Annotated in this window: 53 protein-coding genes and 1 tRNA gene (2 of these 54 running past the window's edge); 26 read left to right on the top strand and 28 right to left on the bottom strand. The window is 61.3% G+C overall.

What is annotated here, in order from left to right; translation table 11 throughout:
• The 9 genes from pglZ to GA615_RS19825 all read right to left on the bottom strand — a co-directional run.
• Positions 1–2,432 carry the 5' portion of a BREX-1 system phosphatase PglZ type A gene (gene pglZ / locus GA615_RS19865; protein ID WP_152053061.1) on the bottom strand. 187 nt of this gene lie to the left of the window's left edge, so only the first 2,432 of its 2,619 coding nucleotides appear in the window; the start codon lies at positions 2,430–2,432; its stop codon lies beyond the left edge, outside the window.
• Complete coding sequence (gene pglX, locus GA615_RS19860) at positions 2,429–6,058, bottom strand: BREX-1 system adenine-specific DNA-methyltransferase PglX (protein WP_152053085.1); 3,630 nt, start codon at positions 6,056–6,058, stop codon at positions 2,429–2,431. The genes pglZ and pglX overlap by 4 nt, the downstream gene beginning before the upstream one ends.
• 78 nt (positions 6,059–6,136) lie before the next feature.
• The gene (gene brxC, locus GA615_RS19855) at positions 6,137–9,739 is read right to left on the bottom strand and encodes a BREX system P-loop protein BrxC (protein WP_152053060.1); all 3,603 of its coding nucleotides are present in this window, start codon (positions 9,737–9,739) and stop codon (positions 6,137–6,139) included.
• A gap of 12 nt (positions 9,740–9,751) precedes the next feature.
• Positions 9,752–10,327 carry a DUF1788 domain-containing protein gene (locus GA615_RS19850; protein WP_152053059.1) on the bottom strand — a complete coding sequence of 192 codons (576 nt, stop codon included), beginning with the start codon at positions 10,325–10,327 and terminating at the stop codon, positions 9,752–9,754.
• Positions 10,324–10,932, bottom strand: a complete 609-nt coding sequence (locus tag GA615_RS19845) for a DUF1819 family protein (RefSeq protein WP_201750252.1) — start codon at positions 10,930–10,932, stop codon at positions 10,324–10,326. The genes GA615_RS19850 and GA615_RS19845 overlap by 4 nt, the downstream gene beginning before the upstream one ends.
• 167 nt (positions 10,933–11,099) lie before the next feature.
• The gene (locus tag GA615_RS19840) at positions 11,100–11,429 is read right to left on the bottom strand and encodes a HigA family addiction module antitoxin (RefSeq protein ID WP_201750251.1); all 330 of its coding nucleotides are present in this window, start codon (positions 11,427–11,429) and stop codon (positions 11,100–11,102) included.
• A 170-nt stretch (positions 11,430–11,599) separates the two neighbouring features.
• On the bottom strand, positions 11,600–11,809 hold the full coding sequence (locus GA615_RS19835) for a hypothetical protein (RefSeq protein ID WP_152053058.1): 210 nt from the start codon (positions 11,807–11,809) through the stop codon (positions 11,600–11,602).
• 7 nt (positions 11,810–11,816) lie between these two features.
• Positions 11,817–12,317, bottom strand: coding sequence for a hypothetical protein (locus GA615_RS19830; RefSeq protein ID WP_152053057.1), 501 nt, complete (start codon positions 12,315–12,317; stop codon positions 11,817–11,819).
• A gap of 32 nt (positions 12,318–12,349) precedes the next feature.
• Positions 12,350–12,700 carry a hypothetical protein gene (locus GA615_RS19825; protein ID WP_152053056.1) on the bottom strand — a complete coding sequence of 117 codons (351 nt, stop codon included), beginning with the start codon at positions 12,698–12,700 and terminating at the stop codon, positions 12,350–12,352.
• Between the two features lie 328 nt (positions 12,701–13,028).
• On the opposite strand from GA615_RS19825, the gene mobF reads away from it, so the two are divergent.
• Positions 13,029–15,884 carry a MobF family relaxase gene (mobF, locus tag GA615_RS19820; protein WP_152053055.1) on the top strand — a complete coding sequence of 952 codons (2,856 nt, stop codon included), beginning with the start codon at positions 13,029–13,031 and terminating at the stop codon, positions 15,882–15,884.
• Positions 15,874–16,341 (top strand): hypothetical protein, encoded by a 468-nt coding sequence (locus tag GA615_RS19815; RefSeq protein ID WP_152053054.1) that lies wholly within the window; start codon positions 15,874–15,876, stop codon positions 16,339–16,341. The genes mobF and GA615_RS19815 overlap by 11 nt, the downstream gene beginning before the upstream one ends.
• A gap of 71 nt (positions 16,342–16,412) precedes the next feature.
• Here the strand turns inward: GA615_RS19815 and GA615_RS19810 are convergent, their stop codons facing one another.
• From GA615_RS19810 to GA615_RS19785, 6 genes are all read right to left on the bottom strand, one after another.
• Positions 16,413–17,045, bottom strand: coding sequence for a hypothetical protein (locus GA615_RS19810; protein WP_152053053.1), 633 nt, complete (start codon positions 17,043–17,045; stop codon positions 16,413–16,415).
• Positions 17,042–17,635: a hypothetical protein gene (locus GA615_RS19805; protein WP_152053052.1), complete on the bottom strand. Its 594-nt coding sequence runs from the start codon at positions 17,633–17,635 to the stop codon at positions 17,042–17,044. The genes GA615_RS19810 and GA615_RS19805 overlap by 4 nt, the downstream gene beginning before the upstream one ends.
• Before the next feature lie 3 nt (positions 17,636–17,638).
• Positions 17,639–18,154 carry a hypothetical protein gene (locus GA615_RS19800; protein WP_152053051.1) on the bottom strand — a complete coding sequence of 172 codons (516 nt, stop codon included), beginning with the start codon at positions 18,152–18,154 and terminating at the stop codon, positions 17,639–17,641.
• 38 nt (positions 18,155–18,192) lie between these two features.
• Positions 18,193–18,813, bottom strand: a complete 621-nt coding sequence (locus GA615_RS27890) for a hypothetical protein (RefSeq protein ID WP_201750250.1) — start codon at positions 18,811–18,813, stop codon at positions 18,193–18,195.
• Between the two features lie 50 nt (positions 18,814–18,863).
• A complete protein-coding gene (locus GA615_RS19790; protein WP_235905570.1) occupies positions 18,864–19,217 on the bottom strand; it encodes a hypothetical protein in 354 nt (117 codons plus the stop codon).
• Between the two features lie 75 nt (positions 19,218–19,292).
• Positions 19,293–19,559 carry a hypothetical protein gene (locus GA615_RS19785; RefSeq protein WP_152053050.1) on the bottom strand — a complete coding sequence of 89 codons (267 nt, stop codon included), beginning with the start codon at positions 19,557–19,559 and terminating at the stop codon, positions 19,293–19,295.
• Between the two features lie 717 nt (positions 19,560–20,276).
• Between GA615_RS19785 and GA615_RS19780 the strand changes: the two genes are divergently transcribed.
• On the top strand, positions 20,277–20,846 hold the full coding sequence (locus tag GA615_RS19780) for a hypothetical protein (RefSeq protein WP_152053049.1): 570 nt from the start codon (positions 20,277–20,279) through the stop codon (positions 20,844–20,846).
• Positions 20,847–20,899: 53 nt separating this feature from the next.
• Here GA615_RS19780 and GA615_RS19775 read toward each other — a convergent pair whose 3' ends face one another.
• Together GA615_RS19775 and GA615_RS19770 are read right to left on the bottom strand one after the other, a co-directional pair.
• Positions 20,900–21,760: a type II secretion system protein gene (locus GA615_RS19775; RefSeq protein WP_161602447.1), complete on the bottom strand. Its 861-nt coding sequence runs from the start codon at positions 21,758–21,760 to the stop codon at positions 20,900–20,902.
• A 442-nt stretch (positions 21,761–22,202) separates the two neighbouring features.
• The gene (locus GA615_RS19770) at positions 22,203–23,042 is read right to left on the bottom strand and encodes a prepilin-type N-terminal cleavage/methylation domain-containing protein (RefSeq protein WP_152053047.1); all 840 of its coding nucleotides are present in this window, start codon (positions 23,040–23,042) and stop codon (positions 22,203–22,205) included.
• Here GA615_RS19770 and GA615_RS28760 point away from each other — a divergent pair.
• Together GA615_RS28760 and GA615_RS19760 are read left to right on the top strand one after the other, a co-directional pair.
• Positions 23,016–23,663 carry an antitoxin MazE family protein gene (locus tag GA615_RS28760; RefSeq protein WP_390622243.1) on the top strand — a complete coding sequence of 216 codons (648 nt, stop codon included), beginning with the start codon at positions 23,016–23,018 and terminating at the stop codon, positions 23,661–23,663. The two genes, GA615_RS19770 and GA615_RS28760, sit on opposite strands and share 27 nt — an antisense overlap.
• 11 nt (positions 23,664–23,674) lie before the next feature.
• The gene (locus tag GA615_RS19760; RefSeq protein WP_201750249.1) at positions 23,675–23,992 is read left to right on the top strand and encodes a type II toxin-antitoxin system PemK/MazF family toxin; all 318 of its coding nucleotides are present in this window, start codon (positions 23,675–23,677) and stop codon (positions 23,990–23,992) included.
• Between the two features lie 147 nt (positions 23,993–24,139).
• Here the strand turns inward: GA615_RS19760 and GA615_RS19755 are convergent, their stop codons facing one another.
• The 3 genes from GA615_RS19755 to GA615_RS19745 form a co-directional block, all read right to left on the bottom strand.
• On the bottom strand, positions 24,140–26,512 hold the full coding sequence (locus GA615_RS19755) for a prepilin-type N-terminal cleavage/methylation domain-containing protein (RefSeq protein WP_152053044.1): 2,373 nt from the start codon (positions 26,510–26,512) through the stop codon (positions 24,140–24,142).
• Positions 26,513–27,758: 1,246 nt separating this feature from the next.
• Positions 27,759–31,748 carry a DEAD/DEAH box helicase family protein gene (locus GA615_RS19750; RefSeq protein ID WP_201750248.1) on the bottom strand — a complete coding sequence of 1,330 codons (3,990 nt, stop codon included), beginning with the start codon at positions 31,746–31,748 and terminating at the stop codon, positions 27,759–27,761.
• Between the two features lie 293 nt (positions 31,749–32,041).
• Positions 32,042–32,311 carry a hypothetical protein gene (locus GA615_RS19745; protein ID WP_152053043.1) on the bottom strand — a complete coding sequence of 90 codons (270 nt, stop codon included), beginning with the start codon at positions 32,309–32,311 and terminating at the stop codon, positions 32,042–32,044.
• A gap of 344 nt (positions 32,312–32,655) precedes the next feature.
• On the opposite strand from GA615_RS19745, the gene GA615_RS19740 reads away from it, so the two are divergent.
• Complete coding sequence (locus GA615_RS19740; RefSeq protein ID WP_152053042.1) at positions 32,656–34,230, top strand: serine/threonine-protein kinase; 1,575 nt, start codon at positions 32,656–32,658, stop codon at positions 34,228–34,230.
• 15 nt (positions 34,231–34,245) lie between these two features.
• Here GA615_RS19740 and GA615_RS19735 read toward each other — a convergent pair whose 3' ends face one another.
• Complete coding sequence (locus GA615_RS19735) at positions 34,246–34,968, bottom strand: hypothetical protein (RefSeq protein ID WP_152053041.1); 723 nt, start codon at positions 34,966–34,968, stop codon at positions 34,246–34,248.
• Between the two features lie 508 nt (positions 34,969–35,476).
• On the opposite strand from GA615_RS19735, the gene GA615_RS19730 reads away from it, so the two are divergent.
• The 11 genes from GA615_RS19730 (at position 35,477) to GA615_RS19690 (ending at position 42,371) form a co-directional block, all read left to right on the top strand.
• Positions 35,477–36,307, top strand: a complete 831-nt coding sequence (locus GA615_RS19730; RefSeq protein WP_161602446.1) for a ParB/RepB/Spo0J family partition protein — start codon at positions 35,477–35,479, stop codon at positions 36,305–36,307.
• 84 nt (positions 36,308–36,391) lie between these two features.
• Positions 36,392–37,594, top strand: coding sequence for a type IV secretory system conjugative DNA transfer family protein (locus GA615_RS28465; RefSeq protein WP_152053039.1), 1,203 nt, complete (start codon positions 36,392–36,394; stop codon positions 37,592–37,594).
• On the top strand, positions 37,569–38,366 hold the full coding sequence (locus tag GA615_RS28460) for a type IV secretory system conjugative DNA transfer family protein (RefSeq protein WP_152053038.1): 798 nt from the start codon (positions 37,569–37,571) through the stop codon (positions 38,364–38,366). Before GA615_RS28465 ends, GA615_RS28460 begins: the two co-directional genes overlap by 26 nt.
• Positions 38,314–38,856, top strand: coding sequence for a hypothetical protein (locus GA615_RS19715; RefSeq protein ID WP_152053037.1), 543 nt, complete (start codon positions 38,314–38,316; stop codon positions 38,854–38,856). The genes GA615_RS28460 and GA615_RS19715 overlap by 53 nt, the downstream gene beginning before the upstream one ends.
• A 72-nt stretch (positions 38,857–38,928) precedes the next feature.
• Positions 38,929–40,308: a hypothetical protein gene (locus GA615_RS19710; protein WP_152053036.1), complete on the top strand. Its 1,380-nt coding sequence runs from the start codon at positions 38,929–38,931 to the stop codon at positions 40,306–40,308.
• Entirely contained in the window at positions 40,308–41,240 is a 933-nt protein-coding gene (locus GA615_RS19705; protein WP_152053035.1) for a hypothetical protein, read from the top strand. Before GA615_RS19710 ends, GA615_RS19705 begins: the two co-directional genes overlap by 1 nt.
• A 30-nt stretch (positions 41,241–41,270) precedes the next feature.
• Complete coding sequence (locus GA615_RS19700; protein WP_152053034.1) at positions 41,271–41,645, top strand: DNA-methyltransferase; 375 nt, start codon at positions 41,271–41,273, stop codon at positions 41,643–41,645.
• 13 nt (positions 41,646–41,658) lie between these two features.
• On the top strand, positions 41,659–41,838 hold the full coding sequence (locus tag GA615_RS19695) for a hypothetical protein (RefSeq protein ID WP_152053033.1): 180 nt from the start codon (positions 41,659–41,661) through the stop codon (positions 41,836–41,838).
• A gap of 10 nt (positions 41,839–41,848) precedes the next feature.
• Complete coding sequence (locus GA615_RS27600) at positions 41,849–42,016, top strand: hypothetical protein (RefSeq protein WP_161602443.1); 168 nt, start codon at positions 41,849–41,851, stop codon at positions 42,014–42,016.
• Entirely contained in the window at positions 42,013–42,141 is a 129-nt protein-coding gene (locus tag GA615_RS28455) for a hypothetical protein (RefSeq protein WP_261343952.1), read from the top strand. The genes GA615_RS27600 and GA615_RS28455 overlap by 4 nt, the downstream gene beginning before the upstream one ends.
• Positions 42,138–42,371: a helix-turn-helix domain-containing protein gene (locus GA615_RS19690; protein WP_152053032.1), complete on the top strand. Its 234-nt coding sequence runs from the start codon at positions 42,138–42,140 to the stop codon at positions 42,369–42,371. Before GA615_RS28455 ends, GA615_RS19690 begins: the two co-directional genes overlap by 4 nt.
• Here GA615_RS19690 and GA615_RS19685 read toward each other — a convergent pair.
• The 3 genes from GA615_RS19685 to GA615_RS19675 form a co-directional block, all read right to left on the bottom strand.
• Positions 42,368–43,384 carry a tyrosine-type recombinase/integrase gene (locus tag GA615_RS19685; RefSeq protein WP_152053031.1) on the bottom strand — a complete coding sequence of 339 codons (1,017 nt, stop codon included), beginning with the start codon at positions 43,382–43,384 and terminating at the stop codon, positions 42,368–42,370. The genes GA615_RS19690 and GA615_RS19685 overlap by 4 nt on opposite strands.
• An 89-nt stretch (positions 43,385–43,473) precedes the next feature.
• Positions 43,474–43,548 (bottom strand) — tRNA-Pro (locus tag GA615_RS19680).
• 75 nt (positions 43,549–43,623) lie between these two features.
• On the bottom strand, positions 43,624–44,772 hold the full coding sequence (locus GA615_RS19675; protein ID WP_152053030.1) for a dienelactone hydrolase family protein: 1,149 nt from the start codon (positions 44,770–44,772) through the stop codon (positions 43,624–43,626).
• Between the two features lie 321 nt (positions 44,773–45,093).
• On the opposite strand from GA615_RS19675, the gene GA615_RS19670 reads away from it, so the two are divergent.
• The 3 genes from GA615_RS19670 to GA615_RS19660 all read left to right on the top strand — a co-directional run bounded on the left by GA615_RS19670 (position 45,094) and on the right by GA615_RS19660 (position 48,330).
• A complete protein-coding gene (locus GA615_RS19670) occupies positions 45,094–45,300 on the top strand; it encodes a hypothetical protein (RefSeq protein WP_152053029.1) in 207 nt (68 codons plus the stop codon).
• Between the two features lie 174 nt (positions 45,301–45,474).
• Positions 45,475–46,851: a sulfatase gene (locus tag GA615_RS19665; protein ID WP_161602442.1), complete on the top strand. Its 1,377-nt coding sequence runs from the start codon at positions 45,475–45,477 to the stop codon at positions 46,849–46,851.
• A gap of 117 nt (positions 46,852–46,968) precedes the next feature.
• Entirely contained in the window at positions 46,969–48,330 is a 1,362-nt protein-coding gene (locus GA615_RS19660) for a CIA30 family protein (RefSeq protein WP_152053027.1), read from the top strand.
• Positions 48,331–48,482: 152 nt separating this feature from the next.
• Here the strand turns inward: GA615_RS19660 and GA615_RS19655 are convergent, their stop codons facing one another.
• From GA615_RS19655 to GA615_RS19645, 3 genes are all read right to left on the bottom strand, one after another.
• Complete coding sequence (locus tag GA615_RS19655; RefSeq protein WP_152053026.1) at positions 48,483–49,037, bottom strand: rhodanese-like domain-containing protein; 555 nt, start codon at positions 49,035–49,037, stop codon at positions 48,483–48,485.
• A gap of 57 nt (positions 49,038–49,094) precedes the next feature.
• Positions 49,095–49,535 (bottom strand): DsrE family protein, encoded by a 441-nt coding sequence (locus GA615_RS19650; protein ID WP_152053025.1) that lies wholly within the window; start codon positions 49,533–49,535, stop codon positions 49,095–49,097.
• A gap of 80 nt (positions 49,536–49,615) precedes the next feature.
• Entirely contained in the window at positions 49,616–49,942 is a 327-nt protein-coding gene (locus GA615_RS19645) for a hypothetical protein (RefSeq protein WP_152053024.1), read from the bottom strand.
• Between the two features lie 69 nt (positions 49,943–50,011).
• On the opposite strand from GA615_RS19645, the gene GA615_RS19640 reads away from it, so the two are divergent.
• The 4 genes from GA615_RS19640 (at position 50,012) to GA615_RS19625 (ending at position 52,162) form a co-directional block, all read left to right on the top strand.
• Positions 50,012–50,281, top strand: a complete 270-nt coding sequence (locus tag GA615_RS19640; protein WP_152053023.1) for a hypothetical protein — start codon at positions 50,012–50,014, stop codon at positions 50,279–50,281.
• 134 nt (positions 50,282–50,415) lie between these two features.
• Positions 50,416–50,775, top strand: a complete 360-nt coding sequence (locus GA615_RS19635; protein ID WP_152053022.1) for an ArsR/SmtB family transcription factor — start codon at positions 50,416–50,418, stop codon at positions 50,773–50,775.
• Positions 50,776–51,171: 396 nt separating this feature from the next.
• Entirely contained in the window at positions 51,172–51,627 is a 456-nt protein-coding gene (locus GA615_RS19630; protein ID WP_152053021.1) for a hypothetical protein, read from the top strand.
• A gap of 238 nt (positions 51,628–51,865) precedes the next feature.
• Positions 51,866–52,162 carry a hypothetical protein gene (locus GA615_RS19625; protein ID WP_152053020.1) on the top strand — a complete coding sequence of 99 codons (297 nt, stop codon included), beginning with the start codon at positions 51,866–51,868 and terminating at the stop codon, positions 52,160–52,162.
• Positions 52,163–52,220: 58 nt separating this feature from the next.
• Here the strand turns inward: GA615_RS19625 and GA615_RS19620 are convergent, their stop codons facing one another.
• Positions 52,221–53,045 carry a carbon-nitrogen hydrolase family protein gene (locus GA615_RS19620; RefSeq protein ID WP_161602441.1) on the bottom strand — a complete coding sequence of 275 codons (825 nt, stop codon included), beginning with the start codon at positions 53,043–53,045 and terminating at the stop codon, positions 52,221–52,223.
• Between the two features lie 294 nt (positions 53,046–53,339).
• On the opposite strand from GA615_RS19620, the gene GA615_RS19615 reads away from it, so the two are divergent.
• Both GA615_RS19615 and GA615_RS19610 read left to right on the top strand, forming a co-directional pair.
• The gene (locus GA615_RS19615; protein WP_152053018.1) at positions 53,340–55,319 is read left to right on the top strand and encodes an alpha/beta hydrolase family protein; all 1,980 of its coding nucleotides are present in this window, start codon (positions 53,340–53,342) and stop codon (positions 55,317–55,319) included.
• Positions 55,320–55,558: 239 nt separating this feature from the next.
• Positions 55,559–56,483, top strand: the 5' portion of a protein-coding gene (locus GA615_RS19610) for a DUF1501 domain-containing protein (RefSeq protein WP_152053017.1). 500 nt of this gene lie beyond the right edge of the window; the window shows 925 of its 1,425 coding nt (coding positions 1–925); its start codon is at positions 55,559–55,561; the stop codon falls past the right edge of the window.

Raw genomic sequence — 56,483 nt, 5'->3', positions numbered from 1 at the left:
TGGATACCCGTAACCGGCTCGTCGCCCTCATACACAGCGACCCGAAGGGTGATCGGCTTCACCCGGTCGCTCACGGCCTCCATCTGGATCAACTGGAAGCGGCAGTAGGCGGTGGTGATGCGGTGGTTGCTGCCAAGCACCTGAACCGTGACCGGTTTGGTCTTCGTTTCCTGGGCTGACTTGCCCCGGATATGCTTGACCGTGACGACAGGGACGACGATCTCCTGCGGCATCGCGCCGCCATGGACAAAGCGAGCGCCTCCGACGAAATGGAACAGGTTCGCCCCTTTGGGAATCCAGAATTCCATGTCGCCATCGGCGCGAGCGGTCACGCTTAACTTGCCATGCCATGCCGCTTCGTGATCAGGGAGATTAGGGCCGATCAGGTATCGCTTCTTGGCGAGAATGGTGCCATCTGGCTTGTCGCTCAGCTTGCTCTTGTCGGTCTCGACCCGGGCGGTTTCCGTAAAGAGGAAGCCGTGGTCGGCCGTAACGAGGATGTGGTGCCCGTTCAGGTTGTTGACGATATACCCCACGAGCGCCGCCAGCTCGTTGATTGCCGTTCGCACCGCCTCGAAGGTTTTCCCTTCGGTCTTGCCATCGTCACCGATGGCATCGACAACATCGTGATAGATATAGACGACCCGCTTATCCCTGACGAATTCCCGCCCTTCTTCCTTCTTCTTCGCCATCAGTTCGTCGTATTTGCAAGCCAGGCCGCCAACGGCCTTCAGAATGCCGTCACGCTCACCGGCCACACTCGACCTGCCGTCTACCAGTACGTCGGTTCCTTTGTACCCCAGCGTTTTGTGTGGCAGCAGGCTCGCCATGCCAAGGGCGGTATAGGACGGTAATACCCCAAGTTGCGACGAGATCGTGGCTTCAAAGCGGTACTTGCCGTTGAGTTCGGTGGTGAGTTCCTGGGCCGCCTCGTACCGGAAGGCGTCGCTGATGATGACGAAAGCCCGGCGGTTGTCCGCCTCCTCCAGATATGGCTTCACGCTTTTCTCGTAGAACCGATACTGGTTGGGGACTTTGCCGATCTGCCAATTCGTCAGCAAGCCATCCTGCGGCTCGATGAACTTACCCCAGGCGAGCGCCATTCCGGTCAAGTACCAGTTGATGTAGTGGGCCTCCAGGTCGGCCCTGAGCGGCTTGACGATGTTCCAGCCCTGCCCTTCGGCGCTGTCTGCGGCCTCGCAGAAGTGCCGGTAGAGTTGGTCGAAGCGGTAAAGCTCGGACTCGTAGGCCCGGTACATGCCGGCGGCATCGGGATAGTCGAACCCGCTCTTGTGCTGATTGCGGAGCGCATAAAAATCAGACGCCGCAACAAGCGCATCGTAAACGGCGTGGAGGGCCTGGCGCGGAGCGTCCGTGGAATCGGCGACCGTCAGCGTGGCCCAATGCCCGGACTGACGGCGTATTGCAATCGCCCGCACATCATCGGCGTTGATCGTGTCGGCGGTCGTTTGAACCCGTTCCCGAAGGCTGCTGGCGATACGCTTTTCAACGGCCAGAAAGGTCATCACGTCGATGAGTTGGTCGATTTCGACGTTCGGCAGGTGATCTTCAATCTTTAGGATCGCCGCCGCTTCTGCGGAAAGCCGGTCGTAGCTCGTCCCCTTGCTGCTGCTGTCACGCCACTGCGCCAGGCAGACAACGGCGTTTGACCAGCCAGTGCGGGGCAGGAGCAGCCCACGGATCGACTGCGGCACGTCGCCCTTCAGGTGATGGGTGTAATCGGTGAGCATGAGCCGGAGGAGGAACATCTTCAGGGTCGGGTTTTCTTCCTCGTACCCGAACGCGGCTTTGACCATGTGCCAGAACGAACCATCGAGGTCAAACTTCTCGACCTGGACCCACTCGGCGGGCGGATTGTCGAGGTCGATCTCGCTCCCGGCATCGATCCAGGCATGGAAGAGTGTCCGCACCAGATTGAAAAGCTCCGGCTGGTCGGCCCTGGCGACCACGGCGATCATCTTGCGGTCGAGATCGGCGGCGGCATCATCGGGGCCGACAAGGTTCCTGACCTTCTGAAGCCGCTCCTTGGCGTCGAAGAACTTGCGCCGTTCGGCAATATGGGCTCGCAGCGAGAGATTCTTCAACCCCAGGTCTTGCAGCAGGATGCTGGCCCGGTCTGCCCGGAAACTGCGGCTATAAAGCCGGATATCGAGCAGCCAATCATCCTCGTAGTCGGGCTCTTCGGTCGGGGCGTAGAGGAGGAACTTCTTGTCAGGTTCTTCCCGCTCCAGGCGGATTTTGACTTCGAGCGCAGGGGTCTGGTCGAGCCTGATCGTGGTGACGCCATCGAGCATGATATAAGGCAGCGTGCTTTGAAACTCCTTGTCGGGATCGTTCCAGAAGACGATACGCTGCCCATTTTCATCGAACAGGCGAGCGAGCGCGGTGCTGATTTGGTTCAGATCGCTCATTCGTCGCACTTCCCGCCCGTGATCGCTTTGGACTCGGCCAGCAGGTCGCCGAACTTGCCGTAGTTCACCTTAACACCGTCGTCGAGGTCGAGGCTGATCCTCTGGTCAGCGGCGTGTTTCAATTTCTCCTCGAAGGTGAGCAGTTCATCCTGTTGCTTCTTCAGGTCATCCTGCTCCTTCTGGAGCTTCTTGCCGTGGCTGGTGCTGGTGGCTTTCAGCTTGTCGCCTTCGAGTTGCTCGATGCGGGCGGCGATCTTCCCCTGGAGCGGAATGACGTACTCATTCCGCATGCGGGCTAGCGTGCCTTCGTGGTAGCGGTGCAGGTAGACGAGGCACTGGAAGGCCCGCTGCTTGCCGCTGGAGAACAGCCAGTAAATTGGCCGCTTTTTGTACATCGAAAGGTGGTGCTTGTAGAACCCGGTGGCGAGATAGCGACGGATTGTGTCTAGTGGCTGCTCACCCTTGGTTGGGCCGAGACTGTCGGCGACGAACTTCAGGTTCTCATCCAGGTGTTCCTTCGGCCACGCCACACCGATGAACTCCACGATGCGGTTGGTGGCGTCGTCCCGGATGCCCCAATCGGATTCGAGCAGGGGGATGATGCCGTCATCGTCGGCCCGGAAGGTCTTGAATTGGCCGAGGTCGAAGCCCTGGTTGCCGCTGTGGGCGTAGATCAAGCCCGGCTTGTCAAGGCTGTAGCGGCCCATCATGCAGCCGATGGCGTAGGAAAGCAGCCGCTTGATGTCCTCGGCACGGTCGGGGTGGTAGAGCGTAATCTGGTCGTCGGGGACTTCGGGCGAGAGCTCGTCTTGCAGGCCGTAGGCCTCGATGAACCTGCGATTGTTGCGCTCCTCGGCTTCACGAAGTCTGTTGAATCTCTCCTGAAATAGCCTCTCATTGTGCGTTACGGCCGTGTCAATCGTTGTTGCCTTAGCTGTGACAAGCTCCGGCTGACGAAAATCCCAAGAGGTTTCTCTGGAATTCCAGTCGTCTTTCGCAATAGAGACGGCAGTTTGAACCACATCACGAATATCGCTGTGTTCGCCATTCAACAGGGACTTCAGCACAGGAAGTTCGCTAATGTTGCCAACTTGATTCTCCGAAGTCGGATTGAACGCGTTAAGCAGCCGGGGGCAAAGAACGCTCGAAAAGTAGCCGAGCAGCAAAGGAATCGCATCAGGATTGCAAAAGCATGACGATCCCTTTACATCGAAAAGAAACCCTGGCTCAGTGTAGCGCACACCGAACAGTCCGAAGCCTGTCGTAGTCCAGGTTATCCCCTCACGAAAATAGAAATCGGGATTTCGGATCGCTGCCCGCTTGAAAGCGAAAAGCTCCCGCCCGTCGCCTTCCCAATTAACCACCCAAATGTTGTTTCCATACCAGCGTCGATAGTCCCCACCCTTGTTGTAAGGGAACCACTTTTTTCCTGAACTCCTGGCAGCGGCCCTGTCAGGTAAGCCGAACCCGGTCTTGCCAATCGAAACTTCGTGCCAGAACCGCACAAAGCGATTATTATCAGCGGTTGCCATGCCCTGCTTTGGTTCGGCAACGTCTTTCACGAGCTTCGAGTCCGTGAATGCACGCAACATCTGTGGGCTAATCCAATAAGACAGCCTGTTTCCCGGAATGGCTTCAAAATCAGTAGCGCTGCGAACGAAGTGTGTTGCACAATCCCAGGACTTCTTGCGTGCAATCGCCGCCTTCGCTTCACCATCGCCGTCTACAAGACGAAGAAACGTGCCGTTTGCGTTCAATCCGTGAGGAATTGCTGAGAAAGCAGCAACCTGTACGATTTCTCCAGATATGCTGTCAAACGCTCGTGGGCCAAGATGCAGCATCGTGACGACATCTCGGCTACGCACGAAAGACTGACGGAACTCCTCGAAGCTGGATAGAAACATCCAGGAGTGCATCGTGACAAAACCAATAAGGCCGGTTTTCTTGGTACGCTTGAATGCGTAGTCGATGAAGCAAGCAAACACATCGGCCCTTGCATCGGCGAAATGTTCCGCAACGAACGACTTGAGAAGCTGGTTGAAATACTTGCTCCCCATGTACGGCGGGTTCGCAACCACGGCATCGTACTGCCGGGCCAGCAGCCTGGCCTGCTGCAACAGCGGCTTAAGAACGTGTGCCGAAGCTTGGGTCAGGTCACCGTACTTCAGCACATCGTCAAGACGTTTCTCAATCTCCGGCAACTTCGCCGCCAGCTCCAGCGGGATCTGGATCAACGAGCCGAATGTCTTGGCGTGCTCAAACAATTCCAACAGAGCGCCGATATTGGCTTGAGTGAAGTTAGCAGGCAGCTGTGGGCGGTTGGCTCTGGCTGCATTGGCCCTTGTGAACAGATTGTCATCCGGGTCGAAGAGATGGCCTTCAGGCGCCTCAGGCTCTGGCTCGCCATGCTCCTGTCCCTTGAGTGGCGACGTTAAGGCATAGAAAATCTCGCTGGCTTTCATGCCTTGACTGTCTTGAAACGCCACGATGTTTGGTTTCGCTTCGCTCTCGAAGATGCGGCGGTCGTCGGCACGCGCCTTCATCATCAGGGCGAAGGCGGCAAGTTGCGCCGCCCGATCGTCAATCTCCAGCCCGAACAGGTTCTTTTGCAGGATCAGCGTCGGGATGTCCCTGGCCCGGTAGCCCCGCTCCTGGTAGATCGCTTTGAACAGGTCGTAGGCTTCAACCAGAATGTGGCCAGAGCCGCAGGCCGGGTCGAGGAGCGTGAGTTCTTCCGGGTTCAGGCTGTTCGGCGTGATCGCTTTGAGTTGCTTCTGCACTTCCGGCGTCTGCTCGGCTGGCTCGATGTAATACTCCATCTGCTGCCGCAGGGCCGACTGCGGATAAGTCGCCAGCCATTGCCGACCGAGCGTGTTCTGCACGAGGTACTTGACGATCCAGTTCGGCGTGAAAAGCTGCGTGGCGGCGGGGATGTCTTCGCTGGCGACCACCTTGCCGATCACTTCGTCCTTCCGCTCGGAGATGTAGAACTGGTAGAGCCAGCCGATGATCTCGACTTCCTGCCAATCCTCCTCGTCGATTTCGCTCACGAGCTTGCGGATCAGCGAGTCGGAGTGCAGCAGGTTATCGGGGAGGACTAGCTCCGTCTCATCGCCGATGCGCTCGAACAAAAACGGCATGGCCTCGTGCAGGGCGTTGCACTGAGCCATGAGCAGCAGCCGGTAAAGGTCATTCTCCTTGTTCCCTGCCAGTTTCAGGTCGATAACCGTTTCTTTCTTCAGCCCCGGGAATTCGACATGCTCGGCATGTTCGAGGATTTCCGGGGCTGGCTTGCCTTCCGGGTGGCTTAAAACGCGGTAGCCATGGTCCAGATATCCATGCAATTCCATGAACCGGATGGCGACGAGCCGGTTAAACCATGTGTAGGCGAGGGCTTCCATCGACTGCTCGAAGCCGTGCCGCTGGATGCGGTCTTCGAGTGCCTTGCGCTTCTTGGCGACAGCGCGAGGATGCTCCCGGCCAGCAATGACCGCCACATCGCCCCGTTCCACCACCGGCTCGAAATGCTTGGGGGTCAGTCCGTAGAAGGCAGCACGATCCTTCATCGCCTGGATGAAATCCCGGCGGGCCTGCGGAGCGTAGTTCTTCAGGTTGGTGCGGTTCATCGGTTCCTTATCGACTTTGGATTCGTTCGTGGGTGCATGTGATAATTCGGCCTTCAGATTCGTGCGAGTCATGGCCTGTCATCGGATCTGTATGCGTTCATTGTTTGCCAGGGCCTTCTCAAGCTCCTGCCGCAGGGCGTCGAGGAAGCCATCCACGTCGGCCGGCGATTCCAGGTAGGCTGTCTTCACGATGTCTGCCGGTTTGACAATCCGCTGCTTCTTAACGACTGGAGCAGGCGGTGCGACGTTGCCCGATCCGTCGTCCTTCGGCTTCTTCTCCTCGGCTTGCTTGCGAAGGAATTCTTCGATTCGGCCTACCGCGACATCGAACTCCTTGACCGCTTCGCCCTCGGCCTGGGTGATGTGAGCAAGGCTTTCTTCCTTCTGCACCTGTTCCCGCAGTGATTCCAGTGGCTTGAGGCACGCTGCCCGCAGGCTGGCGTCACCCTGGGCGGTGGCAACATCCTTGTTCAGCGTGGCGATGTGGGCTTCGATCCTGCCGATGGCCCCTGTTCGCCGTTCCGTGAGCAGCGATGCGTTCACCGCATTCACGGTGTTCATGAGGGCATCGGCTTCCTTGATGAGCCCATAGGGGCTTCGCGCCGACAGGATCTCCTGCATCCGCCTGAGGGCAGGTCCGGCCTGGTCGTCTTTCTCCAGTTCCAACCGGTTGAGTTGGAAGGCGGAGTGCGCCTTACGGAGCTTTTCCCAGGTCGCCTTCTGGTGATCGTAAAAGTGCTCCAGGTCGTGATACTGCTCCCCGAGATCGAGCAGGTCGTTCTTGAGGGTGTTGAACCGCTCGATGAACTTCCTGCTTTCCTTGTCGGCGAGGAGAGGGTTAATGAGCGCCAGGCCTTGCGTAATTTCGTCGCCGCCAGGGTAGTTACCGGTATCGGCCAATTGCTTGTAGCCATGCAGCGCTGTCTGCCAGGCCTTGATTTTGGCCTGCAAGAACGTGGTCAGTCCGTCCTCACCATCCGGCCCCATCTCGGCGAACAGGTCTTTGCCAAGGCTCCGGGCGTTCTGGATCGCCTTGGGATCGGCGGTCTCCCGCTTCCGAATGACAATCTTGCGGCGTTTTGCCGGGGTCGTGATCGCCTCATACACCTTGTCGATGGGCAGCAAGGTGGAGTCCATCATCAGGTTGATTTCGCTCAACACGATGAGCCGGGCCAGGAGCAGCAGCACTTCCTCGTCCGGCCATCCGTAAGGACGCAGGGAGTATCGCTTCTCCAGCATATCGTGCAGCACGACTTGCTGGCTCTTCATCGAGCAGAGTTGCAGGTAACTGCGGAGGTCTTCGATGGCTTCAGGATTATTCTCGCCCTTTTCAAAGAGCAGGTTCTCCTTGGCGATGTCATTACTGCGGAGAACGGCCTGAACTTCCTTTAGCGGTTCGGTGGTGAGCCGCTTCAGGTAGCTCATCTTGCTGAAGGTGTTTTGGATGAGATATTCCATCGCCTCGGCCAGCGCCGCTATCGGCGACGAGGCCTTCATCTTGAGTGGCTGCCCGGCGACGAAGTATTCGGCAGAGGCGAGCATTTCGCCGAGCAAGGCCGTCAGCCGTTCCCGGCGATGGCGATTGTCGTCAGCGCAATCCCGTAGGATGCGTTTCGTCGATTCGGAAAGCGTTCCGTCGTTCTTGCGGGATAAGTATTTCTCGGTCTGGAGATAGGTTCGCAGCTCCCGGCCCAGGCTTTCGTCATTGCCCAGGCGGATCAGGACCTGGCCTCCGTCGGTCGTGCTATCCAGGAGCGCCTTCCCCTTGTCGTAGAGGTCGTAGTCGTCGGCCAGGGGCGTGATGACCGAGACGAGTAAGGCACCGTCTTTCTGGTTGCTGATGGGGAAGAGGTCGCAGCGGCGGTTGAACTCGAAGTCCATCTTGTTGGCGCTGAAGCGATGCTTGCGTTGCCCCTTGAGCACGTCCTCGAAGATCAGCTCACCCTGGAGCTTGGCTTCCTCGCCGCTGGAGAGGTCGACCTGCTTGATTTCCCTGTTGATGTCGCGTTCTTCGTTGGTCAGGAAGAAGTAATTGTCGCCGCTACGGCTAATGAGCGTTTCCTTTTCGAGCCGGGCCAGGCTCTCCTCGATGCGGCGGCGCAGCGCCAGCCTGTCGCCGTCGATCTGGTCGAGACAGAGGGTAACGAGGTTATCCACGTTCCCTTTCATCTCATCCACATAGCGGATAAGGAAAAGCACCTGGAGGAGTTGCCGGTCGAATGGCTCCAGGCTTGGGTTGCTTTCCGCCTGGTCGATGGTCTTTTTCACAGCCGTGTCGAGGAAACTCTCGATCGACGGGTAGAAGTCATAGAGCGGGACCAGAACACCGACTTCGTTGATCGAAACGGCCTTCGCCGCCGATTGGAAGGCGTCGAGCATCGAACGCTCCCCGCGCGCCAGGTGCATGCCGGTGGCCCCGGCTTTGCGGATCGCCTCGAAGATTTTCTGGATGAGCTGGAACTGGTAGGGGGCGAAGGGATAATTCTTGACGAAATCCTCGCCGTCTTTGAACTGGCGGAACGTCATCCCGCAGTTTTTGAAGGTAAGCTGGCTCTTGAGGATATCGCCACGCTTCTCGAAAACGGCTTCAAGGTCTCCTTTCACTTCTGGCAGTTTGGCGAGCAAGCGGGACTGGATCACCTCGTCGACGTTGGCGCTGGAGAGGGAGAGGGGAGGGAAGAAGCGCCCTTGGATCTTGGAGAAGTCCTGCTTCTTCGCCTTGCTCATATCGCCGAGCACCGTGTCCATATCCTCCTGGGACGTGACCACGACCCAGGCCCGGCGACGGCAGATGGTGCCTAACTCTTCCGTGATCGTCTGGAGGTTCAGCATCAGGTGGGAGTCGGTACCGATGAACTGGCCCACTTCATCGACCAGGAACACGATCCGGTGTTGCGGCCCTTTGGAATCCAGGTATCCCTTGACCCACTTGCAGAAATTCTCGACCGACATCGAGAAGTTCTCTTCGGCCCCGTCGATCCATTTCTCGGCGGCGGCCTGGCTCTGCCCGAGGGTTTCGCTGAGTGCTTTGACGACTTCATCCCGGTTGAACTGGTAAGCGTCCCGTTCCTTGAGCCAGTTCAGGCCGGTGTGGTTTTCGTACGCGGCATGAAACGCCTTCAGTTTGCCCTTGGATTCGAGGTAGCGCTCCATATGGGCGATGTGAGGGTGATCGCCGCTATAGCCTTGCAACTCATTCAGGACTTTGAGGAATACCCGCAGGATGAGATCCCGGCCCGTGGTGCTCCCGTGGTCGGCCTTGCTGTCGATGTTGAAGAGGATGACATCGGTGTTGGCGACCACCGCCCGCTTGATGTCCCCAAAGAGCATGGCGTCCTTGACCTTGCTCTCGAAAAACTCGACCGCCTGCTTACTCTCGCCGTTATGGGTGTGCGTGCGGTTGTGGAGCAGGTACGACAGCACTTTCAGGAAGTGGGACTTACCAGAGCCGAAGAACCCCGAAATCCAGATGCCCATCTTGCCGGTCGGTTCGGGATTCTTGCCCTGATCCACAGCTTCGAGGTACCAACTCACGAATTTTCGGACGTGCTGGTCGAGTTCTCGCGTGATGACAAACTCATCCAACTCCTGCCAGACGGAAGAGTCGTCAAGCTGGTCGGCCTTCACAACCCCGTTGATGGGCCGGAAGATGTCTCGTTCAAATAGATGTTTTATAAGCATGATTACCTCGCCTCACGGAGCCAGCTTGAAGGCTCGGTAGTAGTTGTTGTTCCGGAGCTTGCCAAACAGGCGAAGCGACTGGCCGTCATATCTGCCTGGATAAAACACCACGAGTGGTGTCGTGCCCATGACCGGCTGAAGGTTGTTCAGCAAGGTGTGTGAACGGAGTAGGGGCCAAATGCTACCCACGCCGGACACGATCACGAGATCGTGGTGTTCGGGTTGAGCGACCTCGGCGAACACGCTGCTCAGCTTGGATTCGTGTAACGGGCCAGCGAGGGCTTTCTTCAACGCCGCGTCACCCTTCTCCTTCTGCATCTGGATCGCCTTGTCGAGCAGGTTCCGGCTCTTGAGGTACTCCATCACAAAATCGAAAAGGTTGATGTGTTTGACCCGGATATCATGTTTCTGCTTGGGAATGTGGGTGAGTAAAGTGCTCAAGAAGTCTCGGACCCGCAATTCGTCTTCGGGCGGATAGTCGAAGATGTAGAACGCGATCTCGTTGCCGATACCACTGCCGCTCAGGAATTCATCGGAGATGACCCTGGGCAGTATCTTGTTGAGGCGATCGTTGAGGGCATCGCTCATGGGGACACCTGCATGCAACGCAGCACATATGACTCGTTGTTGAGTTTTAGGTAATGGAGCACCTGTTCGGCGATATGGACGGTTTGCAGCTTGAGGCTGCGGGTGTTCTCGATGTATCCCGCCTGGGCGAGCATTTGGAACACCGAAGAGCGCAGCCGCGTTCGGGTTGCCTCGCTCCAGAGGGGCATTTCACGGTCTCGCTCCCGGCAGCCTTCGAGGTAGTCGGCCCAATGCTTGTTGTTCAGGGACACGCTGAACAGGCGGTACTGCTCGCTGACGACGATCTGCAGGAAGTCGCCCAGAAGCTGGCTGTGCTTCACGGCGGCGGCGAACACCGCATGGGTCGCCACATCACCTTTCCCATCCCGCACCAGCTTCCATAGGTCTGGCCCCATCGTCTCCAGCCGCCCCCGGATGAGCTTCGTGAGACGCTTCGCTGTGGCAGGACTACGGACCTGAAGGACGTTCGTCGACTCAATCGCGTCTTTCCAGCCTTTGGCATCGACTTCGCGCAGGAGCAAATCAGCAATGATTCTGCTCTCTGGAAGCTTCAAGGCTCCTGGGGTGATGTCGGCCTTGTAACGCCTGCCAGCCAGTTCCATCATTCCCGGCCGCCTCGGAGCAACCGATCCTGTGGCGTGCTCCATAGTTAAGTGACCTTCATCCTTAAAAGGTTGCCATGACTGTACTATTCCTTGCTTTTGCTTCGTGCAAGGTAATGCCCTGGTGACTTCCTGATGCGTCACGCTGTCTGTTCCTGGGTGCCGCATTCCTATGTCACCGTCGGACGGTCGCCTGCTGCCTTCCCGGGGAACGCAGAAACCTTGATTTCGTCCTCGTGTGAGCGGGCCTCGGCGATATCGTGGCTGGTTTGCATCCGCATAAGAACTTCCATCCGGATGCCGAAGGCCTTTTCGAGCCGCAGGGCCATTTCAGGCGAAAGGTGGGCACGCTCGTTCAGCAGTGCCGAGAGGGTAGGGCGCGTGACGCCGAGCGCCTTCGCGGCTTCCGTCACTGAGAGTCCCAGGGCCTCGATGACCTTGCGTTTCACGAAGTTGCCCGGATGCGGGGAAGGCTTCGGATGGTTCGCCATTGGTTTCATAGGGAGATTTCGAGGCAGCGTCAAAGTTCGTGATTCAATTCCGTTCACTCGGATGACAAGCTACAGGCATGGATGTAGCGCGTCAAGCGACGCTTTACAGGATCTGAATGTCTTGAACAGGGTGTTCAAGTTTCTGTGTCTTCGAGGAATTGGCTTCATCCGCCAGGCAACTATCCTGGCAAGATCAGAAGCGGCAAGGCACCAATCTTGCGGCCCTCGCCCGAGGGCAGGATATCCTCGGCCCCGAAGCAGAGCCGCGTGCGGGCTCGCTTTGCGGCGAGGAATGCCCGGAGCTCCTGCCGCTCGGTACGGTGGTTCCGTCGATACTCGGCAAGCTCGTCGGGCGAAAGCTGCGAGTCGGTGAAGTCGATCTCAGTCATGCCGTGGCTACCAGGCCGTTGCCTTCGCGGGGTCGAGCCACTCGCCAAGGCCGATCACCCAGCTGCATACCAGAGGCACTTCCTCAGTGACGGACAGGCGGAATAGTTGGATGTTCCAGCATTCGTCTGGGTGCGTCGGATGGAAGGCCGATCCCGGCTCGGCGTGGATGTAGTGGTCGGTGAGCCGCGCGCCGCATTCGCAGTGGTTCATCAGGTAGCGGAAGTCGCCGCCTTCCTCGATGTCGGGATACCAGGTGAGCGTGCGCGAGCGGATGAGCGCGAGCAGATCCTCCGGCCATTCCTCGACATGGGTCAGGATGATGAACCGGCGGAAGGTGTCGCCGTCGTAAGCATCGAACAGGCCCGAGGCCGCAAGCGAATAGGCATGGCTGATGCGGCCGCAGGCCGGGCAGGATTCCGGGGCGCGGAGCACATAGAGCGGCGGCAGGGCCTTCGATGGGCCGAGCCCGTCCTCTTCTTCTGGTTCGTCAAGCGCTTCGTCTGCCATGCTCCAAGCGATACTCCTGTTTCGCCGCATGGTCAACCGTGGCGTTGATCGCCCTGGCTGCCGGCTTCCTCCTTTTCGTCGTCGTCCCACATTTGCCGGTAGACCTCGACATATTCCACGGCGGCCGCCGGGTCGATGGACCAGTAGTGGCGGCAGAGACGGCGGTAGAGTTTCAAGATGGGCGTGTACCCGCAGAAGCCGAGAAGGCCGTCGAGCGTACGTTCAATGTGGGGAACGTCACGAGAATCGGTGCTGAGGATGGACTCGACAACTGGTTTGTAGACTGTCATGGCCTGCCGGTTCAGTCGCTTATTCATCCTGGCCAGCGCGATGAGTTCCTCCGCGTGGCTGTCTTCCTCGGATTCGCGGCTGTGCCCGGTCATGGCTGGTACCTGGTGGCGATGTCGTTCCTGGTCATGCCCAAAGCGTTACCTGCGCTGCACCCTCCGGTCAACCGCCGCGTTGCGTTAACCATTGGACGCGCCGGCAAGTCCTAACGCCTTAACGGGTCAGTTGCACAACTAACAGGCGTGGTCGAAAGGCCACGGCCAGGCCTTTTGACGGTCAAAAATCGAGGCAATTCAGCCTTCGCACCGCGAAGGGCATCAGACTGTCACCAACCACTGGTAGCAACACATGCGAAAAACCACTTGATTTAGTGTTCCATGGGTCTATTATCCGGCAGCGATTCATTAACGCAGGGGGCTACCCATGCTGCGGATGAAACCAGTTGCGAGCGGTAAACAGGCCGAGCAATACTACGCCCGGACCGACGGCGGCTATTACGCCGAATCCACCGGGCTCCGCTGCCAATGGGGCGGCAAGGGCGCCACCAGGCTCGGCCTCGAAGGCCCCCCGGAATTCGACCAGTTCAATAACCTCATCCACGGGCTCGACCCGCACACCGGCGAACAGCTGACCGCGAAGCTTGTGAAGCACCGGCTCAGTGGCTGGGACGTAACAGCAAGTATCCCGAAAAACGTGACCATCGCGCTGGAGGAGGGGGATACGCGCATCCAGGAAGCCTTCTGGGAATCCATCCGCGAGTCGATGGCACGGCTTGAGAGCTACGCCACAACGCGGGTGCGCGTAGATGGCAAGCAGGAAGACCGCGTCACCGGCAACCTCGTGTGGTATGCGGTCGAGCACCCCGATACGCGGCCGGTCGAGGATACCAGCTTTCCTGAGGGGCACCGCTGGCGGGTGATGCCGCAGATGGACAGGCATGCCCATGTGTTCGTGGCGAACCTGACCTGGGACGGTGAGGAGGAAAAATGGAAGGCGGTCAAGTTCCGCCCGATCATGGATCTCCGGCGCTTCTTCGACCGCGATTTCGAGTCGCGGTTTTCCGCGAAGCTTGCAAGCCTTGGCTACCAGGTTAAGACTGAATGGCAGCGTGACGCCAAGGGCGGCACGCGCTACCGCACCTGGGACATTACCGGTATCCCTGAGAGCGTGAAGGAACGCTTCTCGAAGCGGAGCGCCGAGATTGGAGCGCTCGAAGAGGCGATCGTAGAGAAACGCAAGGAAGCCGACCCCGAGGCCCCGGATCAGCTTTCCGTGAAGGAACGCGACCAGCTCGGCGCGACCTCGCGCCGCTTCAAGCGGGATGACCTCACGCTCGAAGAATGCCGGGAGTACTGGGCTTCGTGCATCACCGGCGATGAGCGCGATGCGATTGCCCGCACCCTCCGCGAGGCGAGGGAGGGCGGCAGGAAGCCGCCCGAGGTGAGCCCGGAAGAGGCGGTGCGCTTTGCCTTTGAGCACCATGCCGAGCAACGCTCGCTGATCCCGTTCGAGGATCTGGCCATCACGGCGATGGAGGCGAGCCTTGGCTCCGCCACGCCGGAGGCGATCGACCGCGAGATTGAACGGCAGGGCATTGTCGGCCTCCATAACGGGCAGCGGATGGTCACCACCGAAGCCTTGCAGGCGGAGGAAGATGAAATCCTCCGCCTGGCCCAGCCCGGGCGCGGCGTGCTGCCGGTTGGTGTGCCTGAAGCGCTCAGCCGCAAGCTCGAAGGCGGCAGCAGGCTCAACGATGGCCAGTGGGAGGCGGTGCGCGGCCTGCTCGATTCACCGAACCGGGTGAACCTCATCGAAGGCCCGGCGGGCGCCGGCAAGAGTTCGCTCCTTGCCAAATACGATGAGGCGATGCGGATGCAAGGCAGGGAGGTGACCTACCTCGCCACAACCGCGAAGGCGACCGAGGTGCTCCAGAAAGACGGGTTCGCCGCGCACACGCTCGCCCGCTTCCTGCTGGATGAGAAGATGCAGGAGGCATCGCGTGGTGGCCACATCGTCGTGGATGAAACGAGCATGCTCGGCCACCGCGATGCGCTGAAGCTGCTCCGGCTCGCCCATAAGCTCGACCTCAAAATCACAGCTGTAGGCGACCCCTTCCAGCATGGGGCGGTGGCACGCGGCGCGTTCCATACGCTGCTCAAATCCCGCACGCTGCTCAGGCCCTTCCGCCTCTCAGAAATCCTCCGCCAGAAGGACGGTGATTACCTGGAAGCCGCGAAGCTGCTCTCCACCGGTGAGACACTTCCGGGCCTGGAGAAGCTCGAAGCGAAAGGCTGGGTCCATGAAATTGGAAGCGATACCGAACGCTACGGGCGCATGGCGGCCGAGTATGTCGATGCGGTGCTGAAGGGCGAAAGCGTGCTCATGGTAAGCCCGACCCACCGCGAGGCCGGAAAGATTACCGAAGCCACCCGCGGGCTGCTCCGGGCGGCGGGCAAGCTCGGCAAGGAAGACCACGCTTACGCGCGGCTGGTGCCGATTGCAACATCGGAAGCGGAGCGGAAACTGGAGCGGACCTACGAGAAGGGCGATGTCATCCAGTTCCACCAGAACGCCAAGGGCGGCTTCAAGAAAGGCCAGCGGCTGCTCGTGACCGACCCGGCCAGCGTGCCGCGCTCGGAAGCGGCGCGGTTTACGATCTACAGGCCCGAGCCGATCGCGCTCGCCGAGGGCGATAAGATCCGCTTCACCGCGACGGTGAAGGCCAAAGGCAAGGACGCAAAAACCTTCCGCAACGGCTCGGTCGCCACCATCGCCGGCTTCGCCAAGGACGGCGATATCAGGCTTTCCGATGGCTCCACCATCGGAAAAGACGCCGGGCACTTCCGGCACGCGCTCGTGGAAACGAGCTTCGGGGCGCAAGGCCAGACGGTCTCGAAGGTCATCCTTGGCATGTCGGCGGCATCATCACCGGCGATGAACCAGGAGCAGCTCTATGTTTCTGCGACGCGCGGCCGCAAGTCGCTGAGCCTGTTCACAGACGACCTGGATTCGGTGAAGGATGCCGTGCAGCGCTCATCGCAGAAACTGGTCGCCCTCGACCTTCGCCCGCAGGCGAAGCCCGAGGCGGAAGCTGAGCGGCAGGCGCGGGAGCAGGCCATCCGCCGCCACCTCGCGCACCAGAGGAAGCGGGGCCTCGTGGCACGGATGCGCTCGGCCTTCGAGGTGGCGGCGAAGCGGGCGAGGGACGTTTCGATTGGTGGATTTGCAGCACGCGAGACCCAGCGGAGGCAGGAGCACCTGACCGGCTATGAGCGCTGACACGATCAACATCAGCGAGATGATCCGAACCCCAAGGCCTGAGCCCCTCCGGCCGCCGGAGGCGGCGAACGAAGCTCACGTCATCGACGAGGATGGCCGGCTCCCGGGGCCGGGCGACCCGTATGAAGCCCACGGGCGGGTGAGCGCCAGGCCCCGCCTGACGTTGCACTGCCTTCTGGAGGGAGGCCGCAGGCGGGGCTTCGCCTGGTCAAACTATGACGGCATCAGCCTGGAGCCCCCTGGCCGCGACGGCAGCGGGCCGGCGGTCATCGTGCATTTTGCAGGCAGGCAGTGGATTGACCTCGTGATCGAAGGCTCGAACCTGCTTACGCTCTACGACTGGCTGGGCGAGCAGAAGATCGGCTGGATCCGCGAATGCCCTCCAGGGCGCGGGCCAAACGGCCCGGATGCGGTGTCTATCCGCAAGATCACGGTGCGTGATGCGACACCGCCATAAGCGGCCGCACCGGCCGGCTGCGGGCTTGCCTTGTGGATGGGCTACCTTGCCGGCCGGTGCTGGGCCCCTCCTTACCGGGGGGCGAGGAGGGCCTCCGCGTTCCTGATGGCTTCGCGGGCGGCATCGAAGGTGAGGGTCTGGTAAAGGTCGGCCTCCCCGTCGAGCGAATGGGCGTAAAGGTCATCCCAGACGCGCAAGCACCCACGCAATGCAGAGATAAGGACTTGCAGCGCCTCAAAGTGGCCTTCGGGTACGGTTGCGGTGCTGCTATCTACTGCGGCTTCGAGGGAAGAAGCCTGTTCATCGAGCTTTCCGAACAGGGTTTCGGCATCACGGAGGATAGCCATCGTGTCGGGATCGCCCTCCTCGCCGCAGCCGAGCTGCCATATCTCAAGCTCGTTGGCGGCATCGCGCAGCAGCGCGAAGGCTTCCCTGGCCAGGTGCATGCGCCGGATGTGGGCATCGCACTGGTAGGAACCGGGGAAGGGCTGGCCGGTGATGCGGAAGTAGGTGGCTTCAGCCGCCTCGCGGCTGGAGAAATCGCCAATCGCCTCAACGCCTTCGCCCTCAATATGGCCGTAGAGCGTCCAGAACTGCGCTTCATCGTCATCGCAAACGACGGTGATGCTGCCATCCGGGTCAGGAAGCCCGGCACCGTCGAGGGTCTGGCAGCCGGAGATTTCGTAGTTGTCGTAGGGTTTCATGGGAGTTCCTCCGTGGTGCTAGTGTTGATGTAATCCTCGGCGGCGGCGAGGCATGCTTCGCGGCCGTAGAAGTTGGCGCAGGCATCAAGCAATTCGTCGCCGTCCGCACCGGGGCGGCCGGCAACCCGCTCGACGGCGTAGCTATACACCTCGCCGTTCGCCCAGGCCGTGTAGTCTTCAAGGAAGGCGCGGGCGTCGGCCTCGCGGTGGCGGAAGCCACGGGGAAGCCCGCATGATGGGTGCTCCCAGAGCAGGAGGCCAGCGATCCTGGCCGTATCCCACCGGCACTGCGGGCCTTCGCCCATCAGCGACCAGCGGCAGAGGCTGTGCTCGTAGTAGCTCAGCCAGAAGGCCGTGCCGACCTCCAGCTTCCGGGCCAGGCCGATGCTAGTGGGTATCGGGCAGCCGAAGGCATCAAGCCCTTTGCAGTAGGCGCTGGGGTGCTCGTAGCCGGTGTGCCGGTGGCTGAACGATACCAGCCGCCAGCCGCCGCCCCATGCGTCGGGCGGGCCTGCGTCCACATCAGGGTCGAGCAGGATGCGGTAGGTCACACCGTTGCGCTCAAGGAGGAGAGTATCGGGATCGTCCATCGCTCACGCCTCCTTGCAAGTGGTTTCGGGTACGCTATTCGCCTCCGCTTCAGCCCCAGCGATGTCGTCTTCCCAGACGGTGAGCGATTCCAGGGGCTCCATCCAGTCTTTCGGGTACACATCGACAACGATCCCTTCGTCTGTTCGGATAATCGCCACATCAAAGAGGCCATCGACCAGCACATAGAAGCGGTCCGGCGCTTCCTCTGGCTCGTAGCTTGGCTCGAAGCGGGGGGAAGCCGCAGGCAGGGCGAGCGCTTCCGGCGCCACAGGGTGCTCCGGCGCGGCCTTGCGGAGGCGCTCTGGCTCGAAGTCGATCATTCTCGACTGGGTGTATTCCTCGTCACCGGCAACATCGACCAAGGCAGCGAACTCCTGGCCATCACAGTCGTCGGTATCGTCAGCTTCCTCCGCCTGCCGTTCGCGGGCGATGGCGGCTGCGGCTTCATGGGATGCGGCTTCGATGCCCCGGAAGGTGAGCCGCATTTCCCGGTAAAGGTGGACGTTGTAGAGGGCCATGGTGTGATTCCTTTCACATTGGGGGTTGGTTAAACGGGTTACGCTTCCTGGCCTTCAGGCTCGGGCTTGTCGCCGAAGAGGTGCTGGGCGGTTGCCTCCAGCACCTCCCAGTTGATGCCGACGGTTGCGTCATGGCATGTCCTGGCGAGCTTCAGCACCTGGAACGCCTGCTCGCGGGTGAGGTCAGGCCGGACGCATAGCACGTCATCGACGTGCCAGCGGAAGGCCACTTCCTCGCGGGCGGCGAAGAAGGCATCGAGCTGGTGGGCATCGCCGGGCAGCCGTGCCTCCTCATCCAGCCACTCCCAGGTGTTGAACGAGCGGATATGGTCGCGGGTGATGATGTGGGCGAAGCCACCAAACTCGCCGGGGCGCATCTTGCTGCACGTCGAAGCGCCGTGGATGGTGATGGCAGGGTATGCTTCCTGGTCGAGGGAATTCAGCTTCCCCTGGAGGAATTCAAGGCAATCGAAGGTGTACCCGTCCTCATCCTCGCCATCGACGAGGAAGTACAGGTCCGCAAAGAAGTAGAGCTTGCCGCCGCCAACAGGCCTGGCCACCAGGCCGCAGGCGGCCGACAGCGCATCGAGTTCGGATTCAGTAAACAGCTCGCCGGGAAGGTCCGGCTCGACGGTCGCTTGGGAATAGTTATCAGCCATAAAAAATACTCCATGAGAATGAACAGGTTGGGTGAAGTTAGTTGGTCAGCTTAGTAGTCGTCTGGCATCAGCACCGTGGTCGCCGAGCGGTCGGCCTCGGTGATGATCCAGAACGTACCGGCGTTGCTGGGGTAGGCGGAGAGCAGGCGGTCGCCATCTGCGATCGCCTCATCGTTTTGTTCGGCGTCGTCCTTGCAGACGGTGCCCCAGTCGCCGCCCGCGTGGCGGGCGAGGGCTTCCGCCACTTCCTCAGGCGTAAGCTGCTCGAAGGCGTTCGCGGTGATGATGAGCCGGCCGAGCGGGAAGCGTGGCGCTTGCGGCCGTGGTTGGATATCGGCGTCGATCAGGACGCCATCAGCGATGGCCTGGTCGGTGGTGTATTCAAAGATGCACTTCGAGGTCATAGGGTACCTTCCTTGGTGTTGTGTTTATGAGGTGAGGGGCAAGGCGGGCGGCAGTGCCGCCCGCTGTTGCTGCGGTCACTGGGCGGTCGGGCCTGCGTCCCGGCGGGCCTTGGCATCGGCTTTCATTTGGTTCGCGATGTAGGTGTGGGCCTGGTCGAGGAGCTTGGCCATCGTGAGCAGGTCGTCGAAGCCGAGGCTTTCGGTTTCGCGCCAGGCATCGTCGCCTTGCCGGTAGCTGCGGCTGGGGTTGACGCTGTACCAGTTGCCGCCTTTCTCGCTGCGGTTCCGCCAGATGGTGACGCTTAGGTTGCCGAAGCGGATTTTGTGAGCGGGTTGTGCCATAAAGGGATTCCTTTCCGTGGTGTGGTTACCGGCCCCGCCATCGGGGCCTTACGGCACGCAAAAAGAAGCCGCTCCAGGCGTGGCCTTCAGGCTTTACGGGTCAAGCGAAGGCCGGAGGCTCCGCGAAAGCGGAAACCGGTCTGGCAGCTTGACCTGCACGCCGGCGGCTTCAAACGTGCCGACCGGAAAAGGCCTCGTGCGGGGCCCTGTAGAGCTGAACGGAAAGGGGGAGCGGCGTGGCAGATCGCTCAGGCGAGGAGGCCAACATGGAGCGTATCGCTGGCAGAAGCAGCGGGAACCTAGGCTGAGACAGGCTGCTCGTCAGACCGCGTTGTAATGGATCCGCTAGGACATTGAGGGCGAGCGAACGGCACCCTACGGCAAGCGATTCCATGTAACTGATGCCCGCGCTGCCGCCACAGGCTGACATTAACCTACTTCACATAGACAGAAAAAACCGCAATATGAACATCCCAAAAGATGAAGTTAATACTCACAAGCATTAACCGCTGCAGTACTTAGATTAACGCACATGCACTATTTTCTTTATCTATGTACTAGCACCTGTTAATCTCGACGTGCGGTTATGTTAAGTTGTTGCCTGCATTTGTCATGCAGGACAACCAATAGCTTAACACTGCATGTATCGGTCTCTGCAGCAACGCAGAGCCAGTACATTGTTCGTGTGTCCAAACCTCCTAGTACAGGAGCTTTGATATGCGCGCGCGTTTGTTCGCTGCATTAGCAGTGATGATGCTGAGTGCTGCTCCCAGGGTCTCTCTGGGGCAGTGGACGGCTTATGTCGGGCATGACCTCGACGATCCGAATGGGACATTCGCCATGGCGTTCCAAGACGCCTTTGTAGAAAAGGTTGTGGGATTCGATCTGGGTAACACCAATCGTTCGCTCAACATCCCTGGCTACCCGCTCATCGATCCCTTGACGGGGTTGGTGTATGGTTACCGGCATTGGATGGATACCAACCAGAAGCTCATTCGTGTCAACGTCGGGAGCTTCGGCTCGATCCGTCAGGATGAATGGAGTATCATTATTACGAGCTCGCGCTACTTTACCCTTACGGGGTGGGGCGGGGCAAAGAGGATACCGAAGAAAGTCACCTGGCCAAGGCTGGATGGCTCCATCTTCGTGGGTTACCAACTGCAAGTCACACATGGTGACCTGCAGAATCTGGCCCATCCAACGGAAGAAAGCCACCTTCACCTTGAGCAGAAAGGTGAGGAGCCTCTGACAACCATCATCCTCAATCCTCTCTCAGACGAAGAGTGAGGAATCAGTGACCCGCTCCGCACGCAACTCACAAGGCGTGCGGAGCAACCCGTTCAGAAGGGGAGTGATCGTATTGCAATTACAGGGATACAGGATGGTGTGGTGTATGTCGTATTGTAACGCGAAGCATTAAGGGCGCATTCGGTAGCACCTGTTGCCCGGTATGCTATACGGTCCGTACCTGCGTTGACTGTCTCTACGACGGTTTGTACAAAGCCACTATGCGGGCGGCTATCGTCGATCTTTGAATCAAGTGAGTACGCTTCCTGTGCTGTGATCTTGTAATCTATGAGAAATGCTCCACCGCCACCAGTAATCTGGTAGATGCCGGCAAGGGCGAACCAGGTGCGTCCGGCCGACCATGCAATGGAAGGTGGGGAAGAAACACCTCCCAGCACATGGACGAAGCTGCCGGGTAGCTCTGCGCGGGGCCAGTAGCGGGCCAATGTAGCCTCGCTTGTTGTGTTGGGTACACACCGTTCATCGGGGCTTGAACTCTTAAAGTTCGATGCCTGGCTGCGAAGCACCCGGGCTACATAGAGGTCTGCCCATAGCATCATCACCTCACCACACCCGGAGTCAAATGTGTTGTATATATGCGTTGCACCAAAAAACTGGCGGTTGTCATTAAAAGTGTTGCCAACATCGGCGAAATGGGTGTTTCGCGTGCGCAGGCCAGAGCGAACGGCGAGTGTGTTGCTCATGTCCCCAGGATATGCTCGATATTTATTACGAAATGCGTAGATAGCAGATTCGAGTTCTTCCAGTTGCCCGATTTGTGATCTAATGCGAGCATTTGCGATCATGTCTCGACCTACAAGAATGGCTCCGGCCAGGAGGCCGATGACTACCAGAATGATCGAGAGCTCGATGAGCGTGAATCCTCTCCGGCACTCGCGTGGCGTAGCATACATCGTTCTACGATCAAAGCACATAGGTCTAGGGAATACTCATAACAAGACAAGGAGCATTCTTACCCCATGCGTATTAACGATGTATTAACGAAGTGGGCATCCTAGCCAAGCGATTACATGCGACTTCTAATCGTACGATAGGATGCCCGCTTAGGCTGAGATCAGGCTGTTCTGCCAATCAGGGGCGGTAACGCACACCACAGGTCAATTTGATGTCTAGATGGCCATTGTAAAACGAGCCAGTGTTGGCGTTTGTACAGGTTGGTTTCCAAGCGATACTAGAGGCACAGCCATATCCTTTCGACCGGCAATGTGCATCCAGGTCTTGGATCGTGAGCTCAGGCGTACGAGTGCAGCGATTTGTGCCGGCCAGGTAGATTTGGTGACCTATTCAGACTGGCGCTTCCAGGTAAGTCACGACCTATTTAGTGGCGCCCATACGTTAGAACTTCAGGTTCGTGATGGAACGGCAGCCTCGGTCGGTGCGGGAAAAGTTGTATTCGGCGGTGGCTGGATCGGTGCTGGTAGAACAGTCCGGCGAGGGATACTGGTAGGTTTGGAAAAGGCCTGTTCCGGGCTTGCCATCATCTATTTTGCTGTCGATACGATACAACTCTGCTGGTGTAGAGCCGTAGCTATTTAGATCCGCAGGAAATGAACCGCCATCCCAGATGTCGCGCATCAGGTGGGATGAGAAATCGTCAAAAAAAGCATTCGCCGCATCATTAACTACTCTTACATGCTCAATGATGAAATTATTTCCCTGACGCCAGCGCGGCACATTCACGCCACCAAGCTGGTTGTAGCAAGAGCTAGGACCTGGCGCCATGACACCGCTATACTGCCCGCTAATAAGCCCGGCATTGGCGAGGTGCTGCCATGTGCGGAAGATTTCATAGCATGCCTTTACACTGTCTGATGGTATGTTTTGTATCCTCGATGCAATCAATCCATCACCGTCCCCGTTGCATGTGGCTGTTTTAGGCACCAGGTTGGCAGTGGTATTCGGGCAACTGGCATCCGCAGGCCAGAAGCGGGTGGCCGTATCGCAATCCCCTGGCAGACAGTTATACTTATTGCGAAATACCATGATGGCGGACACGACCTGGTCGCGGAGAGAGAGCATGCGGCGAGCATCGGCGTTGGCGATAATCTCGCGGCCAGCAACGATGCCGCCAACAACAAGGGCAACGACGACAAGCACAATACTCAGCTCGATGAGGGTGAATCCTCTCCGGCGAGCGTGTAACGCAGCATGAATCACTGGATTATCAAATTGCATAGGGCGAGGATAATTCTCGCAAGGGCACTGACCCTAGGATTACCCCCCCCCGCGTTAACTTTTCGTAAAGGCTTGCTCAGAACAGCCTCAGCTGCCTCGCATCCTCGCGGCTACGAGCAACACGCTCGCGGTAGGAGGGGGCGGCCTGGCGGGGCTTTGACCTCGCACGCCGGCGGCTTCAAACGTGCCGGACGGAAAAGGCCTCGTGCGGGGCCCTGTAGAGCGGAACAGAAAGGGGGAGCGGCGTGGCACGCCCGCGATACTCCGCCGGGTGGCAACCGGCGCGGCATAGATGGCGTAGGGCCGCTAGCCGAGGGTAGGAAACGCTTTACAGTATCGCATCGCTGCTGTAACATGTTACGATGTTTAATAAGCGAAAATAGGGAGCCAGCGATGGAGGTAACGGGGGACAGCAGCGGGGCCTCGAACAGGATGGGCGCATACAGGAGCCGCCTGCGGAAAGCCGGGCTCAGGCCGGTACAGATATGGGTGCCTGACATCCGAAGGCCCGGGCTTGCCGGGGAAGCTGCCCGCCAGTCGCTGCTCGCCTCAGGCTCACCCGCTGAGGCAGAAGCGCTCGCATTCATCGACATGGCCGCCGATACGGGCAACCCCGCGTGAAGCGGGGGGAGGTGGTGCTTGCCGTCGCCCAGGGCGATTACGGCAAGCCGCGCCCGGCGGTCATCGTACAATCAGACCTCTTCAACCCGACCCATGCCAGCCTGCTCGTCTGCCTGCTCACCACGGAGTGCGTCGAAGCCCCACTCTTCCGGCTCACGGTTGAACCATCACCGGATAACGGGCTGCGCGAACCATCACAGATCATGGTGGACAAGTTGCTCGCCCTGCCGAGGGGCCGCATCCGTGAGCGTATCGGCACGCTCGATGACGAGAACTTGCTGCGCCTGAACCGCTCGCTCGCGTTGATGCTCGGCATGGCGGGGCTTTGATGTCGCACGGAGGAGGCCTCACTCGCGCCGACCGGAAAAGGCCCGTGCGGGGCCCTTGGAACGTCAGGACACGGAAATGGGAGCGTGGAATAGCAGATCGCTCATCTAAATCACTGTGGCTAAATACCAACAGACGCAATGACCGCATCAGTCCAGTAGGTTATTCATAAGCCAGGTAGTTCGTTCCGACCATTTTGCTCCGCTCTTCCCAAAGATGACATACGACGAGTCAATACTCCCAGCCGTATCAGTAGCACCACCTACAACGATGTCCACATTGCCATCATTGTTGATGTCACCGGTGGCTATGGCCGAGGGATGGCTGTACCACCACACATCGCCAAAGTAGTAGGGTGTGCCGAGACCGTTGAGACGGATGCCGTTCACCGCCGTACCTCCACCTTCGAGATATGTCGAATTGAGGGTAATGGCGGTGGGCCAACCCGATTCACGGCCCCAGACAACATAGACAGAGCCTTGCGCGCTGTTATACGCGGGGCTGCCGATGACGATATCATTGATCCCATCGCCGTTAATGTCTGCAACCGACTGGCTGCTACCGACATCTGACCCTCCGGTCTCGCCTGTTAGCATGACGCCATTACCAGCCGATATGAACGCAGATGTCATCGTCATGGTCGTGGCGGGCCATGTACCAGGATTCCTTCCCCAGACAATGCCAAGTTTATTGCTCCAATAACGTCCGAACATGATGTCATCGTAGCCGTCCCTATTGATATCGGCAGCGGTGACGCTGTGCGTCGGATTGTTGGAGTACCAGTTCTCGCCATCGAGGCGAATGCCGTTTTGGGCCGTGCCACTTCCTGCAAGGAATGTGCTGTCGAGCCTCTGGGCATTGCTCCATCCGGTCTCACGCCCCCATACGACATAGACAGACCCCATATTGGCGCCACTGAAGTCGGTTCCCCCGGCAGCTATGATGACATCATCTATGCCATCGCCATTGACGTCGCCTGCGCCGACGTAACTGCCAAGCCCGTCACCGTCCATGTCACCTTCGAGTATCGTGCCATTTACGGCTGTGCCTCCGCCAGCAAGGTATGTCGCGTCAGGGATTAGCGGTGTGGTCCAGCCAGATGATTTGCCCCAGATCACCTTCACCTGCCCGGCCCCGGAGCGACCGCCTGGCGACACACCATTATCCCCTTTGATAATATCGGCGTAGCCATCGCCATTGATATCGCCAACGGCGAAACTGATATTTTCCTCACCTATGCCGCCATCTCGTTGTAACTCAACACCGTTCAGCGTGGTGCCGCCTCCGTTGAGAAAGGTCGTGTTCAATCGGTTGGTCGAAGCCCAGGAACCAGTGCGACCACCCCAGATGATGTAGGCAGGCCTGTTTGATGTGCCTGAACCAATCAGAACATCCTCTATGCCGTCACCATTTACATCGCCGGTAGGCATCATGCGGCCGGGTGCCGCCCATCCGAAATCACCATCCAGGCGAAAGCCCTTTGAACCATCAATGAGTTCATCGGGACCATCGAGAACCTTGCCACTATCCGGCCAGCCGTAGCGGCGACCGAGTATGACGTAGACAGACCCACTATCCGTCCCGTAACGGTCTTCATATTTCCCTGCGATGAAAAGATCGTTGATGCCATCTCCGTTGATGTCGAGTATCGCGGGAACCCCGAATGACGAACGGTTCTGGCGGCCTTCGAGGCGGATTGCCTCTTGGCACATGCCACCCCAGATGCTTATCTGCGCCTGCTCCCAGTCCTGCAACTGCCAGCGGTACTTGACGCGAACATGGTCGTCGAAGCGGTCGGTGGCGCTCACCTCGCTCAAGGCCTGCTGGGTGTAGCTGCGGTCCCAGGTGGTGGCCGCGCCACTGCTGTCGCAGTTGCAGTTGTCGAGGGTGGCGGTGTTGGTAATTCCCGAGGAAAGGCGTTGCCCTGCCTTCGTGTAGCCGCCATGCCCGTCGCCCCCGGTGCTGAAGACGACGTAGAGAGCTCTGTTGGTGAACGCAAGACCGCTCACATTCTTGACCGTGATCGCACCACAAGCGCGGTCACTCAGTGGATATGTAAGGAAAGCACGGTTTTCGGTCATCTTCGCCCAAACGGCATAGGCGATGCGCCGCCCCCAGCCATCGTACAGGGCGGATTTCGGAAGGCCGAGCGTGGTGATGGGCACGGCTCCTTCGACTACTTTCTTCACCGGTCCGAAATTCGCGGCAGGCGTGCCGCCGGTACAGCTTCCGGCATTGGCAGCCTCAACCCCGAAATTTGCATCGGTCTCCGGCAGGGTGATGTCGGCGGGGCAGGGAAGCCTGCCGTACACGTTGATAAACTGCTTCAGCGCTGTTTCGATGGCGGTGAGCTTCTTTTCCGTCTCAGCACGGCGTACTGACTGGAGCGTTTCAGGAACAACGGACATGCCCATGGCGGTGACGATGGCGATGATAACCAGGGCGATGGTCAGTTCGAGTAGCGTAAACCCTCTCCGGCGTGTGCGCTTTGTAGCTTGAATGTCTGGAACGTCAAGGCACATAGGGCTGGGTAATACTCACAAGTGGACAACGTGCATTCTTACCCCCCCCGCGTTAATTATTGGTAAACAGTTGCTCAGAACAGCCTCAGCTGCCTTGCATCCTCGCGGCCTCGGCTGATGCGCTCGCGGTAGGAGGGGGCAGGCATCACAGGCTTTGGTGGCCAGGCCGCCACGGGCGGCTTCGCGGGTGACTCTGGCTCTGGAGTAGCCGGTTCCGGCTTCACTGGCTCGGCGGGAGTAGCTTCGACCTCGGTGGCCTCGACATCTGGCTCCACGGTTTCCGCCACGACGGCCGCCTCCGCCTTGAGCCGACGCTTGATGCGGCGGGTAACCGGCTCCTCGGCCCGGGCAAGGGTGCGGGGGGCGGTACGCTCCGGTGTTCCCTCGATAGCGTGTTCCGAGCGGAGCGATGTGATGCGGGCAGCCAGTTCGCCCGTGGTGGGTATCCCTGCTGCCCCAGGCTCTGGCGTGTTCCCTGAGAGTGCCAGTCGCAGCTGGTCGCGTAAATCCCTGAGTTCTTTGAGGTAATCCTCGTGGGCGAACGTCGCCCCTAGGCGGTCGCGGTAATCGCGGAGCTGCGTGTCCGCGAGGGCAAGCTCGCGCCGATTCCCCTCAATGAGGCCGGGGTAGGAATCGAGCAACCGTGTCACCGCATTCAGCACTGCCCGAGGCCCCTGGTGCTCGCGGGAAAGCTGGAGGTGCCGGGTCGCCTTGCCTTCGAGGTACGCCTCCGGCGTGCCGTGCGGGTGCAGCACCAGGCCGAAGGCAAGGCCCCGGTAGCTCCCGAGCGGGATGCGTTGCAGGGCAGGCACCCTCTCCGGCAGGCCTTTGAGCCGGAAGGCAAGCGATTCGGTGGCTTCCGCCCGGGTAAGCTCCTGGCCGCCGATGCGGAAGTGGTTTCCCGGATACGCCCCTGCGGTCGCCACGTCCGCCGAGAGGCCGGCGATGCGCTGCTGCGCCCGTTCGATCACCTCCGGCAATTCCCGTAGCGCCCTGCGGGCGAGGAACTGCTCGTCGGCATGGTTTTTCTTGAGGATCGAAAGCCGTTGCAATTCGGCGTCGGCTTCGGCGAGGGTGAGCACCGCCGGGTTGCCGGAGGCAATGGCCTTCACCTCGGCGTAGGAGAGTTCCTGGCCGCCAATGTCACCGGCTGAACGCTGGGTGAGGTCGCCGGTCATCACCTGGCCGATAAACTTCGCCTTCGTCTCCAGGGCCTGCCACATATAGGCGTCGAACGAACCTTCGGTCACATAGCGGTAAATCGCCACTTCCTTATTCGTGTTGCCCTGGCGGAGGATACGCCCCTCGCGCTGCTCGACCTCGGCCGGTTTCCACGGGGCATCGACGTGGTGGAGCGCCACCAGCCGCTTCTGCACGTTGGTGCCGGTCCCCTCTTCTGTGTGCTGCCAAGCAGAACCCGGATGCTGCCGTTGCGCACCTTCTCGAACAGGCTTTGCTTCTTGGCGTCGGTATCGGCATCGCCGACCGAGGCGATCTCGGAAGCCGGGATGCCGCACTGGATGAGCTTTTCCCGGATGTCGCTATAGACCGAATACCCCCACGCGGTCGGGTTCACGCCGATGTCGCAGAAGATGAGCTGCGTGCCGCGTGTGGGTTTCGTTTTCTCCCAGATGGAGGCGACGTTGTCCGCGAGTGCGTTCACCTTCGAGCCGGGATGGCCTTCGGCCTCCGCAGAAAGCAGCCTCGCATCCAGCGCGAGCTTGCGGCCGTCGGTGGTGATCGCAAGGGCGTTATCCTCCCTCGGGTCCACCTTTTCTTTACGGATGCGCTCATAACGCTCGACCAGCTTCTGCTGGAGTGCGGCCTGTTCGTCCGACATCGGGCAGGCTACGACCTGCGGCTTGCCGCCCTCAAGCTGCGGGCGGGGCAGGTCGAGCATGTCGGCGGTCTGCACATCCGCGAAGGAACGGAACATTCCTTGCAATTCCGGGAGGTTCACGAATTTCGCGAAGCGCGAGCGGGGCTTTAGGGATGCCCCGTCGGGGGAGATTTCCATGGCATCGACGACCTGGCCGAAGGTCGCCGCCCAGCCGTCGAAGTGGCCAAGCCCCCGCGATTCCAGCCCTTCCGGGTCGAGGAAGCGCTGCATCGTATAGAGCTCGACCATGGTGTTTGAGATCGGGGTGCCGGTCGCAAACGTCACCCCATGCCCGGGGTGTTTCTCCCCGAGGTAGCGGGCTTTCATGAAGAGGTCGAAGGCACGCTCCGAGCCTCCGGTCTGGATGCCGGCCACACGCTCCATCTTGGTCGGGGTTTCGAGGTTTTTGAACATATGCGCCTCATCGACGAAGAGATGGTCCACCCCCAGCTCGTCGAAGACCAGGCCATCGTCCTTCTTTTCTTCCGCGAGCAGCTGCTTCAGCTTTTCTTCGCGGCGGGCTTTTTGCTTTTCGATGGTCTTGATGATGTTGCGGGAGGCACGGCCGTCGCCGTGCGCCGCCCGCTCGCAGAGGAGTTCGTCGTATTCGGCGATCTGCTGGCGCAGGAACTTTTCCTGGTATTCTTTCGACATGCCGATGCGCTCGAAGCTGGAGTGGGTGACGATAATCCCGTCCCAGTCGTTGCTTGCGATGCGGGCGGTGAGGCGCTTGCGCTTCTCCTTGGTGAAGTCTTCCTTGCCCGCAATGAGCAGCTTCGCGTTCGGGTAAAGCTGCATGAACTCGCGGCCGAACTGCTCCAGCATGTGGTTCGGGACCACATACATCGGTTTTTGCACGAGCCCGGCCTGCTTCAGCTTCATGCCGGTGGCGGCCATCGTAAACGTCTTCCCGGCGCCAACAGCGTGCGCCAGCAGGCTGTTTCCAGAACTCATGCCGCGCCAGACCGCATCCTCCTGGTGCGCCCGCAGGTGGATGGCCTGGCTCATGCCCGGAAAGCCGAGATGCGAGCCATCGAACAGGCGCGGCCGCAAATTGTTGTAAGTGTCGTTATAGGTCCTGACCAGCCGCTCGGTGCGCTCCGGGTCGGCGAAGATGAAGCTGCGGAAGGCTTCCTTGATGCGGGCCTGCTTCTCGCGGGCAGCGAGCGTTTCCTCGTGGTTGACGGTGCGCTCTTCCTTGTCGCCGCTGCGGACAATGTCGTAGATGACGGGGGATTTGAGGTTTAAGGCCTGCTCGAAGAGCGCAACGCCGTTCGCCCGCGCCGTGCCGTAATCGGTAGAGGCCGCCACCGAGGCGGTGGCGTTGTAATTCGCGTCGACGGTCCAGAGCGCGTCTTTCTTCAGGTGGCCGATGCGGATGTCGCCCGCCTGCACCCCGAACAGGTGCGCCGCGAAGGCAGCGATATCGCCTTCCGGGATCCAGGGGGCGCCGAGGTTCGCGTCAATATCGCCCGGCAGGATATCCGGTGGCTGCACTTCCTTCAGTACCTCGACGTTCCGGGCGTATCCGGGGCCGGCGGCGACGGCCTGTTTCAGCTTCGCGCGGACATCGCCGGAGAGGTACTGGTCGGCAGTCTCATACGCTTTCGTTTCGGGGTTCCGGTAGATAAGGTCGCCCAGTTCCTGGGTGACCGCTGCCTCCGGCTTGCCGTAAAGCCCGGCGATGAAGGGGAGATCGACCTTGCCGCGCTGGTTGAGCGAGACCAGCAGGCCTTCCTCGGCGCTCGCCACATGGGTGATGGGCGGGGTCGGCCCCACCACATCCCGCTCCATGATGGCGGCTTTTTCGGCCTTGCCCGTGATGTCGTCGTAGTCTTCGAGCGCCATCACCAGCATCGCATCCGGGTCCTCGCGGAACTTGGCGAGGTTTGGCATGCGGCGGATGACAGTGCCGTCTTTGGTCTCCGAGAAGGTGGTTTTGTTGATCGGCCCGTATGCCCGCACGAAGCGGTCATACGCCGTGTTCAGCGCCTGCCGCGCCTGGAGCCGCTCCGGCTCCGGTGCGCCTTCGTTCTGGGCCGCCAGCACCGCCCGGGCCTTGTCGCGTAAGCCTATCAGCGCGGCGAGGCGCCTGCCGGTCATCGTGCCGTCGGCCACGAGCGCCGTGCCGCCGTAGACAACGGGTTCTGCCACCCCGTCATTCAGCTGGAAGATGGCGCGGTCTTCGCAGATGAAGAAGCTGCCTTCGGTGATGTGCCGGGCGGCATCGGCCGGCTTTGCCTGCGGGGCAGGGAGGGGCGCAGGTGCTGCCCCATGCGTTAAGGCCGGTGGCGCCCGCTCCGGCAGCAGGCGGATAGCCTCATGCAGCGCTTCCCCCAAATTGCCGCTGCCGGTGACGCTGTAGCCGTCGCCACCGTACAGCCGGTCTTTGCGGCAGAAGGTGCCAAGCACCATCTCGGGATGGGCATGGAAGTAGGCGTTGATGGGCACACTCGCCCCTTCCACCTCCATCGGCCGGCTTTCAAGCCAGCTTCCGTCGGCGTGCTGCGGCGCATCGCCGGGGGCACGTTTGCGTAAGAAAACGATATCGGTCACGACCCGTGTGCCTTCCTGCTTGAACGCTTCCGAGGGCAGGCGCACCGCGCCGAGGAAGTCGGCGCGGGCGGCCATCAGCTCGCGGGCGGCGGCGTTTTGCTTGTCGAGCGTCCAGTGCGAGGTCACCAGCGCCAACACCCCGCCGGGCTTCAGCGCATCGAGGGATTTGACGAAGAAGAAGTCATGCAGCGAAAGTTTCTCGCCCTGGTAGTCGAGCTTCACATCCGCAAACGGCACGTTGCCGAGCACGGCATCGAGCGAATGTGCGGGCAGTTTCGTGTCGCGGAAGTTCTCGATGCGAATATCGGCTTCGGGGTAAAGTGCGCGGGCGATGCGCCCGGAGAGGCTATCGAGCTCCACCCCGATGCAGCGCGTGCCGCGTGCGGCCTGCGCCAGGAAGTTGCCGGTCCCACACCCCGGCTCTAAAATGGTCGCATGCTCCGGCAGGCCGAGCCGTCGCACCGCCGTGTGCATAGCATCAATCACAACCGGCGAGGTGTAGAAAGCATTGAAGGTGGTGCGCTTCGCCGAGGCGTATTCCTCCGGGCTGAGCAGCGCTTCGAGTTCGCGGCCGAGCGCTTCCCAGGATGGGTCTTTGTAGCGGCCGGTGACCGGATCGGGGAAAAGGCCAAGCGCCACCGGCCCGAAGCCGCCGAAGCGTTGCAAGGCGCGGGCTTCTTCGGGCGTGGCGTTCCGGTGTCCGGCTTCGAGGGATTTGAGGGTGCGGATCGCCGTGAGGATGTCTCGGGCTTTGGCCTTTTCGCCGCTTGCGGCGGGTAGGGGGATGACATTCGTTGCCATGGCAGGGGTTCCTTCTCCGTGGGTTAGCGGCCCCGCAACCGGGGCCTGACGGGAAGGAAGTGCCGCCGCCCCAGCCGGAAGCGGGGCTTGCCCCTGCGATCCGGGCAAGCGGGCAATGGGGTGGGGGCCCCTGTTCCCGCTTGCCCGGTCCGGCGGCGGTGGCACCTTGCCGGAAGGGATAACCCCGGGCGGGGCTTCCGTCGCATCAGGGAGAGGATGCGGCCCAGGCATGGCCGCATGGCCGTTACGCGAAGCGAGCACGCGGCCGGCATGGGTCGAAGGAGGCCCGCCGTTCAGGCTGTGGGGGAATCGCCGCTCAAGGATTCGGCGTTCAAACGAAGGCGCAGGTCCGCAATCGCCAGCTCCAGGGCTTCGCTCTGGAACTGCTCCCGGCTCCCGCCCCGGCGTGACTGCCGCAGCTGCTCCATCCTCGCTTCGTGCAGGTCCTTCAGCTCCAGGGCGTAGTTCTCCAGCACCTCCAGGGCTGTGCGCGAGGCTTTCAGGCGGTCGTAGAGCGCTGGTTCCGCTTCGAGGAGGCTGAGGGTAATCGTCTTGTACTGCACGGTCTGGTTTCCGGTCGGTTGGGGTCTCGGCTCCCGTTGGCCCAGGTGCTTTCGCCGGGCCAAAGAACCCCGGTAGGAACGGGGGCAGGGTGCGTTTCCGAGGTGCCATCGCGGAGGCCGCTTCCGTGCTTGCCGATGGCAACAGGCCTACACCATCCCTCCGCTTTGGCAAAGCGGTTTCTTATCAGTTGTTCAACTGAAAGTGGCATTGCGGCGGGTTGGAGGGGGTGAGTTGGGTGACTGAGTCACAAGGGATCGATTGGGCTTAGTCCACGCGGTATGATCCTTGTCCGGCTGGGTAAACCAGCTTTCTCCTTCATTACCGTAGGGCATGAGAGACTGAGATGACCTCAGGATTCGAGGCTGGCCATCTGATCGAGAATTATCAGATTCTTGACCTGATCGGCGCGGGGGGCATGGGTGTCGTCTATAAAGCCATGCACATTCCTCTCAAGAGGGTTGTGGCCGTCAAGGTCCTTGGAAGATCGAACCAGGGGCTTCTCGCCGACAGGCGGTTCGAGCAGGAAGGTGTTTCGCTTGCGAGGCTGGACCATCCCAATATCGCACGAATCTATGACATGGGCCAGGTTCGCGGCGTCCGCTTCCTTGCGATGGAATATGTCGATGGGAGTTCACTAAGCACCATCATCACCCAGCTTTCGAGTTCTGACGGAGAAGGGGTTTCCCTTCGTCGGCTCGTTGCGGGCATTCTGGGGGGGAGCCCCGGCCAAGGGGCGATCCAGCCCGAACAAAAGACGACAGCGTGGCATGCACCGGGGAAGCAGGTGGACGCTGGCTCGCCAGTGACCCCTGCGGCCCGCCTGGCAATCCAGGAGCGTGAGCACATCGAGCAATCCTGCGAGGTGGCATGCGGGGTGGCTGCCGCGCTAGCTTACGCCCATAAGGCGGGCGTAATCCACAGGGATGTAAAGCCAGGGAACGTGCTTATCAGCAAGGGTGGCGATGTAAAGTTAGTGGATTTTGGGCTCGCACGAGCTGAGGACGATCCTTCCTACTCGCGAACGGGGGTGCCTATCGGCACGCCAGCCTATATGAGCCCGGAACAGGTTACCGGGAGGCTTCGGGTCGATCGCCGTGCTGACATCTATTCCCTGGGGGTGCTTCTTTACGAATTGCTTACGCTGAGTTCACCGTTCCATGCGCCATCAATGGCTGAAACGCTCCATCGGATCACCACGAGGGATGTCATCCCCTCGCGCTGGTTGAACCCTGCTGTGAACCCCTCATTGGAAGCAGTGGTACACAAGGCCATGGCACGCGATCCAGAAACACGGTACGCGAGTGCCGAAGCACTCGGGGACGATATCCGGCTCGCCGTTGAAGGAAAACAGGTTTCAGCGCCTCCCTACCGCTACCGCTACAATGCTGGCGAGATTGCAGCAACCCGCCCCGGAATTGTAACCGCCGTCTGCCTGCTGGCTGCGTTCAACTCCCTGGAGCTTGTCCGTAGTTCATTGCAACCGACGTTCATGTTCTTCCTTAATGTCGTGCTCTCCAGCGCTCCATCGGCGATGCGATGGCTGAGCGGATTCCTGCTGCCAATCCTGGTGGTGGTATCCGTTGCGGTCTTCTTTCGGGGTAGGAGATTGGGGCTTTGGAGCCTGACGCTGGCGTATATACTTATCATGTGGCGGTATCTTGATGGAATGCTCCTGCGGCTTGCTACCGAGCGGGAGGCTGCTTTCATGGGAGCGAACGGGTTTGGGATGCCGTTCGCCCCGGAACGTACAACCATTAGTTCCCTGATCGTCAATTACTGGGCGCTGGCCGTTGGGTGCGCTACCGCAGCGCTCGTGGCTTGGCTATGGCTCTCCCCAGCGGCGAGGCGCTGGTTACGCCTCGCCGATGAAGCACGCAATGAGTACCGCCGGATCCGGGCACATGGCTCCGTAGTGTAAAGCAAGGGGTACCGTTCACAGTTCTTCTCCATCCAAGTCGAGGAGCGAACGGCAGTAAGGGGATCGCAGGGCATAGTCCATTAGCCCCAGGTCTTCCAGCAAGTCGCGGTAGTATGCTTCATCATCCTCCTCAGCAGCGGGGAATCGTTCGGTGATACCCTCGATCAAGTAACGGCCGAAGCGATCGGAGGCACGCGAGAGTGCCTTGCGCAGTGACGACGTGGCATCGCCATCTGCTCCACCCAGGTGCAATCCGAGCCGTTCGCTGAGTTCGATCAGCGTAAGGCCAGGGTTTTCCTCGCGAGCCTTAAGGACCGTGAAGGCACGGGAGCCCCTCTCTTGCTTGGATTCCTCGAACACGCGAAGCCTGTCCCAGGCATAATCGAGGACCGCCTGACGCTCCTTGCTCACCCAAGCTGGAAGGTCGCGGCAAAGCCGTTCCCTTGCGGCCGGGCATGACCATGTGAAGATGGCCTCGTGAACGGCCTCCCTGAGCAAGTCACGGAAGCGGACGCCAGGCCCCCACTCGGTGGAAAGTTTCTCAGGAAGCCTGGTGCGTAGCTCGGCGAGGATGGCATCAATGGCCTGCGATTCGCCCGCCTCATCAGGAATGAGCTTCTGCTGGTTGAGGACATGCCTCAAGTAATCGCTTACCTGGTCTTCATAATCCCGAAGGAGGCGTTTGCGGGCGGCCTTCTCGCTCATCGCCTGATGGACGAGGGTACGCAAGGTCTTCATTCCGGCAAGCCGATCCGACCACTGTGAATTGTGCCCGTATCCGTGCATGTTCCACCTCGCGTTCAGGGAAGCCAGTCAGTTACTGGAAGGCCGCAGAAGACCTACGCGAACAATCTTACCAGCCCGCATTTGCCTGGCATTCATTGTGACCTCCGGGCCTTCGTTTCGTTTCCAGGGGCGCGGTTCCGGGAGAGGCGCTGTCACATTCTGCCGCCGGGCCTGGGTGCCCGTTACCCTTCGTAAAAAGCCCGGGTGGCCTGGGCCATCAGGTGCTGCCGGTCGCATGGCAGTTCGCGAGGGGTAACGGGCGATGGGTGAGCATAACAGACTGGGGCGAGAGGCTCCGCCATGTGACCCCTGGATCCCGGAAGGGCAGGTTGCCATGGCAACTGGAAGGGGTACTGTCACTTTTTTCGCGCTTGGACCGGGTGCCGTTAGGCTTCGCAATCGTCCAGGTGGTTGCGATCACCTGGGTGATCTCTTCTCCCGCCAAGTTGCGAGGAAACCTATGCCAGAGCCCGTACACGAACAGATCGAATACCTGCCGCGCATAAGGATCGTGCCCGACCCCGACCAGCCGCGCGAGCGGATCGACCCGGAGCACGTCGGGCGGCTCGCCAAGAGCCTGATCGAGCGCGGCAAGATGCTCAATCCCATCCGCACCCGCTTCGATCCGGCGCTCGGCAAGGATGTCATTGTCGCCGGGCACCAGCGCTGGCTCGCCGCCGAACAGGCCGGTTTCGACCTGGTGCCGGTGATCCGATCGAAGGGCACGTTGTCGCCGCTCGATATCCTCGTCGAGCAGGTGGTGGATAACGAAGTCCGCGAAGGCCTGCGGCCGTGCGAGCTCGCCCGGGCGCTTGACGAGATCCGCCGCCAGTCGGGGGGCAAGAGCAACGCGGAGCTTGCAGGCCAGCTCGGGCTGAACCCCAGCGACTTTACCGTGGCGGATGCGTTGCTCTCACTTAGTCCGGCCCGGCAGCAGGATGTTGATGCGGGGCTCGTGGGCAAGCAGACGGCCTATTACCTCGCCCGCATCGACGATCCGGCCATGCAGGATGAACTCTGGGAGCAGGCCCGCAGCGGCCAGCTCAACAAGGAGCAGGCAAAGGCAGCAGTCCGCTCGCGGGCCGCGCACCACAACACGAAGGCCGGGGCCGGAAGCGGCCGTATCACGGTGAAGGCCAGCGGCATGAGCCTGACCTACCGGGCGGAGGATGGCGGCCTCGACGGCCTGCTTGAAGCACTCGATACGCTGCGTAAGGAAGTGCGGCGTGGCATCGATCAGGGCTGGGATGCCAAGGCGTTCTCGCGGCAGATGAAGAACAAGGTTTCGTAAACCACATCCCGTAACCAGGGTGCCCGCCCTCCCCGGCGCCGCCGGGGGCCGTGGAAGGTGCGCGCCCACCAGGAGCATCCGCCTATGCGATTGAAACGTATGCGGCCCTTCACACTGGCCACGAAGGCGATGGGCTTCGGCTATGCGCTCACCGTGCGCGGCACCATCGCCCTGAGCTACGGTGTCATGATCGGCTCGACCGGCCTGCTGATCGCCCGCTTTCCCGGGCCGGGGCTGGTGGTCGCCACCCTCGGCATCGCCAGCCAGCTCCGCCGGAGGGGAAAGCCCGGCTCCGGGGCGTATGGCACTGCCCGCTGGGCCACCACAAGGGAGCTGATCCGCAATCGGCTCCTCGGCGGCAGCGAGGGCATCATCCTCGGCCGCGCCGACCCGGTGGCCGGCAACGCGCTCGGCAAGCTATCTGCGATCTTCACCACGCCGCTTGCTGATTCAGCGAATGCCGTCCGGCGGTTCTTCGCCGGAAACGGCAAGGGCGAGCTGATCCGGGTGAAGGAATTTACCCACGCCGCCACGGTCGCGCCGACCGGCTCGGGCAAGGGTACTTCCTACATCATCCCGAACCTGCTCAGCCATCCGGGCTCGGTCGTCATCTTCGACCCCAAGCTCGAAAACTACCTCCGCACCGCGCAGCACCGGGCCAAACGCTTCGGCCACCAGGTCGTACTGCTCAATTTCTTCGGGCACGGCAGCATCGGCTCGGACTGCTTCAACCCGATGGACCTCATCGACCGTGATTCGCCCGAGGCGCTCGACCTCTGCCGAGCCATGGGCGATGCCATGGTCGAGCGCACCGGCGAGGAGCGCGACCCGCACTTCAACGATTCGGCGTCGCTGTTCATCTCCGGGGTGATTGCCTGGGTCGCCGCCCATGCCAGCCCCACAGAGCGCCACCTCCAGACCGTGCGCGAGGTGCTGGTCTCGCCTGAGGCGACCGCGAAAGCCCTCCAGCACATGGCCACCTCCGATGCGATGGGCGGGATGCTCCGCCGCCAGGCGTTCGGGATTTCGCATTACCGCGACCGCGAGCTCGGCAGCGTGATGACCACCGTCGGCCGCTCCCTCCAGTGGCTCGATTCCGTCGGGGTCGCCAAGCACATGCGCAGCTCCACCTTCGACCCGAAGGCGCTGCGGCGCACAGGAACAATGAGCGTTTACATCTGCATCCCTGAGCATCTCATCGCCACCAACCGGGGCCTGCTCAGGTTGCTCATCGGCTCGCTGCTCAGGGCCGTCACCACCGATGGGGCGAAGCTCAACCATGGCTAGGGTCTTATTCATTTTCGATGAGGCGAGGCAGCTCGGGCGCATGCGCGAGCTCCAGAACATCGTGTCCCTGCTCCGGGGGTATGAGGTTTCGAGCTGGTGGTTCTGGCAGGACATCGACCAGGTCAGGGAATGCTTTCCCGAGCCTTCTGAATTCTGGTCGAACATGGATGTCCAGACCTATCACGGCCTGAACGATTACACCTCCGCCGAAGCGATCAGCAAACGGCTGGGTGAAGCGACGATCCAGGTGCTCTCCCACCAGGAAGGCACCTCCTGGTCGAAGCCAGCGACCGTTGCCTTCGAGCAGCCGCAGGCCGGCTCCTTGACCACCAGCCGGAATGTCAGCACTTCGGAGGTGGCACGCCACCTCCTGAAGCCCGATGAAGTGCTGAACCTCCCTCGCAGCTGCTTCCTCGCCTTCGTTTCCGGCACCCCGCCGATCTGCGGCGAGCTGGTGCGCTATTACAACGCGCCCGAGTTCCGGCGCGGCCGCTACGCCAGGCCGCAGCCGATCGGCCTCAGGGCCGGGCTCCGGGCGCTTTCCGTCCTGCTGCTTTCCTGCCTCTACGGGGCCGGGGTCGGCGCGTTCGCGCTCGGCCTGCACGAAACGCCCCCCGTGATGACGACCCCGGAGGCACCAGCGCAGGCCTCGCCTACCGGCATGCCCGGGCGGTACGGCGAGGCACCTCAACCCTTTTCCGGGCGCAAGGAGAAGTCCTATGGCAGCACAAGGCAACCCTACCCCCGCACGGCAGGATACCGGAGCTGGTGAACGCCCACCCGGTATCCGCGAGACCCTGCGCGAGGGGCCTGTATCCCAGGCCATCGGCGCCGTGACCAGCGAGCCTTACCTGCGGGCGGCCTTCAGGCAAGGGATCGACGAACTCTCGGAAACGCTGAAAGCGTTCCCTGACAGCATCCAGAAGAGCGAAATCGGCGGCTTGTTCACGCCAACGCCTGCCGAAGTCGCGCAGGAGCACGGCATCTTCGGCCCCTCCATCGAGCAGTCGGAGGGGCTGGCGATGGTCCAGCACAACCCGGTCGCCGCCGTGCTGGAGGCCTCGCGCCCCGGCCCGCCCGAGGCCGAAAAGCCCCGCAACCAGGAGCCGGAGCGCGGGCCGACCGGCGACCGCTCCGCCCCGGAGGCGGAAGCCAGGAACCCTGTGGCCGAGGCGCTGGAGGTCTCCCGCGCGGAGCCCCTCACGCCCCAGGCCACCCCGATGGACCTCTCCCAGGACCAGGACCTCGGGCGCGGCCGCTAGGCCGCACCCTGGCCACGGAGGGCCGTTTCCCATTCCGGGTTTCCAATCCCTTTACGATTCAGGAGCATCGAGATGTTTGCACAGTCCCGAAAGATTGAACGCACACGATGCGGCCGCGCCGTGCTGGCCGCGCTCGCCCTCACCTGCCTCGCCGGCAAGGCCGGCGCCTGGCAGGAACCGCCAACGCCACGCGCCGAGGCGCCGGCTCCCATCCGCGCCGAACTCTCACCCGCTGAGAAGCGGCGCATCGCCGAGCAGCTCCAGCACCGCCGCTTCCTGCTCCCCGCCCCGGTCAGGGCCTGGCTGGGCGAGGCCATGGCGATGGGCACCATCGCCCTCCAGCAACCGCCCGCCGCGCCTTCCCGCGCGGAACAGCTGGAGCAATGGCGGGCGGTGGACGCGGAATATGAACGTGCCTTTAAGGAAGCCCAGGCGGAACTCAACGATGCGATGCGCCGCATCGAGGCCCGCATCAACGAGGCAAAGCAAGGGGCAAAGCGCTTCGCGCACACGGTCATCGGCACGGAAGGGAAGCTCGAATACGCGGCAAGCGTTGCAGAAGGGGCCGCGAAGGGCCTCATGAAGGGACTCGATGAGCTCTTCAACGGCCCAGGCGCCGGGGGCTTCACCACGCCGGATACGGATCCGTTCGAGCGTTATGTGCGGCGCTGCTTCACCCGCTATGTGCTCGATGCCGACGCGCTGGATGCCGATCTCGGCAAGCTCATCCGGGAATACGCTGCCCGGCTGGATGCCATCGAGGCAGGTCTTCTGGTCCGGCTCCAGGCCGACCTCCCGGATGTGGCCATCCCGGCACCGGCGATGCGGGGCAACGCTAAGCTCGCGCAGTTGCCTGGCTCGGCGATCGATGGTGTGATCCGCGCGGCAACCGAGGACTTTGCCATCACGATGGGGCGCTTCGTGCTGGCCTGGATGCTCGGCGATGCCGTTGAAGGATGGGCGGCCGGTGACGATACGGATCGGCTCACCCGGTTCGGCATCAATGCGGCAGCCGGCTACGCGGCCGATAAGGCCATGAATAAGGGCCTGGCGCTCGGCGGCTACGACCCGGAAGCGCAGGTCGCGCGCCGCGTCGAACTCGCCATCGACGGCGTCTGTGCACTCCTCATCGCGGGGGATGCCAGTGACGAGCACCGCAAGCGCTTCGGCCTGCTGGCGCAGCTGGAACACCACCCTGACCCCATGGTCCGGGCCGCCGGGCTCCGGGCGACGCTGGCCCTGGAGGGGGCGCAGGACCTCGGCCTGCGGCACCGGCTCGCCTGGCTCTGGAACCATCGCTGTTATGTGAATTACTACACACTCATGGGGCGCGTCCTCGGGCAGGAGCTGATGCGGGAGCATATCACCGCACAGCGAGGCGTGCACACGGCCCCGGCAGAAAAGCTCATCGAGGCCGCCAACTTCCACACCCACTACTACGGAGGCAAGTGATGCAGGATCCACGCGCAATTCGTCGGGTTGTGTTCCTCCTCATGGCCCTGGCGGTGCCGTTCCTCACCGCCACGGAGGCACGGGCCGACCGGCTCAAAGCTGCCCGCGAGGCGGCCGAGCTTGTCTTCAAGCGGTTTGGCGGCAAGGCCGCCGGGGAATCCACCGAAAAGCTCGCGTCGCGCATTGCCAGCGCGGCGGCGAAGCACGGCGACGATGCCTTGCCTGCCATCCGGCAGCTGGGCACGAGGGCCATCGAGCTTGCCGATGAGGCTGGTGAACATGGGCCGCGCGTCATGCGGCTGCTTGCCCGCCATGGCGACGGTGCGGTACTCATTGCCCGCAACCCCCAGGCGCTCGCCCTTGCCGCAAAGCATGGCGATGAAGCGGCCGAGGCGATCATCCGCTCGAAAGGCGTTGGCCTGCCGCTGGTCAGCCAGTATGGCGAAGGGGCCGTAAAGGCGTTCAAGGGTCTCGACCCGCAGAACGCGAGGCGGCTGGCGATGCTCGGCCAATCGGGCGAGCTTGCGGCCACCGGCCGGGCTTCCGAGCTGCTCGGTGTCGTGGGCAAGCACGGCCAGCCAGTGATGGAATTCATCTGGAAAAACAAGGGGGCGCTCGCGGTCGGCACCACGCTCACCGCATTTCTCGCCAACCCGGAACCGTTCGTAAGCGGTACGGCGGATCTCGCCGGGACCGTGGTCGAAGCTAGTGCTGAGCACGTCGCCCAGCCCCTCATCACCGCCGCAGTGCCGGCGGTCCAGGAAACCGCCTCAGCCGCCTTCCGCCTGGTGACGGTGCTCATCACCGTTGCCGGGCTCGGGCTCGCGGCGCTCGTCGCCTCGGGCCTGTGGAAACCTGCCTATGCACTGCTGCGGCAACAGCCAGGCTTTCCCTCCCCTGCTTCCGCTCCCCCGGAGCAGAAGCAGGCCTGATATCCCTGGCCGGGCCGGGCGGCCTTCCGGCTGCCCGCGCCCAGGCCTTCACCTGGAGGAATTTCAATCGCATGGGCCTGCCTGCCGTGGAACGGCGGCGGCCACCACGCGGTCTGGCATTGCAACGTCGAACGCGACCAGGTGCACCCGACGCAAAAGCCGCTCCGGCTGCTGTGCGACTGGGTCCGCCTGTTCAGCGACCCCGGGGAAACCGTGCTCGACCCGTTCGCGGGCTCGGGCACCACCGGCATCGCCTGCCTCCGGCTCGGCAGGCGCTTCATCGGCATCGAACGCGACCCGGAATACTTCGAGGCCATGTGCCGGCGTATCGAACGTGAGCTGGGCCGGCCCCGGCTGTTCCTGCCGGAGCCGCTACCCCCACCAACGCAAACAACCCTGTTCTGACGGAGGTACCGCCATGCCCGGAAGCCAAGACCAACGCTACGAGCATGCCTGCAAGGTCGCCGAAGGCATCGTGAATGCCCTCGACGGCGATAACGCCCCGGCCATCCGCTTCGGCCGCGTTGTCTTCCTCGTCCTTGAGGCCCTCAAGCACGCCGAACGTAGGGCCTGGCTCCACGAACCATCCCTGAACTGAGAGGGCCGCCATGTTCATCCAGTCGCAGCCGGCCGACCCGGCCATCCACGACAAAGCCCTGCGTATCGCCAACGAAACGCTATTCATCATCCGCTGCCTGATGCGCGAGGAAGAATGGGGCGACTACCTGCGCGAGGCTTACATCATCGCCCGACGCATCCTGGAGGAAAAGCCATGATGTTCGCACATGCACATCTCGATATTATCTTCGCCGCCTTCTTCGGCGGCGGCTTCGGTGCATTCTTCGCCTGCTGCTTCGTTTGGAAGTGGGTCCGCGAGAATGTCCTGGAGCGCGAAGAATGACCGTTGCCGAGGCCGCACGGAGGCTGGAAGTCTCGCCGTCGCTGGTTTACAGCCTCGTGGCCTCGGGCCGGCTTGGCTGTTACCGCATCGGCCACGGCCGGGGGATGATCCGTATATCCGAGGGGCACATCGAGGAATATTTGCACCAGTCCGAACGCGGCAGGGAAGCCGCGCCCCCTCCCCCCGCGCCGGTGGCGCCCCGCAACCTCAAGCACATCCGCCTGCGTTAACCCTTCGCCCGCTTCATGGCATCCGCCATGAACGCGGGATCCTGCTGCACCTTCGCATAGACACGGCTGACCATGCTCGTATCCGCGTGCCCAAGCAGGTGCGCCACCGTCACCGTATCGAGCCCGTTTTTCAGCGCCTCGGTGGCGAACCCCTTACGGAGCGCCCCGAGGTGGTATTTTTTCCCGAGCTTCTTCGAGAGCCGGGTGAAGGCGCAGTTGATGGCATCCTTCGTCCATGGCTTGCCCCGGGCGTTCAGCAAGAGCGGGCCTTCCGGCATCGTCTCCATCAGCCGGGCAACGATCGCCTTCGCCCGGTCCGTAAGGTAGATGACCCGGTAATGCTTCTTGCCCTTCGCCTTGCTCGGCGGCAGCACGATGCGGCCGTGCCCCAGATCCACATGCTGCGCTTCAAGGATGCGCAGTTCCTGCACCCTCGCCCCGGTCTCCCAGGCGAGTTCCACGAGGTCGAGGAAGGCACCTTCGCCGATGGCCCCTGTGATGGCCGCGTATTCGGCCGGGCTGATGGCCAGCTCACGGGCTTCCCTCCCCGGCTTCTTCATGCGGGCGAAGGGCGACGTTGCGATAAGTTCCTGCTCCACCGCCCAGTTGAAGGCCCTTTGCACGGCCGAGATAAAATCGTTCTTGGTGTTGTTGCCCCACTGTGGGAAGCGGGCCATGGCCTGCGTGAGGTGGAACGGCTTCAGTTCAGAGGCGCTGATGCCTTTGGGCAGCGCCTCGGCGAACCGCTGCAGGTAGGCCTGGTACCAGGTGTAGGTGTGCGGGGCGCGGTTCGCCTGCGTCCACTCCAGGAACGCATCGAGGAGCGAAGCAGCATCGGCCGGTACCTCCGCCACGGGATCGGCGCGTTCCTCCGCAGGGCGGCTCATCAGCTCATGGTAGAGCCGGAACGCTTCCTCTTCGTCGGGGGAAAGCCGGATTTGCTTCTTGCCGAGCTGGACATACCAGCACCGGGTCTGCTCGCGCCAGAAGGGCGCCGGGCGTCGGCGGGGCATATGCAATCCTCCCGGAACTCTGCACAGGTTCTCTGCACAGCGTATCCGGGAGGATTCTAGGCTTGCCGTAAGTCCTTATCCAGCCTTAGTCGGGGCGAGAGGATTTGAACCTCCGACCTCACGGACCCGAACCGTGCGCTCTAGCCAAGCTGAGCTACGCCCCGTCACTGTCAAGGTGACGAGGGTGATTATAAAGGTTGAGCAGAGGCTGTCAACTGCGGTGAAGCTGAGAAGGCAAATCAATCGGAGAGAAACTGGTCGAACCAGTCGAAGGCTTCGGCTTGCATGGGGAGGTCGAATTTATGGGGGCCGGGGTAGAAGGTGCCACGGTAGAGGTTGGGAGAGCCGGCTTTGGTATAGAGATCGGTGAGCATTTGGTCGGCGCGTCGCATTTCGGGAAGGGTGAACAGAGAATCTTCCTCATCGTACTGAACAAGGGTCGGGCGGGGGACCCGGAGGCCGAGGATTTCGGGATAGTCGAGGTCGCGGGGAAGGCCGGGGATATAGATCATCCACGTGTGCGTATGGCTCTTGTGGAGGAGGTAGTCGCGCCAGGTACTCATCATGCCTATACAGCACGCGGCGGCGATGCGCTCGTCGGTGCCGGCGAGGAAGACGGTTCGAAGGCCGCCACCGGAGAGGCCGGCGCAGCCGACGCGGCTGGCGTCGACATCGGGGCGGGAGCAAAGGTAATCGAGCGCGCGGCGGTCCTCGCTCAGGAAGACGCCGGGCCAGGTCGTGCCTGCGCAGAAAAGACTTTTGGCCATCACGCTCTCATGTTGTGAGGCAAAGCGATTGTACGCCTCGATTTCCTCGACAGACTCGGGGTGGACCTCTTCGAGATCGCCCTTCAGTACCCGAGGAACATCTGCCAGGCGAATGCGACGGCTGGCGAAGGCGAACGTGTCGTGAATGAGGACCGCGTAGCCGCGCTTCGCCAGTTCATTGGCCCAGCTGACGCCACCGTAATAGTGGTCACGATGCTCTCGCATGACGGGGTGCAGGTCGTCCCCCATCTGGGCGATTTTTCGCCAACCGAAAGCCTTGTTGCCCCCGTGGTCGTGCAGGGCGAGGATGGCGGGGAGGGGCCCCTTGGCTGCGGTGGGCTTGAGCAGAACGGCTTCGGTCGGTGGGCCGTAAGGGAGTTGCCAGTTGAGATGTTCAACGACCAGACCATCGTATTCGAAGCGGTGCTGGACCTCGGCCTGTGGAATGCCTCCGCCCTCAGGCTCGATCATCAGGTCGGCCACGCGGTCGAGGGCCTGGTGACGCCATGCGACGAGGTCTTCGGGCAGAAAACGAGGGTTGCGGAACGAGAGACGAGCGGGACCTTCTCCGAGAAGTGATGCTGCCCAGGGACCATAAGCCCCGATCATGTTCGGTTCCACAGGATGCGTCTCCGGTCAGCAGAGTCGTTGAGAAAGGTCTGATTGAGCCGGATGAGGCTGGGACATGGCGGTATCGTGCGCTCTACCGCTCAATTTCCAGTGATCTCAGTAGCTCCCCAACAGTTCCTGGAGTTCAGACTCAGTGAGGAACGCAGTTCGCAGCCCTCAGCAAAGTCCGCACTTGAATCAAGGATGTTCGACAACGCCGCTTCTTGCAATCACCTGGTCGCCGAGTCGTTGCCGTTGCCTCCGTTTTGGGAGTACTCTCTGCGAAAGGGGGGTGACCCTTGAGATCGTCCTCAATTGTTCCAGGAGCCGACCATGACCGGAATTCAACACCAGTGGGAATATCGAACCGTCCGTCACGAGCGGGGATGGAGCGAAGAAACGCCGGGTGATCTTGCTTCGGAAGCCAGTGACATCGAAGCGAATCTTCAGGTGCTCGGCCAGGAAGGATGGGAACTGGTTTGCGTCCTTGGTGATCTGAACGCCGCGATCTTGATCTTGAAACGACCGATCTCGCTCTAATCGTCCAGGGCCACTAAGAGTCTCAATCAAAATGTTCAGGGACATGGGCTCATGAAAGATTCGAAAACAACTCTTTTCGTTGATTTAAGGGTTCGTTTGTGGGTTTCATGGGCGGGTCCGTTTCTGGCGATTGTGCTCGGCGGGGTCAAGACGCGAACAGTGAACGCGGATGACGTGTCCACCGAGCGACCACCCAACCTCTTGCTTGTGGTGATCGACGACCTGGGCTGGTCCGATCTTGGCTGTTACGGGGCTGATCTGCACGAGACACCGCACCTCGACCGCCTCGCAGAGCAGGGGGGGCGTTTCTCGGCGGCCTATGCGGCGCCGGTCTGCACTCCATCTCGCGCTGCAATCATGACTGGTAAGCATCCGGCCAGGCTGCACATGACGGTCTGGTCCGAGGCAGCCCGCCAACGGTCGTCCCTCAACAACCGGCCGCTTCTTCCACCGGTGACCCGAGCGGACCTGCCACATCACGAGCGAACCCTGGCCGAGTGGCTCCGTCCGGCAGGGTATCTGACGGCCCACGTTGGCAAGTGGCACCTGGGAGACTCAAGCCATTATCCCGAGACTCAGGGATTCGACCTCAACGTTGGCGGCACCCACTGGGGAGCGCCTCCTACCTTCTTTTTCCCGTATCATGGGCGATGGTCGAATACCGAGGAATACCGATACGTTCCGGGGCTACCTTGGGGAAAACCGGGAGAATACCTGACGGATCGGCTCACCGAGGAAGCCTTGAAAATTCTCGAAGCCGCAGGCGATCAGCCCGTCTTTCTCAGCGTGAACTACTACGCCGTACATACTCCCATCGAGGCCAAACCCGAACTCGTTGCATACTACCAGAAACGACGCTCCCCCGATGACCAGCACCAGAACCCGACGTATGCCGCCATGGTCCAGACGGTCGACGAGAATGTTGGCAAACTGCTCGCCGGTCTGGATCGGCTTGAAATTGCGCAAAACACGCTGGTGGTTGTCGTTTCCGATAACGGTGGTTACATCAACGATTACCGTGGAGTTCCGGTCACCACCAATCATCCGCTCCGATCCGGCAAAGGGTCACTCTATGAAGGGGGCATCCGCGTGCCGCTCATCATCCGTCTGCCGGGTGGTGCGGCGAACGAGGCAGTGATTGACACTCCGGTCACGCTCATGGACCTGTTCCCGACTTTTCTCGACGTTGCCGGCGTAGCGGTGGAACCGGAGCTGATTGAGGAACTCGATGGGAAAAGCCTCGTCCCTCTGCTCGATGATGAACCGTCGGCATGGGCTGGGCACGATGCGCTCTACTGGCACTTTCCCCATGATTACCCGACCACAACACCCGTTGGTGCCATTCGAGCCGGTAACTGGAAGCTGCTGGAATATTTTGAAGACGGTCGACTCGAACTCTACAACCTGGCCAGGGATCCCGGCGAGCTCGAAAATCTCGCCTCAGCACAGCCCGAACGGACGGCTGAGCTGCACCAGCAGCTGATTGACTGGCGAGCCCGTGTCGATGCCCAGATGCCCGAGCCGAATCCTGCCTACCTGGCCAATCCCTGACCGCCTTTTGACCTTTGGCGGGCTCGTGTCCACAATCGAAGCGGGGCAAGCTATGTATCGAACGCACAGGCGCTTCGCTCGACGCCCGGAACCGAACCCCAAAGGGGCCCGATTGGCATGACACGTACAGCCTGTTGGTTTCTCGTCGCGATGCTGACCAGCTCGGTGGGACTTGGCTCTCAACCAACCACCGAGGACGAGGACGGCCACACGATTCGCCCCTTGTTCAACTTCTCCCAGGCCGATGCATCGGCCGCGTGGCGAAGCGTGAACGACGGAGTGATGGGAGGAGTTTCCGAGGGATCGTTCCGGATCTCCGAGGAAGGGGTCCTGAGATTTTTCGGGACCCTCTCTCTGGAGAACAACGGCGGGTTCGCCTCGATCCGTTCCGTTCCGGGTCAGATGAATCTTGGACCGGACGATGTCATCGTCCTTCGCGTTCGGGGAGACGGTCGCGAGTACCTACTGAATCTCTACGTCCCGACCACTCGGATCGCCTACTCCTACCGCGCTCCGATGCCGACCGTCGCCGGCAAGTGGATCGACGTTCGCGTGCCGATCCAGGCGTTTGTCGCGAACTCCTTCGGTCGTCCCGTCCCTGGAGCGGGCCCAGTGGATCCCAAGCGGGTGACGTCGATCGGAATCACCCTCAGCGACAAGAAGTCGGGAAGCTTCACTCTGGAAGTCGCCTCGATCGGGGTTGAATCCGCGAGACTCAAGGAGCCCTCCACCCGGACCTTTACCTACACCGAGACGGAACACGGTCCTCTGGAGATGGTGATTCACTTCCCAAGCGGATGGGAACCGACCGATCACCGGCCGGCGATCGTCTTCTTCTTTGGCGGTGGCTGGACCAACGGCAGCATTGCCCAGTTCGAGCCCCAGGCCGAGTACCTTGCCCAACGGGGGATCGTCGCCGCCCGGGCCGACTATCGCGTCAAGTCTCGCCAGGAAGTGACCCCTAAGGATTGCGTGGACGATGCCTTCGCCGCCGTTCGATGGCTCACCGATCACGCCAACGAACTCGGGATCGACCCCGATCGACTCATCTCTTCCGGAGGATCGGCCGGTGGTCACCTCGCAGCCTGCACAGCCTTGAGTCCGGCTGTCGAGGGTGCCCCGGAACCCTCTCGCCCCGCTGCCCTCGTCTTATTCAATCCCGTCCTGAGATTCGACGGCCAGCCCCAGCTCATGGAGCGCATCGGTAATGATGACGCGATCGGCCGTCGCATTTCACCGACCTTGCATCTTGATTCAACATCTCCGCCGACCCTCTTGTTCTACGGAAACGAGGATCGGCTGATCGACCAGGGACGTGAATTCCTGGATCGAGCGACCGAGGTTGGCGTTCTGGCTTCGCTGTTTCTTGCCGAAGGCCAGGGGCACGGCTTCTTCAACCGCCCCCCCTGGCGCGATCGGACGACGGCAAGGATGGACGCGTTTCTCACCGAACTCGGCTACCTTGAAGCCAAGCAATGATCGACCGAACGGGCCGCCCCGTTGTTGTTCCAGGCGATCGGCCGGCCCATTCGGAGGCGTGAAGTCTGACCAGAATTTATTGCTCAATTCTTGAAGTGGGACACCCGCCCTTGGTTGGCCCACATCCGAATCGATTATTGTGACGGGTCAACTTACTTCGCGCAGGAAGTGTCGCAGCCGACCCGGTTCCAGGGCATCTTTGCGAGCATCATTCCCATGCCACAGGTATCGGTGATCCCTGCGAACACGAGACCCGCGCCGACGAATCCCGGGATGACCAGGAACCACGGATTGACGAACGCCCCAAGCGCAGTGCCGATCGCGACCAGTGTCCCGGCTGCGATCCGAACCTGACGCTCCAGCGAGATCGCTTTCTTGCCCCGAACCACCGGTAATCCGGCAGCTTCCCAGGCCTGCGTGCCGCCTTCGACATTCACGACCTTCTCGTAACCGGCCGCGACAAACTTCTCGGCCGCTTTCTGAGCCCGATTGCCAGTTCGGCAGATCAGGTACAGCGGTTCATTTCGAGAGCCGTTACGACTGTCCATCACAGACTTCGGCTCAAGCTGATCGAGTGGCACCAGTCGTGCCGGTTCGGCGTGAACCTCACGGAACTCAACCGGGGTGCGCACGTCGACCAGATCCACCGGCTGACCTTGCTTGCGCCGTTCTTCCAGTTCTTTCGGAGAAATGGTGGCAACGCTCATCAAATCGTCTCCTTCCCGGATCGATCACCCAGGAGTCTTAGTGAAGATCATCCCCGCTCAGGGTCTGAAATATGCGAACCCGTCAAATTGCTGACGACGAACCACCTCGACCGCTCCGGACGGCACGGTCCCGACTCCCGAAATCAGATCGTCTTTCGTGATCCCGTTGCGCTTCATGGTGTTCTCGCAAGCGACAAAGGTCACCCCGCGATCAATCAACGATGCGATCGCCTCGGCGTGATCCGTTCGAACCGCCTCCACGACATTGATCCCCCCGCTGTGGCAGACGACTACAACCCGAGCGGTGGGATCAGCTTCCAGGATTCTTGAAATATTTTTCATGCCCTGGCCTTGCCGCCCGGTGTCGGCAAAGTTCATGTGCACCAGCACCCGGAGCGACTCCGAGGTCTCCCTGTCGTCCGCTCGGGAGCCGGTCTGACTGAGCACCACGCCGACACCAATCAGGGCCAGGGCGGCCCAGGCAATCCTGGATGTCATGAAACGGTCTCCTCATTCAGGTTGATCACGTGGTCGATCAAAGGGTCTCGATCGACCGGTATCCCGACGCGAAACGCGCATTACGGTCGTTGCCCTCGACCCCGGCCACCTGCCCACGGGGGGCGGGCCGCCTTGTGGCCTTCGGCGACAAAACTGTTGACCTTCTTCGCATGGGCACGAATCAAGGGAACCACGTCAGGGTTCTCACTCGTTTCGATGACCTCGATCCCATTCTCGAGATTTGTCCAGGTCAGAGTGATCTCATCGGCATGAGCAAAAATCTCGCGAAATAGCGGGTCCCAAACCCGGACCTGACGACCCGTCTCCAGCCGCTTCGACATCTGCCGAACATGCTCCTGAAGCGAGGTGACCAGCTCGGGACGATCCGTAACCGTCTTCGTCTTCACCCCGCCCTCAATCTCCTCCACCGTTCTCGTAATCGATTGATGAGCACTCAGCAGTGCCTGGATGTTTCCATGTTCCACGTCCGACATGCCAGGACCGTGGCCGCTGCCGACTCCGGGCCTCGGCTCCGCGTCCTGTACTGCTCCATGACCTGTGCCATGCCTTGCCCCTCGGCCTGCACCGTGACCGAATCCTCGGCCCGCACCGTGACCCGGACCATGTCCGCATCGGCCCTGGCACCTTTCGGGGCCTCGCTGCTGCTGCCCCTCATGGGAGCCGTGGTCGTGCTGTGCCATCGCTCCCGGAGGTCCGATCATCAACGCCGCAACCGCGATCGCTAGGTGTCTCATCGCCCGGTGCTCCTGTACTTACAATTTCGAACCGTCTCGAACACCTTCCCCCAACCGATCGCCGTGCTACAATACTTCCACGCGACCGATTGACTATATTCCAAATCAGTTGAACAGTCAAGTCCATGCCTGCCACCATTCCCGATGCGTTCCTCGATCTGATGGCTGAGAAGTTTCGGATGCTGGCCGATCCGACCCGTCTGGCGATCCTCCGCGCCTTGATGCAAGGAGAGCGGAATGTCACCCAGGTCGTTGAGGAAACAGGGCGGAATCAGGCAAACGTCTCCAAGCATCTGAAATTGCTCGCAGATGCCGGGTTGGTGACCCGTCGCAAACAGGGGTTGCAGGTCTTCTACCGACTCGACGACCCGCTGGTCGATCGCCTTTGCAAGCTTGTCTGTGAGACGATCGTTCAGGATGCTCAGCAGGCCGTCGCTCGTCAGAAGACCCTGCTCTCGGGCTGGAGCGGTGGGGATGGGGCCTGATGCCCTGGCCCGAGGCGCAACGCCCGGGGGCCTCCAAATCGCGATGGTGGTGGAACAATCATGGGGCGAAGTCCTCCACGACCGGGGGGACAATTCCCCCCGGTCCGAGATGACGGCGACCCTCGCCGTAGACGCTACCGACCCAGGCATGAAAAAACCCCACCATGCGCATCAAAGGCATGACGGGGCGATCGTAGCCGTGCCTCTCGCCCCTCACGAGCGAGACGTCATCTTTCAAAGTATCGGTACGCACCCTTCGCCGTCAAGCAGATCAGTGGTTCCGTAGGTCGTGGCATGCGAATCGCATGTCTTGATTGGGAAGTCGAGGGCCGAATCGGGGACTGCGATGGTGTCGATCCGGCCGATTCCCCCGAGAGCTTTGAAGGAGTGCTTTCCATGATCCCCTTCACGGTCAGCCGGGTTCCCGAACACTCGCCTGAGTTCACTAACGAGGCTATTCGGCGCCAGACCGAGGCCCGGATCCTTCGCTTCGCTTCGGCTGGCCCTCGGGCGATCGATCGACGTCTGCGTCAACTCGACGACGAATGGGACATTGAGCGCGTGCTGGAAGCGAACGCATCAAGTCTCATCCTCGCGGGAATGGCACTGGGCTCCTTGGTCGATCGCCGGTATTACCTCGTGCCCACGGTGGTGGCAGGTTTTCTGCTCCAGCATGCCATTCAGGGGTGGTGCCCCCCGTTGCCCCTGTTCCGCCGTATGGGGGTTCGAACGGCTCACGAGATCGAGCAGGAACGCCGAGCGTTGTTGCTGCTGCGAGGCGATTGGCACGGCTTGCAGGGCGATACCGATCACGGTCGGGTTGAACAGGCGCTCCAGGCGGTTCGATCATGATCCCCTCATCGCAGCACCTGGCCGAGGGATCCGCCGGATGAGGTCTCCCCGCGGCTCTTCTCCGAGGCATCTTCGCAGACACTTGAGGATTCGTTCCAGCGCAACCGCAGGTCCTGCCGATCTTTCTTTGGCGGTTTGACTCCGACCCTATCGGACGAACCGCGGTCTCCTGGCCCCTCCAGGGACGATGGTTCGCTTGCAACTCTGTCGGTGAACCGGCTCGAATAGGAGGCGATCAATGAGTCAGACACAGGACGCCCCTCCGATTGACCTGATCCGCTGGACGTTTTCGGCCGATCCGGCTCGAAGCGATGAGATCGAAGGCTATCTCAACGACCTAGGTCTCGACGTCTATTCCCGAGGTGACGGTCAGTTCCTTGTTCTGTGGGATGAGCCCGACACGGAGCTCGACGAAGTGGTTGAGCGTCTCTGGGCCATCAATGGCGCACCCTTCGAGGTCACCCACGAGTCGTTCCGTCGCCTCGATCTGCTCGTATATCAGGAAGAGGAGGATGCCGAGGCCGAAGCCGCGTAAATTCGAGAGAACGACCGTGAGGCCGGTCAGTCTGACAAGCACCGGCCTCTCCTGATTCTCAATGATCCTCGGTCGATGAATCGTGCGGTGCCTCGATGATCCGAACCTGGCGTATTCCCTCACGCCACCATTCGCTAAGCGGCCCTCGAGTGACGCTCCTCAAGGCATTGCCGGCCGAAGCGAGGGAAAGGTCGAGGGTTGCACGAACGCTTTCCTCGTCAAACATTGACGCTTCCTCCAGAATCGTGCCGATTGGATCAATGATCCTGCTCTGCCCGTGCGATCCGCTCAGATCGTCGTTCGCCGGCGCATTGGCATGAACAACATAGACGGAATTCTCGACCGCTCTTGCCTGGATTTGTGCCCGGTACGGGTCAATCTTCCGCTCCTGTCGGATGCCTGACTCGTGCGAGAGGTAGAAGATCACGCGAGCCCCGGCCAGGACCGGCAACCGCACCAGTTCCGGGTAACGCTCGTCGTGGCAAATGATGATCGAGCAGGGGACCCCCTCGATCGAAAAGACCGAGAGGTGATCTCCCGGCGTTGGCCAGGGCTCCGCAAGCTGGACCTTGTGATACCGCTCGATCACGTTCCCCTTCGAATCAATCACGACCGCTGAGTTATACAACGCCTCGCCGTCACGAGAAGGGGTTCCCACAATCGCGGCGATCCCCGCTGTTCGACAGGCCGAGGCGAGTTGCTCGGCCGTCGCCTCCGTTGCCTCGTCCTCAAAGTAACCCGTCACAGCGCACTCCGGGAAAACGGCGACCTGGACCCCTTCCTCACTAAGATGTTGCATATGTTGAATCATTCGATCCACATTGGCATCGATTCCTCGGGTCGATCTCAGTTGCACGGCGGCCACGCGAAGCGTTTCAGCCATCGGCGCGGAGGATTCTCCCGCATGGAGCATCGGCGTGGTCGTGGATACGAGGAGAATCATTAAACGGATGAAAGGAAGCGGCATCATTGTGGTCTCCAGACTCTTCCTGTTCCGAGAGTCACTGTTTGCGGGCCGAGCGACTCATTTCACCTTACTCTCGATGGGACTTCGGACGGTACGTGCTGGCGAAGTCGTTCCTGTTCGGGTTTGATGTCGGGACATCCGAACTCAAGGCCGATAGCGGCCGAGAGGCCGAAATTCTGGCCAGACATCCGTTTTCATCGAGGGGCCGTCATGCCGAGTTTCCCGCTCCGACTGTGTTACACCATCGTGGTTTTCTCCGGATCAATCGCTCCCGTTCACGCGGACGAACCAAGTCGCGAGGCGGTGGCCGAGGCCCTCGGCCGCATGGTCCTCGAACGGGACACGACCATGACAGAGGTTCGCCAGTTTGTCGAACCCCGAATCCCTCGAATGCCCGAGGTCGCAACCGAGGCCGAATGGCAAGCCGCCGCCGACAAGATCCGCGCCGAGGTGCTCGACCAGGTCGTCTTCCGCGGCGAGGCCGCGTCGTGGCGTGATGCCGAGTGCCGCGTCGAATGGCTCGACACGATCGAGGGCGGTCCCGGCTACCGGATTCGGAAGCTCCGGTACGAAGCCTTGCCCGGCTTCTGGATTCCCGCCTTGCTCTACGAACCGGAACAGTGTGATGGGCTGGTGCCGGTTGTCTTGAACGTCAACGGCCACGATGCCGCGGGCAAGGCCGCCCCCTACAAGCAAGAGCGGTGCATCAACCTGGCCAAGCGAGGCATGCTTGCCCTGAACGTCGAATGGATCGGCATGGGGCAACTCCGGAGCGAAGCCAACGCGCATGGCCTGATCAACGCGATTGATCTGTGCGGTTCGGGAGGGATTGCCACGCACTACCTCGCGATGAGCCGGGCACTCGACCTGTTGCTCGATCACCCGAATGCCGACCCCAAGCGTGTCGGCCTGACCGGCCTCTCCGGAGGGGGTTGGCAGACGATCTTCTACAGCGCACTCGACCCTCGGATTACCCTGTCGAATCCCGTGGCCGGTTATTCCAGCTTCCTGACCCGCATCGAGTATCTCTCCGACCTGGGAGACTCCGAGCAAACCCCTTGCGACCTGGCCACCGTGGCCGACTACACGCACCTGACGGCCTTGCTCGCGCCTCGGCCCACACTCCTGACGTTTAATCAAAAGGATAATTGTTGCTTCGCGGCCCCCCACGCGTTGCCCCCCTTGGTTCAGGCGGTTGCGCCGATTTATTCCCTGTTCGATCGCGAAGCCAACCTCCGACTTCAGGTGAATGTGTCTCCCGGAACGCATAACTATGAGATCGATAACCGCGAGGCCCTTTACAGAATGATCGGCGACCACTGGTTCCCCGACGACCCTTACTACGACGCCACGGAAATCCCCTGCGCCGATGAGGTCAAGACCGCCGAAGAGTTGCATGTTCCCCTCCCCGACGACTCTCTTAGCTTGCAGCGTCTCGCCCTCGATCTCGCCGCATCGCTTCCCCGAGAACCGAGCATTCCCGACGATCCCGACGCAGCCGAAACCTGGCGAGAGGAGCGTCGCACCGCTCTTCGCGAGATTGTTCGGCCGATCGAAGGGGAGGCCGTCGTCGAGCGTGTCAGCGATGGCTCGCGGGAGGCCCTCGTGGCGACCACCTACCGACTCCGCCTTGCTGACTCCTGGACGCTTCCCGCCGTTCGCCTGGAACCTGCGGATGTTGAGAACCCGGCCGGTACGGTCCTGGTGCTTGCCGACGGCGGCCGGACCGAAGCCGAGGATGCGGCCCTGGCCTTGCTGGCCGAGAACAAGCGGGTCGTTGCCATCGATCCCTTCTTCTTCGGAGAGTCTCGCCCCGCCCAGCGCGATTACCTCTGGGCCTTGATGATTGCCACCACCGGCGAGCGTCCGCTTGGGGTACAGGTGGGGCAGATCCTCGCCGCCGCAAAGGCCATTCGCTCGGCAACGGATGGTGAATCCCCCTCGATCGTTGCGATTGGGCCTCGTGCCAGTGCGGTCTCGTTGATCGCGGCTGCGCTCGGTCCCGACCTGATCACCGAGGTCAGTCTCGATCGCCCCTTGACCAGTCTGAAGGCGATCCTTGAGGAGGGCCGCACCTACGACCAGTCGCCCGAACTGTTCACCTTCGGCCTTCTTGAAGCATTCGACTTGCCTCAGGTCGAGGCCCTCGTTGCTCCCCGAACGATCCGCCGGGTAGCCTCGGGCGAGTAATCGCAAGAGTTCTCGGTTCCCGCGGCCTCGTCGTCACGCTCAATGGTCCGACCGTGATCCGGAGCACTGAGCGTGACCGAAGGCGCTCTGCGAAGCACCAGACGCTCCATGCGACTTGCCGATCTTCGCTACCCTATACAGACTCAATCGTGTAACATTGGTTCAATAATCGCCGGATGCTTCCCAACGAGCCGGGATCGCCCCGGAGGCCCCGTCTCCTGTCGCACGGGAAAGAATTTATGAACCTGCCGATCGCGTCTCATCGCCCCCCGAATCCGTCGCGCCGGGAGCTGCTCCGTGCCGGTCTCGCCGGTATGGGATCACTGAGCTTGCCCGGCCTGTTTCGTCTCCGGGCCGAGGCCGCGGCGGCAGGGGCCGAGCGATCGGAACGCACTGCGGTCATTCTCGTCTGGCTTCGCGGAGGATGCAGCCACCTCGACACGTACGATCCGAAGCCCGACGCCCCCTCCGAGTATCGCGGGCCGTTCAAGCCGATCGACACCCGGACCCCCGGTCTTCAGCTCACGGAATTGATCCCGTTGCAGGCCGGGATCTCCGACAAGTTCACCGTCCTCCGCTCGATGGCACACACCGGAGCAGGGCACCCTTCGGGATCGCTCCAGTTGCTCTCGGGCGATCCCGACATGCAGGACAAGCCCGAACCGGTCTTCCCCGACGTCATGGCTGTGGCCGACTACTTCCGCTCCGGTGGTCCTCCCCGGGCGCTCCCGAACTACATCGGGGTCAACCCGATCGTGCGGTACGATGGTTTCGTGATCGCAGGGCCCGCCTTCCTTGGCCCCTCGCACGAGCCGTTCGCCGTGACGGGCGACCCCAGCGCACCCGATTTTCGGGTTCCGAACATCGGACTTCCCGAGGCCGAGGCCCGCCGCCTTCAGACGCGTCTCGGACTCCGACGCCGGATGGACGACGTGCGCCGGGCGATCGACGCATCCCGCTCCGTTCAATCGATGGACACGTTTCAGGAGCGTGCCATCGACCTCCTGACCAGCCCCGAGGCCGCTGTGGCCTTCGATCTCAGCCGCGAGGATCCTCGCGTCCGAGACCGCTACGGTCGGCACGCCTGGGGACAACAATGTCTGATGGCTCGCCGACTGGTCGAGGCCGGCGTCGATCTCGTGACCACCACCTTCGATGGTCCTC

The organism is Tautonia marina, from assembly GCF_009177065.1.
GTDB lineage: Bacteria > Planctomycetota > Planctomycetia > Isosphaerales > Isosphaeraceae > Tautonia > Tautonia marina.
This window is presented reverse-complemented; position numbering and strand designations above follow the sequence as displayed.

Bases quoted from the DNA above. Each gene is read 5' to 3' on its own strand.
- GA615_RS28455 (WP_261343952.1), top strand. From the start codon at position 42,013: ATGATGTTCGCACATGCACATCTCGATATTATCTTCGCCGCCTTCTTC.
- GA615_RS27890 (WP_201750250.1), bottom strand. From the start codon at position 18,813: ATGGCTGATAACTATTCCCAAGCGACCGTCGAGCCGGACCTTCCCGGC.
- GA615_RS19715 (WP_152053037.1), top strand. From the start codon at position 38,314: ATGGCAGCACAAGGCAACCCTACCCCCGCACGGCAGGATACCGGAGCT.
- GA615_RS19625 (WP_152053020.1), top strand. From the start codon at position 51,866: ATGAGTCAGACACAGGACGCCCCTCCGATTGACCTGATCCGCTGGACG.
- pglX (WP_152053085.1), bottom strand. From the start codon at position 6,058: ATGAACCGCACCAACCTGAAGAACTACGCTCCGCAGGCCCGCCGGGAT.
- GA615_RS19670 (WP_152053029.1), top strand. From the start codon at position 45,094: ATGACCGGAATTCAACACCAGTGGGAATATCGAACCGTCCGTCACGAG.
- GA615_RS19730 (WP_161602446.1), top strand. From the start codon at position 35,477: ATGCCAGAGCCCGTACACGAACAGATCGAATACCTGCCGCGCATAAGG.
- GA615_RS19800 (WP_152053051.1), bottom strand. From the start codon at position 18,154: ATGGCCCTCTACAACGTCCACCTTTACCGGGAAATGCGGCTCACCTTC.
- GA615_RS19655 (WP_152053026.1), bottom strand. From the start codon at position 49,037: ATGAGCGTTGCCACCATTTCTCCGAAAGAACTGGAAGAACGGCGCAAG.
- GA615_RS19735 (WP_152053041.1), bottom strand. From the start codon at position 34,968: ATGAAGACCTTGCGTACCCTCGTCCATCAGGCGATGAGCGAGAAGGCC.
- GA615_RS19690 (WP_152053032.1), top strand. From the start codon at position 42,138: ATGACCGTTGCCGAGGCCGCACGGAGGCTGGAAGTCTCGCCGTCGCTG.
- GA615_RS28760 (WP_390622243.1), top strand. From the start codon at position 23,016: ATGAATCACTGGATTATCAAATTGCATAGGGCGAGGATAATTCTCGCA.
- GA615_RS19620 (WP_161602441.1), bottom strand. From the start codon at position 53,045: ATGGCTGAAACGCTTCGCGTGGCCGCCGTGCAACTGAGATCGACCCGA.
- GA615_RS19780 (WP_152053049.1), top strand. From the start codon at position 20,277: ATGCGCGCGCGTTTGTTCGCTGCATTAGCAGTGATGATGCTGAGTGCT.
- GA615_RS19770 (WP_152053047.1), bottom strand. From the start codon at position 23,042: ATGCAATTTGATAATCCAGTGATTCATGCTGCGTTACACGCTCGCCGG.
- GA615_RS19775 (WP_161602447.1), bottom strand. From the start codon at position 21,760: ATGTATGCTACGCCACGCGAGTGCCGGAGAGGATTCACGCTCATCGAG.
- GA615_RS19840 (WP_201750251.1), bottom strand. From the start codon at position 11,429: ATGAAACCAATGGCGAACCATCCGAAGCCTTCCCCGCATCCGGGCAAC.
- GA615_RS19810 (WP_152053053.1), bottom strand. From the start codon at position 17,045: ATGAAACCCTACGACAACTACGAAATCTCCGGCTGCCAGACCCTCGAC.
- GA615_RS19710 (WP_152053036.1), top strand. From the start codon at position 38,929: ATGTTTGCACAGTCCCGAAAGATTGAACGCACACGATGCGGCCGCGCC.
- GA615_RS19685 (WP_152053031.1), bottom strand. From the start codon at position 43,384: ATGCCCCGCCGACGCCCGGCGCCCTTCTGGCGCGAGCAGACCCGGTGC.
- GA615_RS19825 (WP_152053056.1), bottom strand. From the start codon at position 12,700: ATGACCGGGCACAGCCGCGAATCCGAGGAAGACAGCCACGCGGAGGAA.
- GA615_RS19660 (WP_152053027.1), top strand. From the start codon at position 46,969: ATGACACGTACAGCCTGTTGGTTTCTCGTCGCGATGCTGACCAGCTCG.
- GA615_RS19740 (WP_152053042.1), top strand. From the start codon at position 32,656: ATGACCTCAGGATTCGAGGCTGGCCATCTGATCGAGAATTATCAGATT.
- GA615_RS19750 (WP_201750248.1), bottom strand. From the start codon at position 31,748: ATGGCAACGAATGTCATCCCCCTACCCGCCGCAAGCGGCGAAAAGGCC.
- mobF (WP_152053055.1), top strand. From the start codon at position 13,029: ATGCTGCGGATGAAACCAGTTGCGAGCGGTAAACAGGCCGAGCAATAC.
- GA615_RS19845 (WP_201750252.1), bottom strand. From the start codon at position 10,932: ATGATGGAACTGGCTGGCAGGCGTTACAAGGCCGACATCACCCCAGGA.
- GA615_RS27600 (WP_161602443.1), top strand. From the start codon at position 41,849: ATGTTCATCCAGTCGCAGCCGGCCGACCCGGCCATCCACGACAAAGCC.
- GA615_RS19650 (WP_152053025.1), bottom strand. From the start codon at position 49,535: ATGACATCCAGGATTGCCTGGGCCGCCCTGGCCCTGATTGGTGTCGGC.
- GA615_RS19790 (WP_235905570.1), bottom strand. From the start codon at position 19,217: ATGACCTCGAAGTGCATCTTTGAATACACCACCGACCAGGCCATCGCT.
- GA615_RS19755 (WP_152053044.1), bottom strand. From the start codon at position 26,512: ATGTGCCTTGACGTTCCAGACATTCAAGCTACAAAGCGCACACGCCGG.
- brxC (WP_152053060.1), bottom strand. From the start codon at position 9,739: ATGCTTATAAAACATCTATTTGAACGAGACATCTTCCGGCCCATCAAC.
- GA615_RS19830 (WP_152053057.1), bottom strand. From the start codon at position 12,317: ATGGCAGACGAAGCGCTTGACGAACCAGAAGAAGAGGACGGGCTCGGC.
- GA615_RS19705 (WP_152053035.1), top strand. From the start codon at position 40,308: ATGCAGGATCCACGCGCAATTCGTCGGGTTGTGTTCCTCCTCATGGCC.
- GA615_RS19835 (WP_152053058.1), bottom strand. From the start codon at position 11,809: ATGACTGAGATCGACTTCACCGACTCGCAGCTTTCGCCCGACGAGCTT.
- GA615_RS19630 (WP_152053021.1), top strand. From the start codon at position 51,172: ATGATCCCCTTCACGGTCAGCCGGGTTCCCGAACACTCGCCTGAGTTC.
- GA615_RS19695 (WP_152053033.1), top strand. From the start codon at position 41,659: ATGCCCGGAAGCCAAGACCAACGCTACGAGCATGCCTGCAAGGTCGCC.
- GA615_RS19615 (WP_152053018.1), top strand. From the start codon at position 53,340: ATGCCGAGTTTCCCGCTCCGACTGTGTTACACCATCGTGGTTTTCTCC.
- GA615_RS19815 (WP_152053054.1), top strand. From the start codon at position 15,874: ATGAGCGCTGACACGATCAACATCAGCGAGATGATCCGAACCCCAAGG.
- GA615_RS28465 (WP_152053039.1), top strand. From the start codon at position 36,392: ATGCGATTGAAACGTATGCGGCCCTTCACACTGGCCACGAAGGCGATG.
- GA615_RS19635 (WP_152053022.1), top strand. From the start codon at position 50,416: ATGCCTGCCACCATTCCCGATGCGTTCCTCGATCTGATGGCTGAGAAG.
- GA615_RS19640 (WP_152053023.1), top strand. From the start codon at position 50,012: ATGTTCCACGTCCGACATGCCAGGACCGTGGCCGCTGCCGACTCCGGG.
- GA615_RS19805 (WP_152053052.1), bottom strand. From the start codon at position 17,635: ATGGACGATCCCGATACTCTCCTCCTTGAGCGCAACGGTGTGACCTAC.
- GA615_RS19850 (WP_152053059.1), bottom strand. From the start codon at position 10,327: ATGAGCGATGCCCTCAACGATCGCCTCAACAAGATACTGCCCAGGGTC.
- GA615_RS28460 (WP_152053038.1), top strand. From the start codon at position 37,569: ATGGGGCGAAGCTCAACCATGGCTAGGGTCTTATTCATTTTCGATGAG.
- GA615_RS19785 (WP_152053050.1), bottom strand. From the start codon at position 19,559: ATGGCACAACCCGCTCACAAAATCCGCTTCGGCAACCTAAGCGTCACC.